This window comes from Enterobacter sp. ENT02, from assembly GCF_019219165.1.
Lineage (GTDB): Bacteria > Pseudomonadota > Gammaproteobacteria > Enterobacterales > Enterobacteriaceae > Enterobacter > Enterobacter mori.
Genome location: NZ_JAHUWD010000011.1, coordinates 1 through 56,965 on the forward strand (window position 1 = coordinate 1; position 56,965 = coordinate 56,965).

Annotated in this window: 54 protein-coding genes (1 of these 54 cut by a window edge); 34 read left to right on the plus strand and 20 right to left on the minus strand. The window is 56.8% G+C overall.

Annotated elements, in window-relative coordinates:
* The first annotated feature begins 285 nt into the window (after positions 1-285).
* Complete coding sequence (locus tag KW829_RS21310; RefSeq protein ID WP_218309029.1) at positions 286-1,239, plus strand: nickel/cobalt transporter; 954 nt, start codon at positions 286-288, stop codon at positions 1,237-1,239.
* A gap of 33 nt (positions 1,240-1,272) precedes the next feature.
* Here KW829_RS21310 and proP read toward each other — a convergent pair whose 3' ends face one another.
* Complete coding sequence (gene proP, locus KW829_RS21315; protein WP_089598654.1) at positions 1,273-2,775, minus strand: glycine betaine/L-proline transporter ProP; 1,503 nt, start codon at positions 2,773-2,775, stop codon at positions 1,273-1,275.
* Between the two features lie 647 nt (positions 2,776-3,422).
* On the opposite strand from proP, the gene kdgT reads away from it, so the two are divergent.
* Positions 3,423-4,415, plus strand: a complete 993-nt coding sequence (gene kdgT / locus KW829_RS21320) for a 2-keto-3-deoxygluconate transporter (protein ID WP_042719120.1) — start codon at positions 3,423-3,425, stop codon at positions 4,413-4,415.
* A 59-nt stretch (positions 4,416-4,474) separates the two neighbouring features.
* Here the strand turns inward: kdgT and KW829_RS21325 are convergent, their stop codons facing one another.
* Together KW829_RS21325 and crfC are read right to left on the minus strand one after the other, a co-directional pair.
* Complete coding sequence (locus KW829_RS21325; protein ID WP_100167240.1) at positions 4,475-5,350, minus strand: diguanylate cyclase regulator RdcB family protein; 876 nt, start codon at positions 5,348-5,350, stop codon at positions 4,475-4,477.
* The gene (gene crfC / locus KW829_RS21330) at positions 5,347-7,701 is read right to left on the minus strand and encodes a clamp-binding protein CrfC (protein ID WP_126817595.1); all 2,355 of its coding nucleotides are present in this window, start codon (positions 7,699-7,701) and stop codon (positions 5,347-5,349) included. Before crfC ends, KW829_RS21325 begins: the two co-directional genes overlap by 4 nt.
* Positions 7,702-8,296: 595 nt before the next feature.
* Here crfC and KW829_RS21335 point away from each other — a divergent pair.
* From KW829_RS21335 to phnP, 16 genes are all read left to right on the plus strand, one after another.
* Positions 8,297-8,632, plus strand: a complete 336-nt coding sequence (locus tag KW829_RS21335) for a zinc ribbon domain-containing protein YjdM (protein ID WP_042719123.1) — start codon at positions 8,297-8,299, stop codon at positions 8,630-8,632.
* A gap of 80 nt (positions 8,633-8,712) precedes the next feature.
* Entirely contained in the window at positions 8,713-9,144 is a 432-nt protein-coding gene (gene yjdN / locus KW829_RS21340; RefSeq protein WP_172698811.1) for a VOC family metalloprotein YjdN, read from the plus strand.
* Between the two features lie 173 nt (positions 9,145-9,317).
* On the plus strand, positions 9,318-10,106 hold the full coding sequence (phnC, locus tag KW829_RS21345; protein ID WP_089598650.1) for a phosphonate ABC transporter ATP-binding protein: 789 nt from the start codon (positions 9,318-9,320) through the stop codon (positions 10,104-10,106).
* Positions 10,107-10,129: 23 nt separating this feature from the next.
* A complete protein-coding gene (gene phnD, locus KW829_RS21350) occupies positions 10,130-11,146 on the plus strand; it encodes a phosphonate ABC transporter substrate-binding protein (protein WP_218309030.1) in 1,017 nt (338 codons plus the stop codon).
* A 117-nt stretch (positions 11,147-11,263) separates the two neighbouring features.
* Positions 11,264-12,043 carry a phosphonate ABC transporter, permease protein PhnE gene (gene phnE, locus KW829_RS21355; RefSeq protein ID WP_218309031.1) on the plus strand — a complete coding sequence of 260 codons (780 nt, stop codon included), beginning with the start codon at positions 11,264-11,266 and terminating at the stop codon, positions 12,041-12,043.
* A gap of 20 nt (positions 12,044-12,063) precedes the next feature.
* Positions 12,064-12,789 (plus strand): phosphonate metabolism transcriptional regulator PhnF, encoded by a 726-nt coding sequence (phnF, locus tag KW829_RS21360; protein ID WP_042719130.1) that lies wholly within the window; start codon positions 12,064-12,066, stop codon positions 12,787-12,789.
* Positions 12,790-13,242 carry a phosphonate C-P lyase system protein PhnG gene (phnG, locus tag KW829_RS21365; RefSeq protein ID WP_109492570.1) on the plus strand — a complete coding sequence of 151 codons (453 nt, stop codon included), beginning with the start codon at positions 12,790-12,792 and terminating at the stop codon, positions 13,240-13,242.
* Positions 13,239-13,823, plus strand: coding sequence for a phosphonate C-P lyase system protein PhnH (gene phnH, locus KW829_RS21370; protein WP_089598645.1), 585 nt, complete (start codon positions 13,239-13,241; stop codon positions 13,821-13,823). Before phnG ends, phnH begins: the two co-directional genes overlap by 4 nt.
* Positions 13,823-14,887, plus strand: a complete 1,065-nt coding sequence (locus tag KW829_RS21375) for a carbon-phosphorus lyase complex subunit PhnI (protein ID WP_218309032.1) — start codon at positions 13,823-13,825, stop codon at positions 14,885-14,887. The genes phnH and KW829_RS21375 overlap by 1 nt, the downstream gene beginning before the upstream one ends.
* A complete protein-coding gene (gene phnJ, locus KW829_RS21380) occupies positions 14,880-15,725 on the plus strand; it encodes an alpha-D-ribose 1-methylphosphonate 5-phosphate C-P-lyase PhnJ (RefSeq protein WP_029740231.1) in 846 nt (281 codons plus the stop codon). The genes KW829_RS21375 and phnJ overlap by 8 nt, the downstream gene beginning before the upstream one ends.
* Positions 15,722-16,477: a phosphonate C-P lyase system protein PhnK gene (phnK, locus tag KW829_RS21385; RefSeq protein ID WP_218309033.1), complete on the plus strand. Its 756-nt coding sequence runs from the start codon at positions 15,722-15,724 to the stop codon at positions 16,475-16,477. The genes phnJ and phnK overlap by 4 nt, the downstream gene beginning before the upstream one ends.
* A 158-nt stretch (positions 16,478-16,635) precedes the next feature.
* Entirely contained in the window at positions 16,636-17,316 is a 681-nt protein-coding gene (gene phnL / locus KW829_RS21390; protein ID WP_089598642.1) for a phosphonate C-P lyase system protein PhnL, read from the plus strand.
* Positions 17,313-18,449 (plus strand): alpha-D-ribose 1-methylphosphonate 5-triphosphate diphosphatase, encoded by a 1,137-nt coding sequence (gene phnM, locus KW829_RS21395; protein WP_218309034.1) that lies wholly within the window; start codon positions 17,313-17,315, stop codon positions 18,447-18,449. Before phnL ends, phnM begins: the two co-directional genes overlap by 4 nt.
* Positions 18,446-18,997, plus strand: a complete 552-nt coding sequence (gene phnN / locus KW829_RS21400; protein ID WP_089598640.1) for a ribose 1,5-bisphosphokinase — start codon at positions 18,446-18,448, stop codon at positions 18,995-18,997. The genes phnM and phnN overlap by 4 nt, the downstream gene beginning before the upstream one ends.
* On the plus strand, positions 18,990-19,424 hold the full coding sequence (phnO, locus tag KW829_RS21405) for an aminoalkylphosphonate N-acetyltransferase (protein ID WP_218309035.1): 435 nt from the start codon (positions 18,990-18,992) through the stop codon (positions 19,422-19,424). The genes phnN and phnO overlap by 8 nt, the downstream gene beginning before the upstream one ends.
* Before the next feature lie 9 nt (positions 19,425-19,433).
* Entirely contained in the window at positions 19,434-20,192 is a 759-nt protein-coding gene (phnP, locus tag KW829_RS21410) for a phosphonate metabolism protein PhnP (protein WP_218309036.1), read from the plus strand.
* A 52-nt stretch (positions 20,193-20,244) separates the two neighbouring features.
* Here phnP and yjdP read toward each other — a convergent pair whose 3' ends face one another.
* Positions 20,245-20,571, minus strand: coding sequence for a DDRRRQL repeat protein YjdP (gene yjdP / locus KW829_RS21415; protein ID WP_089598637.1), 327 nt, complete (start codon positions 20,569-20,571; stop codon positions 20,245-20,247).
* 69 nt (positions 20,572-20,640) lie between these two features.
* Positions 20,641-22,920, minus strand: a complete 2,280-nt coding sequence (locus KW829_RS21420; RefSeq protein ID WP_218309037.1) for an ATP-binding protein — start codon at positions 22,918-22,920, stop codon at positions 20,641-20,643.
* 183 nt (positions 22,921-23,103) lie between these two features.
* Here KW829_RS21420 and KW829_RS21425 point away from each other — a divergent pair, with 183 nt between their 5' ends.
* From KW829_RS21425 to KW829_RS21450, 6 genes are all read left to right on the plus strand, one after another.
* Positions 23,104-24,624 carry a sugar ABC transporter ATP-binding protein gene (locus tag KW829_RS21425; RefSeq protein ID WP_089598635.1) on the plus strand — a complete coding sequence of 507 codons (1,521 nt, stop codon included), beginning with the start codon at positions 23,104-23,106 and terminating at the stop codon, positions 24,622-24,624.
* On the plus strand, positions 24,621-25,616 hold the full coding sequence (locus tag KW829_RS21430; RefSeq protein ID WP_042719147.1) for a ribose ABC transporter permease: 996 nt from the start codon (positions 24,621-24,623) through the stop codon (positions 25,614-25,616). Before KW829_RS21425 ends, KW829_RS21430 begins: the two co-directional genes overlap by 4 nt.
* Before the next feature lie 32 nt (positions 25,617-25,648).
* Positions 25,649-26,590: an ABC transporter substrate-binding protein gene (locus tag KW829_RS21435; RefSeq protein WP_021242935.1), complete on the plus strand. Its 942-nt coding sequence runs from the start codon at positions 25,649-25,651 to the stop codon at positions 26,588-26,590.
* An 89-nt stretch (positions 26,591-26,679) separates the two neighbouring features.
* Positions 26,680-27,366 (plus strand): D-lyxose/D-mannose family sugar isomerase, encoded by a 687-nt coding sequence (locus KW829_RS21440; protein WP_172701658.1) that lies wholly within the window; start codon positions 26,680-26,682, stop codon positions 27,364-27,366.
* Positions 27,367-27,376: 10 nt separating this feature from the next.
* Complete coding sequence (locus KW829_RS21445; protein WP_042719153.1) at positions 27,377-28,237, plus strand: ketose 1,6-bisphosphate aldolase; 861 nt, start codon at positions 27,377-27,379, stop codon at positions 28,235-28,237.
* Positions 28,237-29,241: a carbohydrate kinase family protein gene (locus tag KW829_RS21450; RefSeq protein WP_218309038.1), complete on the plus strand. Its 1,005-nt coding sequence runs from the start codon at positions 28,237-28,239 to the stop codon at positions 29,239-29,241. The genes KW829_RS21445 and KW829_RS21450 overlap by 1 nt, the downstream gene beginning before the upstream one ends.
* On the opposite strand, the gene KW829_RS21455 is transcribed toward KW829_RS21450, so the two are convergent.
* Positions 29,238-29,969, minus strand: a complete 732-nt coding sequence (locus KW829_RS21455; RefSeq protein ID WP_218309039.1) for a response regulator — start codon at positions 29,967-29,969, stop codon at positions 29,238-29,240. The two genes, KW829_RS21450 and KW829_RS21455, sit on opposite strands and share 4 nt — an antisense overlap.
* A gap of 256 nt (positions 29,970-30,225) precedes the next feature.
* Here KW829_RS21455 and fdhF point away from each other — a divergent pair, with 256 nt between their 5' ends.
* The 3 genes from fdhF to KW829_RS21470 all read left to right on the plus strand — a co-directional run bounded on the left by fdhF (position 30,226) and on the right by KW829_RS21470 (position 33,644).
* Positions 30,226-32,373 (plus strand): formate dehydrogenase subunit alpha, encoded by a 2,148-nt coding sequence (fdhF, locus tag KW829_RS21460; protein ID WP_218309040.1) that lies wholly within the window; start codon positions 30,226-30,228, stop codon positions 32,371-32,373.
* Positions 32,374-32,695: 322 nt separating this feature from the next.
* Positions 32,696-32,848: a Hok/Gef family protein gene (locus tag KW829_RS21465; RefSeq protein ID WP_042719158.1), complete on the plus strand. Its 153-nt coding sequence runs from the start codon at positions 32,696-32,698 to the stop codon at positions 32,846-32,848.
* A gap of 121 nt (positions 32,849-32,969) precedes the next feature.
* Positions 32,970-33,644 carry a tetratricopeptide repeat protein gene (locus tag KW829_RS21470; protein WP_218309042.1) on the plus strand — a complete coding sequence of 225 codons (675 nt, stop codon included), beginning with the start codon at positions 32,970-32,972 and terminating at the stop codon, positions 33,642-33,644.
* An 80-nt stretch (positions 33,645-33,724) separates the two neighbouring features.
* Here the strand turns inward: KW829_RS21470 and gltP are convergent, their stop codons facing one another.
* Entirely contained in the window at positions 33,725-35,038 is a 1,314-nt protein-coding gene (gene gltP / locus KW829_RS21475; protein WP_089598629.1) for a glutamate/aspartate:proton symporter GltP, read from the minus strand.
* A gap of 423 nt (positions 35,039-35,461) precedes the next feature.
* Between gltP and acs the strand changes: the two genes are divergently transcribed.
* The 3 genes from acs (at position 35,462) to actP (ending at position 39,515) form a co-directional block, all read left to right on the plus strand.
* Positions 35,462-37,420, plus strand: coding sequence for an acetate--CoA ligase (gene acs, locus KW829_RS21480; RefSeq protein ID WP_218309043.1), 1,959 nt, complete (start codon positions 35,462-35,464; stop codon positions 37,418-37,420).
* A 134-nt stretch (positions 37,421-37,554) separates the two neighbouring features.
* A complete protein-coding gene (locus tag KW829_RS21485) occupies positions 37,555-37,869 on the plus strand; it encodes a DUF485 domain-containing protein (RefSeq protein WP_218309044.1) in 315 nt (104 codons plus the stop codon).
* On the plus strand, positions 37,866-39,515 hold the full coding sequence (gene actP / locus KW829_RS21490) for a cation/acetate symporter ActP (protein WP_218309045.1): 1,650 nt from the start codon (positions 37,866-37,868) through the stop codon (positions 39,513-39,515). Before KW829_RS21485 ends, actP begins: the two co-directional genes overlap by 4 nt.
* A gap of 32 nt (positions 39,516-39,547) precedes the next feature.
* Here actP and KW829_RS21495 read toward each other — a convergent pair whose 3' ends face one another.
* Together KW829_RS21495 and KW829_RS21500 are read right to left on the minus strand one after the other, a co-directional pair.
* Positions 39,548-40,237, minus strand: coding sequence for an LrgB family protein (locus KW829_RS21495; RefSeq protein WP_089598627.1), 690 nt, complete (start codon positions 40,235-40,237; stop codon positions 39,548-39,550).
* Positions 40,230-40,640, minus strand: a complete 411-nt coding sequence (locus tag KW829_RS21500; protein WP_059312929.1) for a CidA/LrgA family protein — start codon at positions 40,638-40,640, stop codon at positions 40,230-40,232. Before KW829_RS21500 ends, KW829_RS21495 begins: the two co-directional genes overlap by 8 nt.
* A 102-nt stretch (positions 40,641-40,742) precedes the next feature.
* Between KW829_RS21500 and KW829_RS21505 the strand changes: the two genes are divergently transcribed.
* On the plus strand, positions 40,743-41,630 hold the full coding sequence (locus tag KW829_RS21505) for a LysR family transcriptional regulator (RefSeq protein WP_214606307.1): 888 nt from the start codon (positions 40,743-40,745) through the stop codon (positions 41,628-41,630).
* Positions 41,631-41,705: 75 nt separating this feature from the next.
* On the opposite strand, the gene KW829_RS21510 is transcribed toward KW829_RS21505, so the two are convergent.
* From KW829_RS21510 to soxR, 4 genes are all read right to left on the minus strand, one after another.
* Entirely contained in the window at positions 41,706-43,352 is a 1,647-nt protein-coding gene (locus tag KW829_RS21510; protein WP_042719168.1) for a Na+/H+ antiporter, read from the minus strand.
* A 152-nt stretch (positions 43,353-43,504) separates the two neighbouring features.
* On the minus strand, positions 43,505-44,854 hold the full coding sequence (ghxP, locus tag KW829_RS21515; protein ID WP_042719170.1) for a guanine/hypoxanthine transporter GhxP: 1,350 nt from the start codon (positions 44,852-44,854) through the stop codon (positions 43,505-43,507).
* 298 nt (positions 44,855-45,152) lie between these two features.
* On the minus strand, positions 45,153-45,824 hold the full coding sequence (locus tag KW829_RS21520) for a glutathione S-transferase family protein (protein WP_120159813.1): 672 nt from the start codon (positions 45,822-45,824) through the stop codon (positions 45,153-45,155).
* A gap of 374 nt (positions 45,825-46,198) precedes the next feature.
* Positions 46,199-46,657: a redox-sensitive transcriptional activator SoxR gene (gene soxR, locus KW829_RS21525; RefSeq protein WP_089598624.1), complete on the minus strand. Its 459-nt coding sequence runs from the start codon at positions 46,655-46,657 to the stop codon at positions 46,199-46,201.
* Positions 46,658-46,755: 98 nt separating this feature from the next.
* Here soxR and soxS point away from each other — a divergent pair, with 98 nt between their 5' ends.
* Positions 46,756-47,082: a superoxide response transcriptional regulator SoxS gene (gene soxS / locus KW829_RS21530; RefSeq protein WP_013095071.1), complete on the plus strand. Its 327-nt coding sequence runs from the start codon at positions 46,756-46,758 to the stop codon at positions 47,080-47,082.
* Positions 47,083-47,088: 6 nt separating this feature from the next.
* On the opposite strand, the gene KW829_RS21535 is transcribed toward soxS, so the two are convergent.
* A complete protein-coding gene (locus tag KW829_RS21535) occupies positions 47,089-48,654 on the minus strand; it encodes an EAL domain-containing protein (protein ID WP_218309046.1) in 1,566 nt (521 codons plus the stop codon).
* A 648-nt stretch (positions 48,655-49,302) separates the two neighbouring features.
* Here KW829_RS21535 and KW829_RS21540 point away from each other — a divergent pair.
* The gene (locus KW829_RS21540; RefSeq protein WP_003860282.1) at positions 49,303-49,584 is read left to right on the plus strand and encodes a YjcB family protein; all 282 of its coding nucleotides are present in this window, start codon (positions 49,303-49,305) and stop codon (positions 49,582-49,584) included.
* A 62-nt stretch (positions 49,585-49,646) separates the two neighbouring features.
* Here KW829_RS21540 and KW829_RS21545 read toward each other — a convergent pair whose 3' ends face one another.
* Together KW829_RS21545 and ssb1 are read right to left on the minus strand one after the other, a co-directional pair.
* Positions 49,647-50,282, minus strand: coding sequence for a hypothetical protein (locus KW829_RS21545; RefSeq protein WP_218309047.1), 636 nt, complete (start codon positions 50,280-50,282; stop codon positions 49,647-49,649).
* Between the two features lie 117 nt (positions 50,283-50,399).
* Positions 50,400-50,930, minus strand: coding sequence for a single-stranded DNA-binding protein SSB1 (gene ssb1, locus KW829_RS21550; protein ID WP_023310055.1), 531 nt, complete (start codon positions 50,928-50,930; stop codon positions 50,400-50,402).
* Positions 50,931-51,181: 251 nt separating this feature from the next.
* Between ssb1 and uvrA the strand changes: the two genes are divergently transcribed.
* Positions 51,182-54,004 carry an excinuclease ABC subunit UvrA gene (gene uvrA / locus KW829_RS21555; protein WP_108418088.1) on the plus strand — a complete coding sequence of 941 codons (2,823 nt, stop codon included), beginning with the start codon at positions 51,182-51,184 and terminating at the stop codon, positions 54,002-54,004.
* 3 nt (positions 54,005-54,007) lie between these two features.
* On the opposite strand, the gene KW829_RS21560 is transcribed toward uvrA, so the two are convergent.
* The 4 genes from KW829_RS21560 to tyrB all read right to left on the minus strand — a co-directional run.
* Positions 54,008-54,361: an MmcQ/YjbR family DNA-binding protein gene (locus tag KW829_RS21560; RefSeq protein WP_023310053.1), complete on the minus strand. Its 354-nt coding sequence runs from the start codon at positions 54,359-54,361 to the stop codon at positions 54,008-54,010.
* A 2-nt stretch (positions 54,362-54,363) separates the two neighbouring features.
* Complete coding sequence (locus KW829_RS21565; RefSeq protein ID WP_218309048.1) at positions 54,364-54,780, minus strand: secondary thiamine-phosphate synthase enzyme YjbQ; 417 nt, start codon at positions 54,778-54,780, stop codon at positions 54,364-54,366.
* 113 nt (positions 54,781-54,893) lie between these two features.
* Positions 54,894-55,607 carry an acid phosphatase AphA gene (gene aphA / locus KW829_RS21570; protein ID WP_109492557.1) on the minus strand — a complete coding sequence of 238 codons (714 nt, stop codon included), beginning with the start codon at positions 55,605-55,607 and terminating at the stop codon, positions 54,894-54,896.
* Between the two features lie 289 nt (positions 55,608-55,896).
* Positions 55,897-56,965 carry the 3' portion of an aromatic amino acid transaminase gene (tyrB, locus tag KW829_RS21575; RefSeq protein WP_218309049.1) on the minus strand. It continues 125 nt past the right edge of the window, so 1,069 of the gene's 1,194 nt are visible here — the last part of the coding sequence; the start codon falls outside the window, past its right edge — the gene reads right to left on this strand; it ends in the stop codon at positions 55,897-55,899.

Genomic DNA, 56,965 nt, shown 5'->3' on the forward strand with positions numbered 1-56,965 from the left:
GTGGCGTATATTACGCTTTCCTCTTTCAGAGTCAACCCGTTATTTCAGGATTTTTTCTCTTCAACCGACCCGGCTGTTTGTGAAGTGATTCACATGTTCCGTGTCGATGGAGGCGCATTATAGGGAGTTCTCCGCAGGCCGCAACCGCTAAATGACAGAAAAATGACTGACTGCTGCATTACACAGCAAAACCCCGCCTTATACCTTTTTACACACAGACTTATCCACAGTCATCCCTTAAATCCACTATACTAGCGACAAATATTCCCCCTGCAGGCTCCTCCCATGACCACACAACGTCTCACCCGTGACTGGCGCATCCCCACAGCAGGCCTGATGGTGCTGGTACTTCTCTTTGCAGGTTTTACGCTCCATACGCACTGGAATGCCTTTATTCAGTGGTGCCTCGCCACCCAGATCACCTTACATCGCTATCTGGTGATGTACTTGCTCCAGCTGAATAACCATCAGTACAGCGGCGGTCTGTGGCTACTCACCGGTGCCTTCCTTTATGGCGTACTTCACGCCATCGGACCGGGGCATGGCAAATTCATTGTCACCACCTATCTCAGTACAAATAAAGAAAGCGAATTGGCCGCCCGGGTTGTGCCGTTTCTCGGCAGCCTGATGCAGGGCGTCAGCGCCATACTCTTTGTCTTTATACTGGCGATAGGATTTAACCTCGCCTCGGGGGATATCAGCACCAGCCGATGGTATGTAGAGAAGGTCAGCGCCGTCCTTATTGGCGCATTCGGCGCATATATGATTTATCAGGCACTGAAAAACCTACGGCCGCGTCGAATGACAATTTCCTCGCTCAAGCCCTTCCACCAGCATGATGAGCATTGCGGTTGTGGTCATCATGGCGTAGGAAGCGATCTGACAAAAGGCGACTGGAAAACGCGTCTGGGCGTGGTGATGGCGATTGGCGCGCGACCGTGCAGCGGCGCGATCATGATCCTGATGTTCTCGAATGCGCTCGGCATTGTCACCTGGGGGATCGCCGCGGTGATGACCATGTCACTGGGTACAGCGCTTTCTATTATGGGTCTCTCGCTGGCGGTACGTTATGCCCGTGAACGCACGGTGGCGTATTTCGGTGGCGGGTCAACGCTGAGCTGGCTGGTCCCTGTCGTGAAAATCGCGGGAGGGATCGTGCTGATTCTGTTCGCCACCGTCCTGTTCCTGACGGTGATCCCCATCAGCGCCAACGGCGACTACATTGCCGCCGGATGCTAATAAAAGAAAACCCGCCAGCGGCGGGTTTCATTATTACTCGTTAATCCGTGGATGTTGATCAACAAGGCGAGAGCGTTTCTTCTGCAGCTCTTCAATCTCTGCATCAATATCCTCTATCTTCTGCTCTACGTTATCGTAGTGCTCACGCAGGATCTCTTTTGCTTCCTGAATATCGGATGCCGCAGGCGTCGCCCCTTTCAGAGGACGGTTCGCCGTCTCCTTCATGGTAAGACCGGTTGCCAGGCCAATGACTGCAATAACCATCAGATAATAAGCAGGCATCATCAGGTTCTGCGTGCTTTCCACCAGAGAGGCGGCAAGCGTCGGCGTCAGGCCCGCAATCAGAACCGAGATGTTGAACGCCGCCGCCAGCGCACTATAACGAATGTGCGTCGGGAACATCGCAGGCAATGTTGACGCCATCACCCCGATAAAGCAGTTCAGGATCACCGCCAACATCAGCAGGCCCGCGAAAATCAGACCCAGCACATTACTGTTAATCAGAATAAAGGCCGGGATCGCCAGCGCAAACAGCGCCACACTGCCGAGGATGATGAACGGTCGACGGCCAAAGCGGTCACTCAGCAGCCCCATAATCGGCTGCACAAACAGCATACCCACCATGATGGCGATAATAATCAGCACACCGTGATCTTCCGAGTAGTGCAGGTTATGCGACAGATAGCTCGGCATGTAGGTCAGCAGCATGTAGTAGGTCACGTTGGTGGAAATCACCAGACCGATACAGGTCAGCAGGCTGCGCCAGTGTTTGGTGGCAATCTCTTTGAACGATACTTTCGGGCCTTCCTGCAGCCCTTCGCGATCTCCCTGCTCCAGCTTTTCAACGTGCTGCTGGAACGCTGGCGTCTCTTCCAGCGCATGACGCAGGTAAAGACCGATGATGCCCAGCGGCAGCGCGATAAAGAACGGAATACGCCAGCCCCATTCGAGGAAGTTCTCTTCACCCACCACGGTTGAAATCAGCACCACGACACCTGCGCCCATCACAAACCCGGCAATCGAACCGAAGTCCAGCCAGCTGCCCATAAAGCCACGCTTACGGTCAGGTGAATACTCCGCAACGAAGATCGACGCACCGGTATACTCGCCCCCGACGGAGAAGCCCTGCGCCATTTTACAGAGCAGCAGCAAAATCGGTGCCCAGATGCCTATGGTGGCGTAGGACGGTATCAGGCCGATACAGAATGTACTGATCGACATAATAACAATGGTGATAGCGAGTATTTTCTGGCGACCGTATTTGTCACCGAGCATACCGAAGAACAGACCACCCAGAGGGCGAATCAGGAAGGGAACGGAGAACGTACCCAGCGCGGCAATCATCTGCAGGCTTGGGTCGGCACCGGGGAAGAACACTTTACCTAATGCATAGGCAACAAAACCGTAGACACCAAAATCGAACCATTCCATCGCATTACCGAGCGAGGCGGCGGTGATCGCTTTACGCAGTTTTGCGTCATCGATAATCGTGACATCGCGAAGCGTAATGGGTTTAACCTTTTTCCTTCTTAGCATAGCTTTCCTCGTAGACTCAGCCCTGTCCGTTCCACAGCTAACTCGCGTTCTGTGAACCTGGGATTCGCTCCATGCGAATCGCCTTATTCAAGCGTAGCAGGTTTACTTACATTGACGTTTCACGTCGATACAACCGAACCTGTTGACGCCTGCCTGGGCAGTTAATGACCTTTTTACCCTACCAGTGTTTATATATGTGATCAACTTCACATATCTTTTTCCTGTTCGTCAAATGACGTCAGACTTTGTCAATTCCTGCGAATACGTACTTACTCAAGCGGCCTAAAAAATATGCTTACGTACGTTATTATTCGGGTCTCAGCAAAAGATTAAGCCACAATCCTTCACATCAGATTTACATAAATTTTAATAATAAAATGCCGCATCCTTTGTTTACATTCATTATGTGATCGAGATAACTAAAACGCTGTTTTATTTTCATTGAATCGCAATTCCAAAGATCGCATCATAAATCCGCAAACATCATCCCCAGTGCTTTCGAACAAAAGAATCGGAAGGCACTCATTTAATTTTATTGCATGGATAACGAATTAGCCCCTCAAAAAGGCATTTAATTCATTGAATTTGTTTATTTATTTTTTTGAAGCTTTCCGCCAGATACGCGGGGCGAGATGCGAGGGTTAAACATGAAGATTAAAGCCACAATAGAACGTATTCCCGGCGGAATGATGTTGGTTCCGCTGGTACTGGGTGCGATCTTAAATACACTGGCACCGAATACCGGTGCTTATTTTGGTGGATTCACAAAAGGCATGATTAGCGGAACGGTACCGATTCTGGCGGTATGGTTCTTTTGTATCGGCGCATCCATTAATTTACGTGCCACGGGGACGGTATTACGCAAATCAGGCACACTGGTTATCACAAAAATTGCCGTCGCCTGGGTTGTTGCAATGATCTGTGCGATGTTCATTCCGGAGAACGGCATTCAGACCGGATTCTTTGCCGGATTATCCGTGCTGGCCATCGTGTCAGCGATGGATATGACCAACGGTGGCCTGTATGCCAGCCTGATGAATCAGTACGGCACCAAGGAAGAATCCGGTGCGTTCGTGCTGATGTCGCTGGAGTCCGGCCCGCTGATGACCATGTTGATCCTGGGCTCTGCCGGTCTTGCCTCCTTTGAACCTCACCACTTTGTCGGTGCGATCCTGCCATTCCTGATCGGTTTTGCGCTGGGTAATCTGGATCACGATTTACGCGACTTCTTCAGCAAAGCTACGCCGGTGCTGATTCCGTTCTTTGGCTTCGCACTGGGTAACACTATCAACCTGAACGTGATCCTGGATACCGGCCTGCTGGGTATTGTGCTGGGTGTTGCCGTCATCATCATCACCGGTATTCCGCTGATTATTGCTGACCGCGTGATTGGGGGCGGAAATGGAACCGCGGGTGTCGCCGCGTCTTCGGCCGCCGGGGCTGCCGTCGCAAACCCGGTGATTATTGCCCAAATTAACCCAGCCTTCGAACCGGTCGCCGCGTCAGCCACAGCGCTGGTTGCCGCCAGCGTGATCGTCACCGCGATTCTGGTCCCCATCATCACGGCGCTGTATGCGAAACGCTACGGGAATGTGCAAGAGACTCAGCCTGAACCGAAACCAGTAGAAATGAATCATTAAACCGCACCAAACCATCCCCTCTCCCCTGCGGGGAGAGGGTTAGGGTGAGGGGGAAGGGATCAGCCAAAAATCTCTTCCACCATCCCATCCACCAGCCGTTTTGCCGAACAGAGCCTTGGCATGCCCAACGCGACAGTCTGCCAGCTCTGCGTCACCGACCAACACACCGGATGTTTATCCGCCAGGCACCAGTCCCCCAACCAGCCAAGCATATCCTTGTAATCCATCAGACCGGGGGAGGCGGATGTTGTCAGCCATTGAGGGTAAAAGTGTCGGGTGGTGGGAGAGGCATTAATACCCTGAGCAAGATAATTCGCCGCCATGCTGCGCAGGTTATCCTTGAGCATGGCCGCCACATCGTCATTTGCCAGCCGGCACGCATCACCAAACGGCCCCCAGCGCAACTCTTCCAGAACAACGTAACAGCGGCCAGCCAAAGACCAACTGTCGTATTGGCCGGCACGCCAGCGGGTAAAAATCTGCTCGCTATGCTCACCCGCCTGAACCGTGAGCCCACGCTGCGTCAGCGCTTTCTCTTTATAAGCCGCACGCTGGCTAAAGTGAGCGGTGAGTTCTTCATACTGCTGTATCAGACCCGGAGGCTGAACGGTGCGCGGGTTCGTCTGCTGCCGAAGCGCCAGCAATTTATCGGACATACGGGTCAGTGCCAGATGGCCAGGATCGAGCATTCCGGCCAGCTTCTCCGCCAGCCCCAGCCGCAATGCCGTATTTTCGGTGAACATTCCCGACATCGCCCACGGCCGTAGCCGGGTGTGCGTCATGATTTCCTGCGTCAAACGTTCACGAAACTGCAGCTGCTGCGGCCCCAGATGGGGATGACGCGCAGCGTCCACGCCCTGAACCAGATCGACCATAAATTTGGGGTGAATACACTCCAGCGTCCGCCCGGGACCGTCCAGTAGCTGTGTTGTCATGGTTGCTCTGCCGCGAATAGGGTTTGAATATCATCGCGTAACAGTCGGGTATCTTCCTGAATCCACGTTGCAGTCGTAAGACTTTGCTTCAGCATCTGGCTGAGCGCTCGTGTCGAATGCTCATTTTGCTGACGCACTGCGAGGCTATCACGCAAGCTTTCCTGTAACCCGGTCAGGCATAATGAAAATTCCGCAAAGAATGTCGCCATACCTGCCGTAACAGAAACATCGACCTGCGCGGCCAAAGCTTTACCTATTTGTTCACAAAACTGGTCGATATGTTGCTTAAATTTGTCATGAAGCTGCGCGATATCGATGACGTATCGTGTACGCGTCGCGACAGCGTCCTCCCAGCCCCAGCCCGGATTGTTCAACCAGCGCGAGACGGTTTCACGCATGCTGCCCGTCCCCGAGGTTCGCCCTGCCGGACGGCTATCCATCGCAATGGCATCGTTAAACAGCGCACGCGTGTTGAAGTTCAGCTGATTAGGCTGAAACGCAGGGAAACTGATCCGCGCCCGAAAACCCGCATGGCTCAGCTGCGCTTTAATCCGCGTCTCTATGGGGCGCATGGCCTCATTCAACGAACGTGCCAGCGTGGATTCCAGCTGATCGAAGCGCAACGCCAGCTCTCGACAGATCTTATCCTGCGCATCCAGCATAATCAGTTCACAAGAGGAGCTGATCTTACTCAGTACAACCTGCGCCTGTCCTTCGTCGTCCAGCACCAGATGATGTGCCTCTTCCACTGCGTCGTTTCGCACATTCAGCGGATCGATACCAGCGACCCCCATGATATTGCCGTGACTAAAGACCTGCCCAATGGCCTGTTTCAGCGCGTGCTTTTGCCGCGCCATGAACTCATCTGTTGCGCTAAGCGCCTCTTCAACTTCGTGTTGCACTTCATCGCTGACCACGCTCTGACGCGTTTTTATTAGCGCCATGTCGTCCTCAAGCCGGACAATATTCAACTCCAGCTCGTCGAAGGCCACGGTCAGCCCCTGATAGCGAAAATCGAGATACTCCCGGGCATTCTGCGCATAGTTGAGCAGCTTGTGGGATGCCGAACGCAGGGCAAACAGCGAGGCGTTAGCATACGCGGCGTAAATCAGCTTACGGATGGGTTGTTCAAACAACGAGTCTTCCCACAGCAGGTCCGCGGCGTGACGGATATGGTCGATATCGTCCAGATCGGCTGTTCGCCAGCGACGTCCCAGCGCCGCCTCGGCAAAATCCTGCACCCAGCGCTGCGCCTGATGGTCAGGGAGCCGTCCGTTAGCGGCCATCTCATAGCGGGCACGATTGGCCAGGTAGGCCCACATCGAGGAAACCGGGTAAATCTGCCCAGGCGAAATATTCCCCTTCATTAATGTGCCGGAAATCAACGCCCGGACCTGTTCCTCGTCATCGCTGTTACGGTCTTTCTGATCGAACTTATTGACCAGCGCATACAGGGGGACCGATTTACCCGCCACCGAGATCGCCTGACGGACCTCTTCATCGGAAATCGATTTAAGCTGGGTGTAGTCCATCACCGCCAGAACAGCCGAGGCGCGAGCCAACTGCTCGCTGAGCATTTTTTGCAGATGCGGCTGTCCGGCTTCATTTGGCCCCGGTGTGTCGAGTAACGTCAGTTGACCCAAATGGGCATCCAGCCCTGCGAGATGGACAAACTCCACCTCAATGACCGGAATATGTTCAATTGCCGTGTATTCGGAAAACGGAAAATCCACGCCCAGCGCCAGAGAGAGGCGTACCAGGTCGTTAAGGCTTTTCAGACAATGGAATATCGGCTCTGCGCCCAGATGATGCTTTTCAAATGGCTCACCTTTTTCGATACGCTCCAGCAGGGTATTCATGTCTTTATCTATTTCCAGACGCTGGGCCAGCTTACCGCGATCGTCATCGCAGAGCTTTTTCTGCAATTGCAGAATCAACGCATCAATAGGAGAGACATGCGAGAAATGAAGTACAGGCTCCTTTTGACCCGGCGTATGGCGGATCAGCGTCGGGAGCGCGGTCATTGGCCGATTGCGGTTCGGCAATACCTCGGTACCCACAATCGCATTAATGGTGGTTGATTTACCCGCCTTCATGGTCCCGACAATGGCCAATACCATTTCGAGACGGGTTATTTTGCGCAATTCATTATTTAGCATCGCCTGCTGAGCATCGACGCCACGGGCGCTGAAATGTAAAGGCAATACATTATTATTACCGCCTCTCAATGCGGCCGTCGCGCTATCCAGCATCGTACCTGGCATTGATTTCAACGTCTCAAGATTCTGTAGCGCGAGCTGCAACAGACGCTCAGCTTCCTGGCTTAATTCAAAAATGGTCTGTGTGTGCATGATAAAAGCCTTTCCTTAACGCAAATTTATTACTTTTATTAAGCCACTTTGTTTTGATTATGCTGTTTCGGCTTATATGATCACGTATGGAAAACATGTTCGCAAAATATAACCAATTGATGGCAATAAGAAATAAATAACCATCCTTGCAAGGCGTGTAAAACGGCCCCCTTGGCGGAAAGCCAAAAGATAAAAAGCGTAGCTCATTTTCAGGAAACATCAGGATATATCATTGCTATTTACCCACCTAAAAAGAGAGGTAATTCCCCGCCACCATGGGATGAATGGCGTTGGTGAACGTGGATAAATAACAACTTGTTGCTTAACCTTATCCGAAATGGAAGAGCGTAGCAATTTGATGCAATAAAATATTCGATATATTTAGCATCATTTCTTTCCATCGTCTTAATGCGTCAAGCATCGCTTAACTGACTGACAGCAAGTGTCACTCGCCACACAATTTTTGCATTTTTTTTATTATGCAATAGCACCGACAAAAGTGTGGATTTGCGTTATACTTGCCGCCTTTTTCGGCACTCTGCCGTCATTTAGCTGGCACTTTCCAGCGTGTTAACACTTTTTTGAGGATACCGACATGCAACTCCCACACTGCCCGAAATGCAATTCTGAATATACTTATGAAGATAATGGCATGTTCATCTGCCCGGAATGCGCACATGAATGGAATGACGCAGAGCCGTCGCAGGACAGCGATACCCTCATCGTAAAAGATGCGAACGGCAACCTTCTGGCCGACGGCGACAGCGTCACCGTGGTGAAAGATCTGAAGGTGAAAGGTAGCTCTTCCATGCTGAAGATCGGCACCAAAGTGAAGAATATCCGTCTGGTTGAAGGCGATCACAACATCGATTGCAAAATTGACGGTTTCGGTCCAATGAAACTGAAATCTGAGTTCGTGAAAAAGAACTGATTTATCCGCCCGGTGGCGCTTCGCTTACCGGGCCTACAATAACTAAACTTAATGGGCTTCTCTTACCTGAGGTAATGATTATGCCATTAAGTCCCTACATCTCTTTCGCCGGTAACTGTGCTGAGGCCACCGCCTTCTATCAGCAGGCCGTCGGCGCAGAACTTCTCTATAAAATCACCTTCGGCGAAATGCCAAAAGACGGAAACAGCGAAGAAGGCTGTCCGTCCGGCATGCAGTTTCCGGATTCCGCCATCGCTCACTCCAACGTTCGCATTGCGGGCAGCGATATCATGATGAGCGACGGGTTACCGCCCGGCAGCAGCGCGCAATACGCCGGGTTCACGCTGGTGCTCGACACCCAGGACGTGGCAGAAGGTAAGCGCTGGTTCGACAGTCTTGCCGTGGGCGGAAATGTCGAAATGGCCTGGCAGGAAACCTTCTGGGCGCACGGCTTCGGTAAGGTCACCGATAAATACGGTGTGCCGTGGATGATTAACGTCGTTAAATCGTAGGTCGGATAAGCGCAGCGCATCCGGCAACAGCGCCCGGTGGCGCTGCGCTTACCGGGCCTACAGTGATTGTCATCAAACTCCCCTCAACTCTTCAAATTCCCGCAACCCAGACTTAACCCAAATGTCATATTGATGCGCCAGCATGAGGCCACATTTATTGTGAGGCCCAGCCCATGCAAACCGTCATTCGCGTCGAGAAACTGAGCAAGACCTTCCACCACAACAAGGCGCTGCATGCCGTTGATCTGACCGTCCAGCAGGGCGACATGGTGGCGCTTCTCGGGCCTTCTGGCTCAGGCAAATCCACCCTTCTGCGCCATTTAAGCGGCCTCATTACCTGCGATAAAACCCCGGAAAGTCACGTCGAACTGCTGGGTAACACCGTGCAGCGTGCAGGCCGTCTGGCGAGCGATATTCGCAAAAGCCGCGCCCAGACGGGCTACATCTTCCAGCAGTTCAATCTGGTGAACCGCCTGACGGTGCTGGAGAACGTGCTGATTGGCGCACTCGGCAGCACCCCGTTCTGGCGTACCTGCCTGCGCTGGTTCTCCCCTTCTCAGAAACAAGAAGCGCTGCAGGCGCTAACGCGCGTCGGTATGGCGCATTTTGCCCACCAGCGCGTCTCCACCCTGTCCGGTGGACAACAACAGCGCGTCGCCATCGCCCGCGCGCTGATGCAGAAAGCAAAAATCATTCTTGCCGATGAACCCATCGCCTCGCTGGACCCGGAATCGGCGCGCATTGTGATGGAAACCCTGCGCGACATTAACCAGCACGACGGCATCACCGTGGTGGTGACGCTGCATCAGGTGGATTACGCATTGCGCTACTGCGAGCGCATCGTCGCCCTGCGTCAGGGGCACGTGTTCTTTGATGGCGCGAGCCATCAGTTTGATAACGAACGTTTTGACCATCTCTACCGCAGCATTAATCGCGTCGAAGAGAACGCGCAGGCTGCTTAACGTCCCCATAACGAGGAATGGAAATGAGCTATAAAACGGTTGCCGCGCTGGCCTTCACCAGCATGTTCAGCATCAGCACCCTGTTAAGCCCGGCCTACGCCGAGGAGCAGGAAAAAGCGCTGAACTTTGGCATCATTTCGACGGAATCACAGCAGAACCTGAAACCCCAGTGGGAACCGTTCCTGAAAGATATGGAAACCAAACTGGGGATCAAAGTGAACGCCTTCTTCGCCCCGGACTACGCGGGCATCATCCAGGGGATGCGCTTTAATAAAGTGGACATCGCCTGGTACGGCAACCTCTCCGCCATGGAGGCAGTAGACCGCGCGAACGGACAGGTCTTCGCCCAGACCGTCGCAGCAGATGGCTCCCCGGGCTACTGGAGCGTGCTGATCGTGAACAAAGACAGCCCGATCAACAACCTCAACGACATGCTCGCCAAACGCAAAGAGCTGACCTTCGGCAATGGCGATCCGAACTCCACTTCCGGCTTCCTCGTCCCTGGCTACTACGTCTTCGCCAAAAACAACGCCTCCGCCAGCGACTTCAAGCGCACCGTCAACGCCAGCCACGAAACCAACGCCCTGGCCGTTGCCAACAAGCAGGTGGACGTTGCCACTAACAACACCGAAAACCTCGACAAGCTGAAGACCTCCGCGCCGGACAAGCTGAAAGAGCTGAAGGTTATCTGGAAATCGCCGCTGATCCCGGGCGACCCGATCGTGTGGCGTAAAAACCTCACCGAAAGCACCAAGGAGAAGGTGTACGACTTCTTTATGAGCTACGGCAAAACGCCGGAAGAGAAAGCGGTTCTTGAACATCTGGGCTGGGCACCGTTCCGCGCGTCAAGCGACCTGCAGCTGGTTCCCATTCGCCAGCTGGCGCTGTTCAAGCAGATGCAGAGCGTGAAGGACAACAAAGGCCTTAAGGAAGACGAGAAGACCAGCAAAGTCTCTGAAATTCAGGCCCAGCTGGACGATCTCGACCGCCTGACTGCCGCGCTCGGTGCAATGACCAGCGTGAATAAAGCGGTGCAGTAACACTTTTCTCCCTCTCCCTGTGGGAGAGGGTCGGGGTGAGGGCATCAGCGCGCACATTTCCCCCTCACCCTAACCCTCTCCCTCAAGGGAGAGGGGACTAAAACCAAAGGAGCCAACATGCAAACCATCACCCTCCCACCGCCAAAGCGCAGCTGGTTCTCACTCATCAGCTGGGCCATCCTGCTGGCGGTGCTGGTTATCTCCTGGAAGGGCGCGGAAATGGACCCGCTGCTGCTCTTCAAAGATTCCGGCAACATGGTCACCTTCGCCGCCGACTTCTTCCCGCCGGACTTCAGCCAGTGGCAGGACTACCTTGGCGAAATGGCGATCACCCTGCAAATCGCTGTCTGGGGCACCGCCCTTGCCGTCGTTATCTCCATTCCGTTTGGCCTGATGAGCGCCGAGAACATCGTGCCGTGGTGGATATACCAGCCGATGCGTCGCCTGATGGATGCCTGCCGCGCCATTAACGAAATGGTGTTCGCCATGCTGTTCGTGGTCGCCGTCGGCCTGGGTCCGTTCGCGGGCGTGATGGCGCTGTTCATCCACACCACAGGCGTACTCTCCAAGCTGCTCTCAGAAGCGGTCGAAGCCATCGAGCCCGGCCCGGTAGAAGGCATTCGCGCAACGGGCGCCAACAAAATCGAAGAGATCCTTTACGGCGTCCTGCCTCAGGTGATGCCGCTGCTGATCTCCTACTCCCTGTACCGATTTGAGTCCAATGTCCGCTCCGCCACCGTGGTCGGCATGGTGGGCGCAGGCGGGATTGGCGTCACTTTGTGGGAAGCCATTCGCGGTTTCCAGTTCCAGCAAACCTGCGCCCTGATGGTGCTCATCATCATCACCGTCAGCCTGCTGGATTTCCTCTCTCAACGTTTGCGTAAGCACTTCATCTGAGAAGCGAGGCTTTGTTTTCTATGCACTTATCCAGACATCCGACCAGTTACCCCACCCGCTGGCAAGAAATTGCGGCAAAGCTCGAAGTGGAGTTGCGCACGCACTACCGCTGCGGAGACTACCTGCCTGCTGAACAACAGCTTGCTGACCGCTACGAAGTGAACCGCCACACCCTGCGCCGCGCCATTGACCAGCTGGTCGAGCGCGGCTGGGTCCAGCGCCGTCAGGGCGTGGGCGTGCTGGTGCTGATGCGCCCGTTCGACTACCCGCTAAACGCCCAGGCGCGCTTTAGCCAGAACCTGCTGGATCAGGGCAGCCACCCTACCAGCGAAAAGCTGCTCTCGGTATTGCGCCCGGCCTCCAGCCACGTGGCGGACGCGCTGGGCATTCAGGAGGGCGATAACGTCATCCACCTGCGCACGTTGCGCCGGGTGAACGGCGTGGCGGTATGCCAGATAGACCACTACTTCGCGGACCTCGCCCTCTGGCCCGTGCTCCAGCGTTTCTCCAGCGGCTCGCTGCATGATTTTCTTCAGGATGCGACAGGCATTGCGCTCAAGCGCACCCAGACACGCATCAGCGCCCGTCGCGCGCAGGCGAAAGAGAGCAAGGTTCTCGAAATTCCCAACATGGCTCCGCTGCTCTGCGTACGCACCCTCAACCACCGTGACGGCGAGATCAACGCGACGGAATACTCCGTCAGCCTGACCCGCGCCGACATGATCGAATTCACCATGGAGCACTGAATGCACTTCGACATCGCCACCCGACAGCGCTGGATGCGCGTGCTGGCCCACAGCCAGCCTGCTGCGCTCTCTGCCCGCATGAGCGCCCTTAGCCTGGCACCTGATTACGACACCCTCCGCGCACCGGAGATTGGCCTGGTACAAATCCAGGCGCGCATGGGCGGCACCGGCGAGCGCTTCTTCGCCGGAGACGCCACCCTCACCCGTGCAGCAATCCGTCTGAACAGCGGCACGCTGGGCTACAGCTACGTGCTGGGGCGCGACAAAGCCCACGCCGAGCGCTGCGCGGTGATCGACGCGCTTTTACAGGAACAGCCGCATTTCCAGACGTTAATGGAAACCCTTATTGCCCCGCTGGAAGCCGACCGCGCCGCGCGCATTGCCGCACGTCAGGCCGAAGTGAACACCAGCCGGGTCGACTTCTTTACGCTCGTTCGCGGAGACAACGCATGACGCTTCAACCTGCTTTTACCCTGGCCGTTCAGGATGCCCAACACAGTTTTCGTCGCCTGCTGAAGGCGATGAGCGAGCCGGGCGTGATCGTCTCGCTGCACCAGCTTTCACAGGGCTGGCTGCCGCTGAACCTGGCGACCACCAGCGTGCTGCTGACGCTTGCCGATAACGACACGCCTGTTTGGCTTTCAGGCGCATTATCCAACGATATCGCCAGCCAGAACCTGCGTTTTCACACCAGCGCCCCGCTGGTTGATCAGCCCCAGCAGGCAATCTTTGCCGTGGCCGATGAGCAAATCAGCCATGAACAGCTTAACGCCCTGAGTGAAGGCAGCGCCGTCGCCCCGGAGACCAGCGCCACGCTGATCCTGCAGGTTTCCAGCCTGAGCGGCGGCCGCATGCTGCGCCTGACGGGCGCAGGCATTGCCGAAGAACGCATGGTCGCGCCGCAGCTGCCGGAGTGCATCATTCACGAGCTGACCGAACGCCCGCACCCGTTCCCGCTGGGCATTGACCTGATCCTGACCTGCGGCGAGCGCCTGCTGGCGATCCCGCGGACCACCCACGTGGAGGTGTGCTGATGTACGTTGCCGTCAAAGGGGGCGAAAAAGCGATCGCCGCCGCCCATGCGCTGCAGGCGCACAGACGACGGGGCGATGAACGGCTTCCCGAGCTGAGCGTCGCCCAGATTGAGCAGCAGTTAAACCTCGCCGTCGACCGCGTGATGACCGAGGGCGGCATCGCCGACCGCGAGCTGGCGGCGCTGGCCCTGAAGCAGGCCAGCGGCGATAACGTCGAAGCCATCTTCCTGCTGCGTGCCTACCGCACCACGCTTGCCAAACTGGCGGTGAGCGAGCCGGTCAACACGTCACAGATGCGCCTGGAGCGCCGCATTTCTGCCGTTTATAAAGACATTCCCGGCAGCCAGTTGCTTGGCCCCACCTACGACTACACCCATCGCCTGCTGGATTTTACCCTGCTGGCGAACGGCGAAGCACCGCAGCTCAGCACCTCTGACGCCGAACAAGAACCATCTCCGCACGTCTTCAGCCTGCTGGCGAAACAGGGCCTGGCGAAGGCGGAAGAAGATTCTGGCGCGCAGCCGGATGACATCACCCGCACGCCGCCGGTTTACCCGTGCTCGCGCTCGTCCCGCCTGCAGCAGCTGATGCGCGGCGACGAAGGCTATCTGCTGGCGCTGTCCTACTCCACCCAGCGCGGCTACGGGCGCAACCACCCGTTTGCGGCCGAGATCCGCAGCGGCTACATCGACGTCGAAATCGTGCCGGAAGAGCTGGGTTTTGCGGTAAACGTCGGCGAACTGCTGATGACCGAATGTGAAATGGTGAACGGTTTTGTCGCGCCCGAAAATGAAGACCCTCACTTTACCCGCGGTTACGGGCTGGTGTTCGGCCTCGGCGAGCGCAAAGCCATGGCAATGGCGCTGGTCGACCGCGCACTCCAGGCACCGGACTACGGCGAGCACATTGCAGGCCCGGCGCAGGACGAAGAGTTCGTGCTGGCCCACGCGGATAACGTTGAGGCCGCCGGTTTTGTCTCGCACCTCAAGCTGCCGCACTACGTCGATTTCCAGGCTGAACTGGAACTGCTGAAACGCCTGCAACGGGAGCGCGCCAATGGCTAACTTAAGCGGCTACAACTTTGCCTATCTGGACGAGCAAACCAAACGCATGATCCGCCGCGCGATACTTAAAGCGGTGGCCATTCCGGGCTATCAGGTGCCGTTCGGCGGCCGCGAAATGCCGATGCCCTACGGCTGGGGCACGGGCGGTATTCAGATCACCGCCAGCGTGATCGGCGAGTCTGACGTGCTGAAGGTCATCGACCAGGGCGCCGACGACACCACCAACGCCGTGTCGATCCGCAGCTTCTTCCAGCGCGTAACCGGCGTAAACACCACTGAAAAAACCGAAGACGCGACGCTGATCCAGACCCGTCACCGCATCCCCGAAACCCCGCTGACAGAAGATCAGATTTTGATTTTCCAGGTGCCGATCCCGGAGCCGCTGCGCTTTATCGAGCCGCGCGAAACGGAAACCCGCACCATGCACGCGCTGGAAGAGTACGGGGTGATGCAGGTGAAGCTGTATGAGGATATCGCCCGCTTCGGCCATATCGCCACCACCTACGCCTACCCGGTGAAGGTGAATGGGCGCTATGTGATGGACCCGTCGCCGATCCCGAAATTCGATAACCCGAAGATGGACATGATGCCCGCCCTGCAGCTGTTCGGCGCCGGGCGCGAGAAACGCATCTACGCCGTCCCGCCTTACACCCGCGTGGAAAGTCTCGATTTCGACGATCACCCGTTTACGGTGCAGGAGTGGGACGAACCGTGCGCCATCTGCGGATCCAAACACAGCTATCTGGACGAAGTGGTGCTGGACGATACGGGCAAACGGATGTTTGTCTGCTCCGACACCGATTACTGCCGCCAACAGAGCGAGGCGAACGGCCAATGAAACCGCTGCTTTCGGTTAATCACCTGACTCACCTTTATGCGCCGGGCAAAGGCTTTAGCGACGTGTCGTTCGAGCTGTGGCCGGGCGAAGTGCTGGGGATCGTCGGCGAGTCCGGCTCCGGCAAAACGACGCTGCTGAAGTCCATCTCCGCGCGCCTCGCGCCGCAACACGGTGAGATCCTGTATCAGGGACACTCCCTCTACGGCATAAGCGAGGCCGAGCGCCGCCGCCTGCTGCGCACCGAGTGGGGCGTGGTCCATCAGCACCCGATGGATGGCCTGCGCCGTCAGGTCTCTGCGGGAGGCAACATCGGCGAACGCCTGATGGCCACCGGCGCGCGCCATTACGGCGACATCCGCGCCACCGCCCAGCACTGGCTGGAGGAGGTGGAAATCCCCGCCTCGCGCATCGACGACCTGCCGACAACCTTCTCCGGTGGGATGCAGCAGCGTCTGCAGATCGCCCGGAACCTGGTCACCCACCCGAAGCTGGTGTTTATGGATGAACCCACCGGCGGGCTGGACGTCTCCGTGCAGGCCCGCCTGCTCGACCTGCTGCGCGGTCTGGTGATGGAACTGAACCTGGCGGTGGTGATTGTCACCCATGATTTAGGCGTTGCGCGCCTGCTGGCGGACCGCCTGCTGGTGATGAAGCAGGGTCAGGTGGTGGAAAGTGGGCTAACCGACCGGGTGCTCGACGATCCGCACCATCCGTACACCCAGCTGCTGGTGTCGTCCGTATTGCAGAACTGAGGGCGCTGTCGCCGGGTGGCGCTGCGCTTACCCGGCCTACGAACACCGCACCTTGTAGGCCGGGTAAGGCGAAGCCGCCACCCGGCAAAACGAACTCCGCACCTTGTAGGCCGGGTAAGGCGAAGCCGCCACCCAGCAAAACGAATCGCGAGGCCAACATGATCCACGTACAAAACGTAAGTAAGACCTTTGTGCTCCACCAGCAAAACGGCGTGCGCCTGCCGGTGCTGCAAAACGCCTCGTTAGAGGTCAGCAAGGGCGAATGCGTAGTGCTGCACGGCCACTCCGGCAGCGGAAAATCCACCCTGCTGCGCTCCCTGTACGCCAACTACCTGCCGGACGAAGGCCACATTCGCATTCGTCACAACGATGAGTGGGTCGACCTGGTGCAGGCCCCCGCGCGTAAGGTGCTGGACGTGCGCCGCACGACGATCGGCTGGGTCAGCCAGTTTCTGCGGGTGATCCCGCGGATCTCCGCGCTCGACGTGGTGATGCAGCCGCTGCTGGATCTCGGCGTACCGCGTGAAGCCTGCGCCGCCAAAGCAGCCAGTCTGCTGACGCGCCTCAACGTGCCGGAGCGCCTGTGGCACCTTGCCCCGTCGACCTTTTCCGGCGGCGAGCAGCAGCGCGTTAACATCGCGCGCGGGTTTATCGTTGACTACCCGATTCTGCTGCTGGATGAACCCACCGCCTCGCTCGACGATAAAAACAGCGCGGCAGTGGTTGAGCTGATCGAACAGGCCAAAGCGCGCGGCGCGGCGATCGTCGGGATCTTCCACGACGAAACCGTTCGCAGCCGCGTCGCAGACAGACTGCACCCGATGGGGACAAACGCATGATTATCAATAACGTCAGGCTGGTGCTGGAAAATGAAGTGGTTAGCGGCTCAATCGAGATCCAGGACGGCGTTATTCGCGCCTTTGCCGAAACCCAGAGCCGTACCCCTGAAGCGATGGACGGCGAAGGCGGCTGGCTGCTGCCGGGGCTGATTGAACTGCATACCGATAATCTGGACAAATTCTTCACCCCGCGCCCGAAGGTGGACTGGCCCGCCCATTCGGCGATGAGCAGCCACGACGCGCTGATGGTCGCCAGCGGCATCACCACCGTGCTCGACGCGGTGGCCATTGGCGACGTGCGCGACGGCGGCGATCGCCTGGAGAATCTGGAGAAGATGATCAACGCCGTGGAGGAGACGCAAAAACGCGGCCTCAACCGCGCCGAGCACCGTCTGCACCTGCGCTGCGAGCTGCCGCATCACACTACCCTGCCGCTGTTTGAAAAGCTGGTCGGGCGCGAGCCGGTCTCGCTGGTCTCCCTGATGGACCACTCACCCGGACAGCGCCAGTTCGCCAACATTGAAAAGTATCGCGAATACTATCAGGGCAAATATTCTCTCAACGATGCGGAGATGGCGCGCTACGAGGAAGAGCAGCTGGCACTTGCGGCACAGTGGTCGCAGCCTAACCGCCTTAAGATTGCCGCCATGTGCCGTGACCGCAACATCGCGCTGGCCAGCCATGACGACGCCACGCACGATCACGTGCTCGAATCCCACCAACTTGGCAGCGTGATCGCCGAATTTCCCACCACGTTCGAAGCGGCGGAAGCCTCACGCAGGCACGGCATGAACGTGCTGATGGGCGCGCCTAACATCGTACGCGGCGGATCGCACTCCGGTAACGTGGCGGCAAGCAGGCTCGCCTCCCTCGGCCTGCTGGATATTCTCTCGTCCGACTACTACCCCGCCAGCCTGCTGGATGCGGCGTTCCGGGTGGCGGATGACGAAGGCAACAGCTTTACGCTGCCGCAGGCGATTCGCCTGGTGACGAAAAACCCGGCCACCGCGCTCAATCTTCACGATCGCGGGGAAATCGCCGAAGGTAAACGCGCGGATCTGGTGCTCGCCCACCGCAAGGGCGAACACGTTCATATCGACCACGTCTGGCGTCAGGGAAAAAGGGTGTTCTGATGGGAAGACTCATCTGGTTAATGGGGCCGTCCGGCTCCGGGAAAGACAGCCTGCTGTCGGCGCTGCGGCAGCAGGAACACGCGCGACTGTTGGTCGCGCACAGGTACATCACCCGCGCGGCCAACGCCGGAAGCGAAAACCATATCGCCCTGAGCGAGCAGGAATTTTTTACCCGCGCCGGGCAAAATCTGCTGGCGCTGAGCTGGCACGCCAACGGCTTTTACTATGGCGTGGGCATCGAAATCGACCTCTGGCTGCACGCGGGTTTTGACGTGCTGGTTAACGGCTCGCGCGCGCATCTACCGCAGGCGCGTTCCCGATATGAAGCGGCCCTGCTGCCGGTCTGTTTAGAGGTGTCGCCGGAGATCTTGCGTAACCGCCTGCAAACTCGTGGCCGCGAAAGTGCAAAAGAGATAGACCAGCGCCTGGAGCGTGCGGCGCGCTACACCCCGTCGGGCTGTCACGTCCTCAATAACGACGGAAGTTTGCTACAGTCAGTCGAGACCTTTTTAACGCTGATCCGCCAGAAGGAGAAACAGCATGCCTGACTGCCAGCTTCGCCCTGCCACCGCCGACGATGCGCAGAATGTTTACGCCCTCATCTGCGAACTTAAGCAGGCAGAATTCGATCATCAGGCGTTTCACGCGGGCTACCTTGCCAACCTGCAGGATCACAAAATGCGCTACCAGCTTGCCGAATTGGACGGGCAGGTCATCGGCATGATCGGTCTGCACATGCAGTTTCACCTGCACCATGCGCGTTGGATCGGCGAGATCCAGGAGCTGGTGGTGATGCCGCAGGCGCGTGGGCACAAAGTGGGCAGCCAGCTTCTGGCATGGGCGGAAGCGATCGCTCGCCTGGCTGGTGCTGAGCTAACGGAGCTCTCCACCAGCGTAAAGCGCACTGATGCCCACCGTTTTTACGTGCGTGAAGGGTATACGCAGAGCCATTTCCGTTTCACCAAACCGCTATAGAGGTGCGTTATGAGTCTGACAATCACGCTCACGGGGACGGGTAGCGCCCAGCTGGTGCCGGTCTTTGGTTGCGACTGCGCGGCCTGCCGCCGGGCGCGCCTGCAGGACAACTATCGCCGTCGCCCCTGCAGCGCGGTGGTCAAATTCAACGATGCGGTGACGCTTCTGGACGCGGGCATTCCACACCTGATGGACGACTGGCCCGCGGGCAGCTTTCAGCAGTTTTTGCTCACGCACTACCATATGGATCACGTTCAGGGGCTGTTCCCCCTGCGCTGGGGGGTGGGCGCGACGATTCCGGTTTACGGTCCGCCGGACGAAGCGGGATGCGACGACCTGTTTAAACATCCGGGGATCCTGGATTTCAGCCACACGCTGGAGCCGTTTGTGATGTTTGAACTCCAGGGGCTGCGGGTCACGCCGCTGCCGCTCAACCATTCGAAACTGACCTTCGGATATTTGCTGGAATCGGCCCACAGCCGGGTGGCCTGGCTTTCCGACACCGCCGGACTGCCGGAGAAAACGGTGAAGTTCCTGCTCAACAACCCGCCGCAGGCGATGATTATTGACTGCAGCCATGAACCGCGCGAGGAAACGCCGCGCAACCATTGCGACTTAACTACCGTGATTGTGCTGAACGAGGTCATTGGCTGCCCGCAGGTGATCCTGACGCATATCAGCCATCAGTTTGACGTATGGATGATGGATAACCCGCTGCCGCAGGGGATTGAGGCGGGGTATGACGGGATGGTGCTGGTGCTGGATTAGGTTTTCTCCCTCTCCCGTGGGAGAGGGTTGGGGTGAGGGCAACAGGCCGCACTTATCCTCGATCGTAATCGTCTTCTAACCTGCGCTCATCTTCTTCTAACCGACGGCGATCGTCATCCAACTGGCGCTGGCGCTCATCTAAGCGCTGGCGTCTGTCCTCAAGCTGCCGACGGCGATCGTCGTACTGGCGGCTGTCGGTCTGGCGGCTGCGATCGTAACGATCGTCGTCGTCATCGCTGCTGCGACTGCTGCTGGGGTTATAAGCATCGTTTATCGCCTGTTGAATGTTGCCAATAGCATCATCAACAATATCGGCATGAGCCAGCTGGCTGGTGAGTGACAGCAGACCAAATAACAGAGCAGTTGAGTAACGTTTCATAAGGTCAGACTCGCAGGTGAACTGGCCTTACGATAATGAACGGCGGGGAACCGGGGTAGCGGAGGAATCTCAAATTACCATGACCTTCCGCAGCGCCTGTGCCAGCTGCATACGTGTAAACGGCTTACGCAGTAACTGAACGTCGGGCAGCTGCGGATTATGCGTTGGTCGCAAATCCTGACCGCTGATCAGCAGAACCGGAAGCTGCGGATACTGGCTGCGCACCTGGTTTATCACCTCAGCGCCGCTCAGGCTTCCCGGCAACATCAGGTCGCTGATAAACATGCCAATATCCGGTGACGCCGCCAGCATGTTCAGCGCCTGCTCGCCGTTGTCCGCTTCGAGCGTCAAATAGCCGAGCTGATGTAGCTGCTCGCACAGGGTCTGGCGGACATCGGCTTCGTCCTCCAGCACCAGTACCAGCCGCTCATTCTCAACGGTAGCGGTGGTTGAGAGCGCTTCATCCTCGGAAGCGGCGGGAAGCGTCGATCGCGGAAGGTGAAGCCGCACGGTGGTGCCCTGTCCCGGCGCGCTTTCAATCTCCACGCGACCGCCGGACTGACGCACAAATCCATAGACCATCGACAGGCCTAACCCGCTCCCGCTTCCGGTCTGCTTGGTGGTGAAGAACGGTTCAAAGACCCGGGATTTCACCTCCTGCGACATGCCGCTGCCGTGGTCAATGACCTCCAGCGCCACCATGTCCTGCCTGCGTCCGTCGCTGCGGGTCACGCGCTGGTTCCAGGTGCGAATTTTTATCACCCCGCTTTGCCCTTCCATCGCATCACGCGCATTCATCACCAGGTTGATAATGGCGTTTTCAAGCTGGCTGACGTCTATCCACGCGGGCCACGCCGGGGTTTGTGCTTCAATCTCCAGGTTCAGGGTTGCAGGCAGTGAGTGACGCATCAGTTCCCGGAGGTTCTCCAGCAGCGGCAGCATCTCTACCCCATGCGGCGTCAGGGATTGCTTGCGGGAAAACGCCAGCAGGCGCTGGGTCAGCAGCGCGCCGCGTTCGGCCGCCTTCAGCGCCCGGGTAATGCGCGGCGCGTCTTTTGATTCGGTGTCGGTGAGCTCAAGGCTGCCGATGATCACCGCCAGCAGGTTGTTAAAATCATGCGCCAGCCCGCCAGTCAGCTGCCCGACCGCCTTCATCTTCTGGCTGTGCAGCAGCGCCTCTTCCAGCCCCTGACGCTCGATGCGGTCAATCTCCATTTGCGTGGTTTTCTCTTTCAGCAGGCGCGTGGTGTGCTCAAGCGAGGCGGTGTTGCGGGCAAAAACGTTAAACGCGCGCGCCAGCTCGCCCAGCTCATCGCGCCGCTGCAGCGCAGGCACCGAAACATCCTGCTCGCCGTGCGCAAGGCGCGACATCGCTCTGGAGATAGCCGTCAGGTTAGAGCCCAGATTGCGGTAGATATACCAGCAGGCGCAACCGGTGATGATTAGCGCCAGCACGGCGAAAATGCTGATAAACACGCTGATCGAGCGCAGCTCCTGATGGCTCTGAGCGGTACGAAGCGTGGAGGCGTTCGCCACCTGTTCTACGTACTGATTGATGTCGCTGTTGAGGATCGCCACCAGCGCCTTGATGTGGAACATATACCAGCTGATCGCCAGATCGCTCTCTTCCAGCTGCTTCGACAGAGGGGCGAGTTTATGCAGCTCGACGTTAAAATCAGGCAGAACCCTGTTCACGACAGGCTGGATGGCGCGTCGGGGAAGGGTTGCCGTTACGGCGTCAAGCTGCTGAACGGTCGCCCGCGGCGAAGGGGTGTCGATGGCGGCAGCGATCAGCCTGTCCATTTCCATCAGCTGCTGCACGTCCGGTACGTTGCTGCTGTAGCGGCGGTTGATGTCCTGCAGATGCCGCAGATAGCTCTGGCTTTGATATAGCGAGCTGAGCAGCGCGTTACGCTCCAGATGGCGTCGCTGCCCGCGCTCAAGCATCTCCGTCACGCTCTGCTGTAATTCATTACTTCTTTGAATAATGCGCGCCACCAGCGCCGGTTCCTGCTGCGCCAGAGGCGCTTCCGCAAGCTGCTCCAGCGAGTGGCGCAGCGCCATCTGGGTCTGCTTCAGCCGCTCGGCTTCGCCTTTGTACTCCAGCGCCCCGACGACCTGGGAGAGCCGCACCGCCGCCGTCGCCACGTTAGCGGTATCACGGGCCAGGTTCATGCTGCCGGTCATGTCATCCAGCGTTTGCTGCTGCACCTGCTCCTGGATCTGGCTGGCGTGACGAAAGCCGAGTACCGCCACGCCGCTCACCATCAGCGTAACGGCGACCACCAGCAGATTGAAAATCAGCAGGCGTCCGCGGGCGCTGGCAAAAAACGGGGGGCGTGATGGCATGGATTTGGGCTCCTCTGCGATTTGGTGTCCCCTCACCCTGGCCCTCTCTCACAGGGAAAGGGAAAAGAGAAATGTGACGGCGATTAGCTATTCATAACTATGACAAATATGAACAGCTTCTGACATTTTGCATTTACGCACCTGTGATGAAGTGCAGATATCGACATTCGCAGGAGATCCGCCATGAGCAGAACCCCGGTTTTAGAGATGCGCAATATTGCCAAGACGTTTGGTAATTTCCACGCGCTCAAGGGTGTGGATTTGACGGTTTTCCCCGGTGAGATCCACGCGCTGATGGGAGAAAACGGCGCGGGAAAAAGCACGCTGATGAAAATCCTCGCGGGAGCCTATACCGCCACCAGCGGCGAAATCCTGATCGACGGCCAACCTTTTCATATCAAAGGCCCAAAAGATGCGCTGGCCGCAGGCATTACCCTGATTTATCAGGAGATGCAGCTCGCGCCCAATTTGACCGTTGCCGAAAATATCTTTCTCGGCAGCGAGCTGTCGCGCGGCGGGATGGTGCAGCGCAAAGAGATGGCCGCCCAGGCGCAGGCGGTGATTGACCGTCTCGGCGCGCAGTTCAGCGCCACCGACCTGGTGATGAAGCTGACCATCGCCGAGCAGCAGCAGGTGGAAATCGCCCGTGCGCTGCACCGCAACAGCCGCATTCTGGTGATGGACGAACCCACCGCCGCCCTCTCCTCACGGGAAACGCACCGCCTGTTTGAACTGATTTTGCGCCTGCGCGACGAAGGGATGGCGATTATTTACATCAGCCACCGCATGGCGGAAGTGTATGAACTCTCTGACCGCGTCAGCGTCCTGCGCGACGGGCAGTACGTCGGCAGCCTGACGCGCGACAAGCTGAATGCCTCAGAGCTGGTGCGCATGATGGTAGGCCGCCCGTTGAGCGACCTGTTCAACAAAGAGCGCGACATCCCGTTAGGCAGCCCGCGTCTCAACGTGCATCACCTGACTGACGGCAAAAAAGTGCTTCCCTGCAGCCTGCAGGTGCGTTCCGGTGAAATCGTCGGGCTGGCGGGCCTGGTCGGGGCCGGACGCTCCGAACTGGCGCAGCTCATCTTCGGCGTGCGCAAAGCCACGGGCGGCATGATTGAGGTGGACGGCGAGCCGGTGGTGATCCACTCCCCGCGAGCGGCCATTGATAACGGCATCGGTTTTCTCACCGAAAACCGCAAGGAGCAGGGGCTGTTTCTGGAGCTGGCGGCCCAGGAAAACATCACCATGGCGACGCTGGAGCGCGACGCCACCTTCGGCATGCTAAACCGCAAAAAAGCCCAGTCCATTTCCGATGACGCCATTGCCCTGCTCAACATCCGCGTGCCGCATTCTCAGGTGCGCGCGGGCGGGCTCTCCGGCGGCAACCAGCAAAAGCTGCTGATCTCTCGATGGGTGGCCATCGGCCCGCGCATTCTGATTCTGGACGAACCCACGCGCGGCGTGGACGTCGGCGCGAAAAGCGAGATCTACCGCATCATGAACCAGATGGCGCGCAAAGGAGTGGCGATTTTGATGATCTCCAGCGAGCTGCCGGAAGTGGTGGGCATGAGCGACCGGGTGTACGTGATGCGCGAAGGCAGCATCGCGGGTGAACTGCACGGGCGCGACATCTCTCAGGAAAACATTATGACGCTGGCAACCGGCGTGAACGACACTCATCATCAGGCGGTGCAATCATGACAACTCCTACCCATCCGCAGCAGGTGGCGAAATCCGCCTCCGCAAAAAAAATGCTGATGAGCGATCTGATGCAAACGGTCGGTATCCTGCCGATTCTTATCCTGATTGTGGCGGTATTTGGCTTTATCGCCCCTAACTTCTTCACCGAGAGCAACCTGCTCAATATTACCCGCCAGGCGTCGATCAACATCGTGCTGGCGGCGGGAATGACCTTCATCATTTTAACCGGCGGGATTGACCTCTCCGTGGGCTCGATTCTGGGTACTACGGCGGTTGCAGCGATGGTGGTCTCGCTTATTCCTGAATTTGCGATGCTCTCCATTCCGGCCGCGCTGATGCTCGGCATGGTGTTGGGCCTGTTCAACGGCGCGCTGGTGGCCTTTGCCGGACTGCCGCCCTTTATCGTGACGCTCGGGACCTATACGGCGCTGCGCGGGGCGGCCTACCTGCTGGCGGACGGCACGACGGTGATTAACTCCAACATCAGCTTCGAGTGGATCGGCAATAACTACCTCGGCCCGATTCCGTGGCTGGTGGTGATCGCCCTGGCGGTCATTGCTATTTGCTGGTTCATCCTGCGCCGCACCACGCTGGGCGTCCACATCTACGCGGTGGGCGGCAACATGCAGGCGGCGCGCCTGACCGGCATCAAGGTCTGGCTGGTGCTGCTGTTTGTTTACGGCATGAGCGGCCTACTCTCCGGGCTTGGCGGGGTGATGAGCGCCTCGCGCCTCTACAGCGCCAACGGCAACCTCGGTATGGGTTATGAGCTTGACGCGATTGCGGCAGTGATCCTCGGCGGGACCAGCTTCGTCGGCGGGATCGGCACGATCACCGGCACGCTGGTGGGTGCATTGATCATCGCCACCCTCAACAACGGCATGACGCTAATGGGCGTCTCCTACTTCTGGCAGCTGGTGATCAAAGGGGCGGTGATCATCATAGCGGTGCTGATCGACAAATACCGTACCCGACACCATCAAAGTGCATAACAACAACACCCTACAGCTTCGAGGAAAACCATATGCGTTTGAAACCCTTAGTGACCGCGCTCTGTGCTGGCGCACTGCTTGCCGCAACACCATTTGCGCAGGCGAAAGATCTGAAGTCCATCGGCGTGACGGTGGGCGACCTGGCTAACCCGTTCTTCGTGCAGATCACCAAAGGTGCCGAGCTGGAAGCGCGCAAGCTGGCTGGCGATAACGTCAAGGTGACGCTGGTTTCCAGCGGTTACGATCTGGGCCAGCAGGTGGCGCAGATCGATAACTTCATCGCCGCGAAGGTGGACATGATCATTCTCAATGCTGCGGATTCCAAAGGGATTGGCCCGGCGGTGAAGCGCGCGAAGGACGCCGGGATCGTGGTCGTTGCGGTTGACGTGGCGGCGGAAGGGGCTGATGCGACCATCACCTCCGATAACACCCAGGCGGGCGAAATGGCCTGTAAGTACATTACCGACCGCCTGAAAGGCAAAGGCAATGTGGTGATCATCAACGGGCCACCGGTCTCTGCGGTGCAGAACCGCGTGGAAGGTTGCCAGACAGAATTCAAAAAACATCCGGATATCAAGGTGCTCTCGGATAACCAGAACGCCAAGGGCAGCCGTGAAGGCGGTCTGGAGGTCATGACCTCTTTGCTGGCGGCCAATCCGAAGATCGACGGCGTATTCGCCATTAACGATCCGACCGCGATCGGTGCCGATCTGGCGGCGAAACAGGCGCAGCGCAACGAGTTCTTTATCGTCGGCGTGGATGGTTCCCCGGACGGTGAGGAAGCACTGAAGCGCGAAAACTCCCTGTTTGTGGCGACCCCAGCGCAGGATCCGCAGGTGATGGCAGCAAAAGCGGTGGAGATCGGCTATGACATTCTACAGGGCAAACCTGCGCCGAAAGCGCCTGTGCTGATCCCGGTGACGATGATCGATAAAAAGAACGTCGGGACCTATAAGGGGTGGACGGTTAAGTAACCTCGTTGCGGCCTGATGCCCTCACCCTAACCCTCTCCCACGGGGAGAGGGCCGGGGTGAGGGGGTGGCATAAAACTCAAGGAGTCCCCATGAAACGCTCCGACATCAATGAAATTCTCGGCCACACGCGACAGTTCTTTTCCATGCACGACGTGCATCTCCCGCCTTTTGCCAGCTTTCCACCCACAAAATGGCAGCAGCTTGACCAGGCCGCATGGCAGGAAGTGTTCGATCTCAAGCTCGGCTGGGACGTGACGGCGTTCGGCAGCAACAGCTTTGCCGCACAGGGGTTAACGCTGTTTACCCTGCGCAACGGCTCGCCCAACGGTGTGCCTTATGAAAAAGGCTATGCCGAAAAAATCATGCACGTGCGCGACGGCCAGGTCACGCCGATGCATTTTCACTGGCGCAAGCGAGAAGACATCATCAACCGGGGCGGCGGGAATCTTATTATTGAGTTATGGAATGCGGGCGCGCATGAAGAAACCGAAAACACGGATGTGACCGTCACGATAGACGGCTGCCGTCAGACCCACGCGCCCGGCAGCCAGCTGCGCCTGCTGCCCGGGGAAAGCATCTGCCTGACGCCCGGTCTGTACCACAGTTTCTGGGGCGAACGCGGCTTCGGAGACGTGCTGGTCGGCGAAGTGTCATCGGTAAACGACGACGAGCACGATAACCACTTTTTGCAGCCCGTTGCCCGCTATAACAACATCGAAGAAGACGAACCGGCAGTGTTGGTGCTGTGCAACGAGTACAACCTGTTTCGGATATAAGGAGTGAATGATGCCATTGATTTCTCTTGCCGACGGTCTTGAGCACGCCCGGAAACATCGCTACGCGCTGGGCGCGTTCAACGTGCTCGACTCCCACTTCCTGCGCGCGCTGTTCGCCGCCGCGAAGCAGGAACGCTCGCCGTTTATCATCAACATCGCCGAAGTGCATTTTAAGTACGTGTCTCTGGATTCTCTTGTCGAGGCGGTTAAGTTCGAAGCCGCTCGTCACGACATTCCCGTGGTGCTTAACCTCGACCACGGGCTGCATTTTGAAGCCGTCGTACGCGCCCTGCGCTTAGGGTTCAGCTCGGTGATGTTCGACGGTTCGACGCTAAGCTACGAGGAAAACATTCGCCAGACGCGGGAAGTGGTAAAGATGTGCCACGCGGTGGGCGTGTCGGTGGAGGCGGAACTGGGCGCGGTCGGTGGTGATGAAGGCGGCGCGCTTTATGGGCATGCGGACGAAGCGTTCTTTACCGACCCGCAGCTGGCGCGCGAATTTGTCGATTCAACCGGCATTGACGCGCTGGCGGTTGCTATCGGCAACGCGCACGGCAAATACAAAGGCGAGCCGAAACTCGATTTCCCACGCCTGGACGCCATTCGCCAGCAGACGGGGCTGCCGCTGGTTTTACACGGCGGCTCAGGGATTAGCGATGCCGACTTCCGCCGCGCCATCGAGCTGGGCATTCATAAAATCAACTTTTATACCGGCATGTCGCAGGCCGCGCTTGCCGCCGTTGAGCAGCGCATGGCAAACCGCCAGCCGCTGTACGATGAATTTGCCGAGCTGCTGCTGGGGATAGAAGAGGCAATAACGGATACGGTCGCCGAACAGATGCGCATCTTCGGCAGCGCGGGGCAGGCATAATGGAACGCAAAGGCATCATCGCCGCAGGCAATATGCTGGTGGATCACGTCCACCAGATCGTGCAGTGGCCGGAGCGCGGCTGGCTGGCGGAAATCACCCACAGCGAACGCTCAACCGGCGGCGCGCCGCTCAACGTGCTGCTGACGCTGGCGAAAATGCACGTTGGCCTGCCGCTACAGGCGGTAGGGCTGATTGGCGAAGACGGCGACGGGGATTACATTCTGGCGATGCTCGACCAGTACCACGTCAACCGCCAGCGCGTGCAGCGCACCACCTTTGCCCCGACCTCCATGTCGCAGGTCATGACCGATCCCAGCGGACAGCGCACCTTCTTCCACTCGCCGGGCGCCAACCGCCTGCTGGATCTTCCCGCCTTCGATCGCTTAGACGAATCGATGAAGATCTTCCATCTCGGCTACCTGCTACTGCTCGACAGCCTGGATATGCCCGATGACGAGTTCGGCACCCGCAGCGCGCGGCTGCTGGCGCAGATGCGCGACCAGGGGTATGAAACCTCGCTCGACCTGGTGTCCCGCAAGGGCGACCCGCGCTACCAGCCGCTGGTGCTCCCTGCCCTGCGCCATCTTGATTATCTGGTTATTAACGAGCTGGAAGCCGGGGAGTTTAGCGGGCTGGAGATGCGCGACGGCAGCGACGCGCTGAACACAGCCCATATTGCTGAAGCCGCCGCGCAGCTGCTGGCGGCAGGCGTTCGTCAGCGGGTGGTGATCCACTGCCCGGAAGGAGCATGGGGGGAAGCGCGGGGTGAGCAAGGCCGCTGGATCCCGTCGTGGATGCTGGAGCAGGAGGAGATTATCGACAGCGTCGGTGCGGGCGATGCGTTTTGCGCGGGGTTCTTATACGGCTGCCATGAATCGCTGTCGCTTACCGAGAGTATTTATCTGGCGCACGCCTGCGCGCGGGCAAGCCTGCTGGCCGCCAACGCAATTGACGGCGCGAAAACGCTGGAGGAGCTGCAGCTGTTTATCAAAGAGAATACCTAGGCCGCTTTCTCGCTATGGGATACATCGGTGGCAAACACGTAACCTAACCCACGGATGGTTTTGATGAGCGCTGGCTGATGCGGGTTAGCCTCGATCTTCCGGCGCAGGCGCATGATCAGCACGTCAATCGTACGGTCGAACACCTCGGTACTTTCACTGTGGGTGAGTTCAAGCAGCTGCTCGCGGCTGAGTACCCGGCGGGCATTTTGCGTGAGCGCCAGCAGCAGGCCGTACTCCCCCTGCGTTAAAGGGACGGTGTTACGCTGCGGATCGCTCAGCTCGCAGCGGGTGGTATCCAGCGTCCAGCCGTTGAAAGCAACGCCCGCCGCACGCGGCGCGGGGGCTTCTGCTGCCAGCACGCCCGTCCGGCGCAGTACCGCTTTCACGCGGGCAACTACCACGCGCGGGTTAAACGGTTTGCCAATGTAATCGTCGGCGCCCATCTCCAGACCCACGACCACGTCTGATTCACTGCCCAGCCCCGTCAACATGACCACCGGTAGTTCTGGCCGCTGCTTTTGCAACTGGAGTAATACCTGCAGGCCGTTGATATCCGGCAGCATCATGTCCAGCAGCACGAGTGCGATACCCGGTTCCTGATGTACCCGGTTCAGCGCGTCCTGTCCGCTATGGCAGACGAGCACGGTAAAGACGTGCTCGCTGAGCACGTCCTGCAGCAATTCACACACTGCCGTATCGTCATCAACCACCAGAATCGCCGGTTTCATCGTATGCTTCCGTCAGGGGATTATGTTAAGTGTGAACCATTCTGCCGTCGGCTCCAGCCAAATTGTTTTTTACGTGACGGAATTTCAACCCATGTCACATCCGTAACCCTTTCGACACGTCAATTTTGACGATTGCCTGTTTTTCGTCAGGGTTTTGCGCGCATATCAGCCGTACAGTCTGAATATACCCACATTAAAAACATGGCATAAAAGCTGCATAGTGGGTGCGAAAGATTCGATTAACTGGAGCAGACTGATGAAAAAAGTCGTCACGGTTTGCCCTTATTGTGCCTCAGGTTGCAAGATCCACCTGGTGGTCGATAACGGCAAAATCGTCCGGGCAGAGGCCGCACAGGGGAAAACCAACCAGGGCACGCTGTGCCTGAAAGGTTACTACGGCTGGGATTTTATTAACGATACCCAAATCCTCACCCCGCGCCTGAAAACCCCTATGATCCGCCGCGAGCGCGGCGGCAAGCTGGAAGCCGTCACCTGGAGCGAGGCGCTCGATTACGTCGCCACGCGCCTCAGCGCCATCAAGGCCAAGTATGGCCCGGATGCGATTCAGACCACCGGCTCCTCACGCGGGACGGGGAATGAAACCAACTATGTGATGCAAAAATTCGCGCGCGCCGTTATTGGTACCAATAACGTCGACTGCTGCGCTCGCGTCTGACACGGCCCATCGGTTGCAGGTCTGCACCAGTCGGTCGGTAACGGCGCAATGAGTAATGCCATCAACGAGATAGATAATACCGATCTCGTGTTTATTTTCGGCTATAACCCGGCGGATTCTCACCCTATCGTCGCGAACCACGTTATTCGCGCTAAACAGAATGGGGCGAAAATCATCGTCTGCGATCCGCGCAAAATTGAAACCGCGCGCATTGCGGATATGCACATCGCGTTAAAAAACGGCTCGAACATCGCGCTGCTGAACGCAATGGGGCACGTCATTATTGAGGAGAACCTATACGACCAGACGTTTGTCGCAAGCCGTACGGAAGGCTTTGAAGAGTATAGGAAAATTGTCGAAGGCTATACGCCAGAGTCGGTTGAAACGATAACCGGCGTCAGCGCGCAGGAGATCCGCCAGGCGGCACGCATGTACGCGGCAGCGAAAACCGCGGCCATTCTGTGGGGCATGGGCGTCACCCAGTTCTACCAGGGCGTGGAAACCGTGCGTTCCCTGACCAGCCTCGCGATGCTGACGGGCAATCTGGGCAAGGCGCACGTCGGCGTGAACCCGGTGCGCGGTCAGAATAACGTCCAGGGTGCCTGTGATATGGGCGCGCTGCCGGACACCTATCCGGGCTATCAGTACGTCAAGTTCCCGGAAAATCGCGAGAAATTCGCGAAGGCCTGGGGCGTGGATAGCCTGCCGGAACATACCGGGTATCGCATCAGCGAGCTGCCGCACCGCGCGGCGCACGGCGAAGTGCGTGCGGCCTACATCATGGGTGAAGATCCGCTCCAGACCGACGCCGAGCTGTCTGCGGTGCGTAAAGGGTTTGAGGATCTGGAGCTGGTGATTGTCCAGGATATCTTTATGACCAAAACCGCGGCGGCGGCGGATGTGATTTTACCGTCGACCTCCTGGGGCGAGCATGAGGGCGTCTACACGGCGGCAGACCGCGGCTTCCAGCGCTTCTTTAAGGCGGTCGAGCCGAAGTGGGATCTGAAAACCGACTGGCAGATTATCAGTGAAATTGCCACCCGCATGGGCTACCCGATGCACTACAACAACACTCAGGAGATCTGGGACGAGTTGCGCAGTCTGTGTCCGGATTTTTATGGGGCAACCTATGAAAAAATGGGTGAGCTGGGCTACATCCAGTGGCCGTGTCGCGATGAGTCCGAAGCCGACCAGGGAACGTCGTACCTCTTCAAAGAGAAATTCGACACCCCGAACGGGCTGGCGCAGTTCTTCACCTGCGACTGGGTCGCGCCAATCGATAAGCTCACCGATGAGTATCCGATGGTGCTCTCCACCGTGCGTGAAGTGGGCCACTACTCCTGCCGTTCGATGACCGGAAACTGCGCCGCGCTGGCGGCGCTGGCGGACGAACCGGGATACGCACAAATCAACACCGCCGACGCGGAGCGCCTCGGCATTGAGGATGAAGCGCTGGTGTGGGTGAACTCGCGTAAGGGCCGCATCATCACCCGTGCGCAGGTCAGCGACCGTCCGAATAAAGGCACGGTCTATATGACCTACCAGTGGTGGATTGGCGCCTGCAACGAGCTGGTGACGGAGAACTTAAGCCCGATAACCAAAACGCCGGAGTATAAATACTGCGCCGTAAACGTGGAGCCGATTGCGGATCAGCACGCTGCGGAACAGTATGTGATCGACGAATATAACAAGCTGAAAGCCCGACTGCGCGAAAGCGCAATGGGTTGATGCCGTTAATTAAACGATGAATAAAGGGAGTGAGATATTCACTCCCTTTTTATTTCCGCTTAACCCATTAAAAATATCAATTATTATTCTGGAAAGCGGCTCGCAGAAATAATGTAATTCGTGCGAAAAAGAATTACATCTTTGCATTTTAATTCAGAGGGATAAGATGTGCGGCGGGTGCTTAAGACTTTCTGTCTTGAGCATTGTTGAGGGACAGAAAGTAGGAAGCCCCGGGAAATTTTCATTTACCCGAGGCTACTCCCTCAACTCCCAACAAGTTGAGAGTAGCCTCTTATTCTTTTTTACACAAGGAGTAAAAGGCATGACGCCATTAAAAACTGCGTTAGGCATCGTCTTTATTATTTGCCTGACGATAGTGATCTTTACCTTTATTACTCGCGGCAGGCTCTGCGAGTTTTCAATAAAGAGTGAGCATCAGGAGGTGGCGGCGAAATTAGCCTGCAACGCAGGCTAACCTCTGCGGGCGGAACGACGATTCCGCCCGGCTTGTAGGATGCTGAGGTCTTAATGCACCCATTTTTTTCTTCTGTCGCCGCGATTATACTGCGCGGCATGTACCCAGATGATAAGAACCCATGAAACCTATTTTTCTGTTGTTGTTACTTTTTACATCGCTTGTTCGTGCCGATGAGATTGGCAGCCAGTACAAGGAACAGGCTGAAGCGGGTGACGCCCGTGCCCAGTATTATTTGGCCGATACGTACTTTAGCTCCGGCGACAGCAAGCAAGCGGCACTGTGGGCCGAGAAATCCGCAAAAGGTGGCGATGTTGACGCCATGGGGCTGCTCTCGCAAATCCTCTTTACCCAGGGAAATTATGCGCAAGCTAAGGCGCTGGCGCAGCAGGCAACCATCGCGGGCAGCAAGCGTGGTGCAATCATGCTGGCGCGCGTGCTGGTGAACACCCAGGCGGGGAAAACTGACTATCCGCAGGCGATCAAACTGCTGCAAACGGCTACCGAGGATATCGACAACGACTCCGCGGTTGATGCGCAACTGCTGCTGGGGCTGATTTATGCCAACGGCGTGGAAGTGGTGCAGGATGACGCTCAGGCAGCTGCGTGGTTTAAGCGCAGTTCGTCTCTTTCACGTACGGGCTACGCAGAATACTGGGCTGGGATGCTGTTCCAGCAGGGCGAGAAAGGCTTTATCAAGCCAAATAAACAGAAAGCGCTCTACTGGTTGAACCTGAGCTGTACGGAAGGATTTGATACGGGATGTGAAGAGTTTGATGCGTTAAGCGGAGAATAACGTGCCGGGTGGCGGCTTCGCCTTACCCGGCCTACAAAACCCGTAGACCCGGTAAGCGCAGCGCCACCGGGCTTAGGATGTTACTGGTCAGCCGTCTTATCAAAACGACCCAGCACCTCACGTTCATACGCCAGCGCTTTTTTGCGGTCGAATTTGTGTTCCCACTTGGCGATAACCAGCACCGCCAGGGCATTCCCCACCACGTTCAGCGCGGTACGCGCCATGTCGAGGATACGGTCAACACCGGCGATAAACGCCAGACCTTCCAGCGGAATACCGACGCTGCCAAGCGTTGCCAGCAGCACCACGAAGGAGACGCCCGGAACGCCTGCAATACCTTTGGACGTCACCATCAGCGTCAGCACCAGCACGATCTCCTGCCACAGCGACAGGTCAATGCCGTACAGCTGCGCAATAAAGATAGCGGCGATACTCTGGTACAACGTTGAACCGTCCAGGTTAAAGGAGTAGCCGGTCGGTACCACGAAGCTGGTAATAGAGGCAGGCGCGCCGTAGGCTTCCATCTTCTCAATGATACGCGGCAGCACGCTCTCAGAGCTTGCCGTGGAGTACGCCAGAATCAATTCATCCTTCAGGATACGGATCAAGATCCAGATGCTCAGCCCGCACAGGCGCGCCACAATGCCCAGCACCACCAGCGCGAAGAACAGGATGGCGAAGTGCACCAGGATCACCAGCTTCGCCAGCGGCCACAGGGAGGCAAAACCGAAGTTCGCCACGGTGACGGCAATAAGCGCGAACACCCCGACCGGCGCGTAACGCATCACCATGTGGGTCACTTTAAACATGGTTTCAGAGATAGAACGGAACACGGTGACCAGCGGCTCACGGTGCGTCGCCGGCAGGGAAGAAAGCCCCAGACCAAACAGCACAGAGAAGAAGATGATCGGCAGCATCTCGCCCTTCGCCATTGATGCCACGATGTTGGTCGGCACCAGCGAAAGAATAGTACCCATCAGGCCGTGCGCGTGGCTCTGGACGTCAGCGGTCGTGCTTTGATATTTCGAAATATCCACCGTCGCCAGCTGCGACATATCGATCCCGGAACCTGGCTGGAACACGTTCGCCAGCGTAATACCGAGGATAATCGCAACCGTAGTGATCACTTCGAAATAAAGAATGGTCTTCGCACCGATGCGGCCTAACTGCTTCGCATCACCGACACCCGCAATACCGACCACCAGCGTCGAGATCACAATCGGTACCACAATCATCTTAATCAGATGAATAAAGATATCCCCTGCAGGTGAAAGCAGGTTCGCAATCAGCCATTCGCGGCTGTCGCTATGATAATGCAGGTAACTGCCCAGCAAGATGCCCAGCACAAGGGCGATTAAGATCTGCCAGGCAAGGCTGACTTTAACGTTTTTCATAGAAACTGACTTCCTCAATGAAGCGCCTTATTCACTCAAACTGCATGAATATGGGGACATACTGAAAGGGTATGAATTGTGTTGCGTTGGTTTATGGGATTTTTTAACGCGGCGTATGAGTATCATTTGCGCGGCCTGTTGCGCAAGCCTTAAAGAACGACGCATTTCACTCGAAAAAGCGGGGATGACGGGAGTTTGTCCTAATTCTAATAAATAACCTTTTGTTATAAAAAAGCTTTTTTAAACATAAATGTGAATAATCGTTAGCGTAAATTATTTCCCTTCAAAGTTTCATTCGCTCATTTTTCAGCCTATTCAAACAATGCGTGATCTGCCGCCCAAATACTAAACAAAGCTTGTAAAGCCCCTACAATTAACGTTTTTGCGACATATTATTAACATCTTACACGGAGAAAAAAAGCCATGAGCCAAATCCATAAACACGACATTCCCGCAAATATTGCGGACCGTTGCCTGATAAACCCGGAGCAGTACCACGAGAAGTATCAGCAATCCATCTCCAGCCCTGACCTCTTCTGGGGTGAGCAAGGCCATATCCTTGACTGGATCAAACCGTATCAGAAGGTGAAGAACACCTCCTTTGCACCGGGTAACGTCTCCATTAAATGGTATGAAGACGGCACGCTCAACCTGGCAGCGAACTGCCTTGACCGCCACCTCGCCGAGCGCGGCAACGAAACGGCCATTATCTGGGAAGGCGATGATGCCTCGCAGAGTAAACATATCACCTATAACGAACTCCATCGCGATGTCTGCCGCTTCGCCAACGTATTGCTGGAACAGGGTATTAAAAAAGGCGACGTTGTTGCTATTTATATGCCGATGGTACCGGAAGCGGCGGTTGCCATGCTGGCCTGCGCGCGCATCGGTGCGATCCACTCCGTTATCTTCGGCGGCTTCTCACCGGAGGCGGTTGCCGGGCGTATCGTTGACTCTAACTCGAAGCTGGTGATCACCGCTGACGAAGGCGTGCGCGCCGGTCGCGGTATCCCCCTGAAGAAAAACGTCGACGAAGCGCTGAAAAACCCCAATGTGAAAACCATCAGCAACGTCATCGTGCTCAAGCGTACCGGCGGCAAGATCGACTGGAATGAAGGGCGCGACCTCTGGTGGAGCGACCTGATTGAAAAAGCGAGTGACCAGCATCAGCCGGAAGAGATGAATGCGGAAGACCCGCTGTTCATCCTTTATACCTCCGGCTCAACCGGCAAACCGAAAGGTGTGCTGCACACCACCGGCGGCTATCTGGTCTATGCGGCCACCACCTTCAAATACGTCTTCGACTACCATCCGGGCGACATCTACTGGTGTACCGCCGACGTGGGCTGGGTCACCGGCCATAGCTACCTGCTGTACGGCCCGCTGGCCTGCGGCGCAACGACGCTGATGTTTGAAGGCGTCCCGAACTGGCCGACCCCGGCGCGCATGTGTCAGGTGGTCGACAAGCACCAGGTCAACATTCTCTACACCGCGCCAACGGCGATCCGTGCGTTAATGGCGGAAGGCGACAAAGCCATCGAGGGCACCGACCGCTCATCATTGCGCATCCTCGGTTCCGTGGGTGAGCCCATCAACCCGGAAGCCTGGGAGTGGTACTGGAAGAAAATCGGCAACGAGAAATGCCCGGTGATGGACACCTGGTGGCAGACCGAAACCGGCGGTTTTATGATCACCCCGATGCCGGGCGCCACCCAGCTGAAAGCGGGTTCCGCAACCCGTCCGTTCTTCGGCGTGCAGCCTGCGCTGGTGGATAACGAAGGCAATCCGCAGGAAGGGGCCACCGAGGGCAACCTGGTGATCACAGACTCCTGGCCGGGTCAGGCGCGAACTCTGTTCGGCGACCACGAGCGCTTCGAGCAGACCTACTTCTCGACCTTTAAAAACATGTACTTCAGCGGCGACGGCGCGCGTCGTGACGAAGATGGCTATTACTGGATAACCGGACGCGTGGACGACGTGCTGAACGTCTCCGGCCACCGTCTGGGCACGGCTGAGATTGAATCAGCCCTCGTGTCGCATCCGAAGATTGCCGAAGCCGCCGTGGTGGGGATTCCGCACAACATCAAAGGCCAGGCGATTTACGCGTACGTCACCCTGAACCACGGGGAAGAACCGTCGCCAGAGCTGTACACCGAAGTGCGCAACTGGGTCCGTAAAGAGATTGGCCCGCTTGCCACGCCGGACGTGCTGCACTGGACTGATTCGCTGCCGAAAACCCGCTCCGGCAAAATCATGCGTCGTATCTTGCGCAAAATCGCGGCCGGGGACACCAGCAATCTCGGTGATACCTCAACGCTCGCGGATCCTGGCGTGGTGGACAAACTGCTCGAAGAGAAGCAGGCCATCGCAATGCCTTCATGATTTTTTCTCCCTCTCCCCGTGGGAGAGGGCCGGGGTGAGGGCATCAGACCGCACCTTCCTCCCCTCACCCTAACCCTCTCCCCATAGGGGAGAGGGGATAAAACAAACCAACCTTACCTCTGGAGATTTCTGTGATGAATAACGATATTTATCAGCAGATAGAGAATAGTGCGCACTACAGGGAGCTCGTCGATAAACGGCAACGGTTTGCCTTCTTACTATCCATCATCATGCTGATTATCTACGTCGGCTTTATTATGCTGATCGCCTTTGCCCCGCACTGGCTGGGCACCCCGCTGCACGCGGGTACCAGCGTGACGCGCGGTATTCCCATCGGCATTGGCGTGATTGTCATTTCATTTGTGCTGACCGGCGTTTACGTCTGGCGCGCGAACGGTGAATTCGATCGTCTTAATAAAGCGGTACTGCAAGAGGTAAAAGCGTCATGAAGCGAGTCCTGACGGCGCTAGCCGCCACACTTCCCTTTGCCGCCAGCGCGGCGGATGCCATTACCGGCGAAGTACAGCGCCAGCCAACTAACTGGCAGGCGATTGTGATGTTCCTGATTTTCGTCCTGCTGACGCTGTACATCACCTACTGGGCGTCGAAACGCGTGCGCTCCCGTAATGATTATTACACCGCAGGCGGCAACATTACCGGTTTCCAGAACGGGCTGGCGATTGCGGGTGACTTTATGTCCGCAGCCTCGTTCCTTGGGATTTCTGCGCTGGTGTACACCTCCGGCTATGACGGTTTGATCTACTCCCTCGGCTTCCTCGTCGGCTGGCCGATCATTCTGTTCCTGATTGCCGAACGCTTGCGCAACCTGGGCCGTTACACCTTCGCTGACGTGGCATCCTATCGCCTGAAGCAGGGGCCGATTCGCACCCTCTCCGCCTGCGGCTCGCTGGTGGTGGTGGCGCTGTATCTGATTGCCCAGATGGTGGGCGCGGGCAAGCTTATCGAACTGCTGTTTGGCCTGAACTACCACGTCGCGGTGGTGCTGGTCGGCGTGCTGATGGTGATGTACGTCCTGTTTGGCGGCATGCTGGCGACGACCTGGGTGCAGATCATCAAAGCCGTCCTGCTGCTGTTCGGCGCCAGCTTTATGGCCTTTATGGTGATGAAACACGTCGGCTTCAGCTTCAATAACCTGTTTACCGAAGCGATGGCGGTCCACCCGAAAGGGGAAGCGATCATGAGCCCGGGCGGGCTGGTGAAAGATCCGATATCCGCGCTCTCTCTCGGTCTCGGCCTGATGTTCGGCACCGCGGGTCTGCCGCATATCCTGATGCGCTTCTTTACCGTGAGCGATGCGCGTGAAGCACGTAAAAGCGTCTTCTATGCCACCGGCTTTATGGGTTACTTCTACATTCTGACCTTTATCATCGGCTTTGGCGCGATCATGCTGGTGGGGGCGAACCCGGCGTTTAAAGACGCGGCGGGCGCGTTGATTGGCGGTAACAACATGGCGGCGGTGCACCTGGCCGACGCGGTTGGCGGTAACCTGTTCCTCGGCTTTATCTCCGCCGTGGCCTTCGCCACCATCCTCGCGGTGGTTGCAGGGCTGACGCTGGCAGGCGCGTCTGCGGTGTCGCATGACCTCTACGCCAACGTGATCCGTAAAGGGGCAAGCGAACGTGATGAGCTCAAAGTCTCTAAAATCACCGTACTGGTGCTGGGCGTGGTCGCCATTCTGCTGGGCATCCTGTTCGAGAAACAGAACATCGCCTTTATGGTGGGGCTGGCCTTCTCGATTGCCGCAAGCTGCAACTTCCCGATCATCCTGCTCTCCATGTACTGGTCAAAACTGACCACCCGTGGGGCGATGATTGGCGGCTGGCTGGGTCTGCTGACGGCGGTGATCCTGATGGTTCTCGGTCCAACCATCTGGGTGCAGATCCTCGGTCACGCAAGCGCCATCTTCCCGTATGAATACCCGGCGCTGTTCTCCATTGCCGTGGCGTTTATCGGGATCTGGTTCTTCTCGGCCACCGACAATTCGCCGGAGGGTAACCTGGAGCGTGAGAAATTCCGCGCCCAGTTTATCCGCTCACAAACCGGTCTCGGCGTCGAGCAGGGCCGCGCGCACTAAGCCTTTCTCCCCGGTCATTCTGGCCGGGGAGCTTAAAACATCGCCCACGCCACCAGCGGCGCAATCAGCACCATTACCACGCCCGACAGCATCATCACCAGGCTCGCAACCACGCCCTCCTGCTGACCCAGCTCATACGAACGCGCCGTTCCCGCGCCGTGCGACGCAGCGCCGAACCCTGCCCCTTTCGCCATGCCTTCGCGAATGGAAAGCCGCAGGAACAGCACATCACCCACCGCCATGCCAAACACGCCCGTCACCACCACAAACAGCGCCACCAGATCCGGCTGCCCGCCGAGCGGTTTGGCCGCCGCCAGCGCAAACGGCGTGGTCACCGAGCGCACGGCGAGGCTGCGCTGAATTTCATCGGACAAGGTAAACAGCCGTGCCAGCCAGACAGAACTGCACACTGCGACCACCGTGGCGGTGATCACACCTGCGCTGAGCGACATCCAGTGACGTTTGATAATCGCCAGGTTGTCGTAAACGGGGACGGCAAAAGCGATGGTCGCCGGGCCAAGCAGCCACAACAGCCAGTGGGATTCACCAATGTAGTTCTGCCAGGAGATATGGCCGAAGACCAGCATCAGTACCAGCAGGATCGGCGTGAAGACCAGCGGCATTAGCGGCAGGGCGTGAAAGCGGCGGTACAGTCGCTTATTGGCAAAGTAGATAATTAGCGTGGCAACCAGGCACAGCACGCTAATCTGAAAGTTAGTCATGCTTCTGCCTGCTGATTTCAAAGCGATACACTTTATCCACCACCCAGGCGGTCGCCCCCAGCACCATCAGCGTGCTTAACGCGATGACCGCAAAGATGCGCCATCCGTCGACCATCAGCAGCTGCGCGTAATTCACTACCGCTACTACGGCAGGGACAAAGAACAGCAGCATCTCCGCCAGCAGCCAGCGCGCCCCGGCGCGTACCCAGTTAAGGGGGATCACGCGACAGAGAATAAGCGTCAGCATCAGCAGCATACCGACAAGATTCGCAGGCAGCGGCAGATGCAGCCAACCGACGAGATATTCAGCGAAAACAAACAGTCCCGCGTAGAGCAGTACCTGAACCGGTACCTGGAGTCGTTGCACAACGGCAGGCGTAACACGGCTTAACGCCACGGCCATGGAGGGTTTCCTCAAAAATGAGACGAGGCGCCAGTATAGAGACCGCACGGTGTGGACTGAAATGAATTAAAATCATCGAAGGTATAGTTTCGAGGAATAATCATGGACATAAGAACGCTGCGCTATTTTGTCGAAGTGGTTCGCCAGCAAAGTTTTACCCGCGCAGCGGAGAAGTTGTTCGTTACCCAGCCTACCATCAGCAAGATGCTGAAAAACCTCGAAGACGAGCTGAACTGTACTCTGCTGATCCGCGACGGGCGCAAGCTGTTGCTGACCGACACCGGACGCGTGGTGTTCGAGCGCGGGCTGGCGATTCTGGCTGAGTTCCGCCAGCTGGAGGCGGAGCTGGGCGACATCAACCACCTGACGAAAGGGGTGCTGCGCCTCGGCATTCCACCGATGGTGGGGATGATGATGGCCGGGCCGATTAGCCTGTTCCGCCAGCGTTATCCCGGCGTTGAGCTGAAAATTTCAGAATTTGGCGGCTTAACCGTTCAGCAGGCGGTCACCAACGGCGATTTGGACGTGGCGATGACCGCCCTTCCCGTTGAGGAGGAGAGCGGACTGGCGACGCTGCCGCTCTTTAGCCACCCGCTGTGCGTGCTGGTGCCCCGCTCCGGTGAATGGCTGAAGATAGACTCGGTGAAGCCCGAACTGCTCGGCGAGCACCCTCTGCTGATTTACAACGAAGATTTCGCCCTCAGCCGCCAGCTGATGGCGCTGTTTAATCAACACAACGTCAAGCCCCGCATCGCGGTACGCAGCGGCCAGTGGGATTTCCTGGCGGCGATGGTACAGGCAGGCGTGGGGATTGCCATTCTGCCGCAGCCTATCTGCGAGCGGCTGGATAAAAACACGCTACGCTGGATCCCGCTGGAGAGCGACCTGCACTGGCAGCTAGGGATGATCTGGCGAGAAGGGGTGTATCTGTCGCACAGCGCGCAGGCGTGGTTGCAGTGTTGTGAGGGGTTTTGGATCCCCTCACCCTAACCCTCTTCCACAGGGAGAGGGAACCGATCGAGCACGTAGGCCCGGTAAGCGCAGCGCCACCGGGCAAAAACAGCGCTACTGATTCTCTATCAACAGCGCTTCCAGCAGGTCCAGATCGTGCAGCAGCTTTTGCAGCGTTTCGTTGCTGATCTGCCGCGTGGCGCGCAGGTGATAAAGCTCGGCACGCTCTGAGCGCAGCGCCGCCAGGCGGAACCGGCGCTCCAGGTTCTCCTCCTGCAGCGAGCTTTCCACGTCGTTACGCCCGTCGGCCCGACGACGCAAGTTACCAATCACGCGGGAACTCACTTCCGTCAGCAGCTGATTATCGATGTTCTCTTCCGCATCCGCGGCCAGGCGTTCTTCCATTTTCTGGATGGCGACAATTGCCACTTCAGCGGTAGCCGCCCGCGCAATACGTTCTTCTTTATGCTGCTGGGTCGAATCACCGACATCAATATGCTGGAGTAAAATCGGCAGCATAATCACGCCGACAAACAGCGAGAACAGAATGACGCCTGCCGCCAGGAATACCAGCTCGTAGCGTGCCGGGAAAACATCTCCCGTCGGTAACAGCAGTGGAATAGAGAGCACACCAGCAAGGGTGATCGCCCCGCGCACGCCCGCAAACGAGGCAATCAGCAGCTCACGCGTTGACCATGAACCGAACTCCATCGGCTTTTTGGTCAGGAAGCGCACGCTGAACTTCTTCATCGTCCACAGCCAGCCAAAACGCACCAGCATCAGCGCCATGTAGATCAGCACGATATCGGTGAACAGCAGCCAGGTTTCAACGTTCGGATCGGCCTCAGCCGCCACCAGCGAGGTCTCCAGAATGCCGGGCAACTGCAGGCCCAACAGCAGAAATACCATGCCGTTAAACACGAATTCGAGCATCGCCCAGGTGCTGTTGGCGCGCAGGCGCATCGCCAGCGGCGCACGGCGCATCACGCCGGAGCGGGTGATGGTCATCCCTGCCGCCACCGCCGCCAGAATGCCCGACACGCCGATGTGTTCAGCAATCAGGTAGGAAGCAAACGGCAGCAGGAACAGCAGAACGATTTGCGTTGCAGGTTCATCACCGCCCCAGCGGCTGAGGAAGCGCAAGGAGCGACCGTACAGCCAGCTCACCACGAAGCCAGCCAGAATGCCGCCAATCGCCACCTTAAAGAACTCCAGAGTCGCACCGCCAACGGTAAAGACCATGGTGCCCATGGCTACCGCCACGGCAAACTTCAGGGCCACCAGGCCGGAGGCGTCGTTCATCAGCGCCTCGCCCTGCAAAATGCCCATGATTTTCTTCGGAATACGGCCTTCGCCCACAATGCCGGAAAGCGCCACGGCATCGGTTGGCGACAGCACGGCGGCCAGCGCAAAGGCAGGGATTAACGGAATGCCCGGCACCATCCAGTAGATCAGGAAACCAATCCCGACCACGGTAACGACCACCAGCGCCAGCGCCAGACCGAAGATCTCTCGCCCGTGTTCGAGGAATTCGCGCGTGGGCGTTTTCCAGCCATCGGCAAACAGCAGCGGCGGGATAAACAGCACGAGGAACAGTTCCGGATCGAACTCAACGTGCAGGCCAAACGTCGGCCACGCCAGCAGCGCACCGATGGCAATTTGCATTAATGGCAGGGGAATTTGAAAGGGTAGTACGCGTGTAACCACCCCGGATAGCGAGACCACAAGGGTCATGATGAGTATTGTGAAGAAGATTTCCATGCGTTCCCTGTTTGCTGTGTTGCTTATAAGCCAAACCTAAGGCGTCGTGCCTTTTATTCTATCTTCTCCAGAGTAACGCAAAAGGCAACGGGATGAGTCCTGAAAATAAAAACGGGCGGCCTGAGCCACCCGTTTTCGCATCAATGGATAACTTAGATTGCCCAGCCGCCCGCGTAGAACGCCACCAGTGCGATAGCGATAACGACAGTGCCGATATTCAGCTTGCGCCATTCACCCGAGACCAGACGACCAATCACCAGCGAAGCGAAACCGATCATAATGCCGGTCACGATGTTGCAGGTCAGCACGATAAAGACTGCGGTGATCAGGCCGGACATCGCGTCCACGAAGTCCGCAAAATCGATTTTCGCCACGTTGCTCAGCATCAGCAGGCCGACGTACATCAGCGCAGGTGCGGTCGCATAAGCCGGGACCAGATAAGAGAGCGGAGAGAGGAACAGGATCAGCAGGAACAGCACGCCGACGGTGATTGCCGTCAGACCGGTTTTACCGCCTGCTGCCGTACCCGCTGCGGACTCGATGTACACCGCCGCAGGCGCCGCGCCCACCAGACCAGAGAAAACGCTGCTCAGGGAGTCGGTCGTCAGCGCTTTGCCACCGTCGATAATCTGACCGTCTTTATCCAGCAGGTTTGCCTGACCGGCCACCGCGCGAATGGTACCGGTCGCGTCAAACACGGCTGTCATCACCAGCGCCAGCACGCTTGGCAGGATCACCGGGTTCAGCGCGCCGACAATATCCAGGCTGCCAATCAGGGAGTTGCCTTTGTCATCGCTCAGGGACGGCATGGCGAAGATACCGGAGAAGTGCACGGTCGGGTCGAAGATCAGGCCAACAATAGAAACGCCAATAATAGTCAGCAGAATGCCGCCCGGCACTTTCAGTTTTTCCAGACCGATAATCACCGCCAGACCAATCAGGGACATGATCACCGGGAAGCTGGCGAAGTGACCCAGCGCCACCGGCAGGCCGTCCAGCGGGTTCTTGATCACCAGGCCCACGCCGTTCGCGGCGATCAGCAGCAGGAACAGGCCGATACCGATACCCGTACCGTGCGCCACGCCCTGCGGCAGGTTGCGCAAAATCCAGCTACGGATGCCGGTTGCGGAAATCACGGTAAACAGCACGCCCATCAGGAACACGGCACCGAGCGCAACGGGCACGCTGATGTGCTGACCCAGCACCAGGCTGAACGCGGTGAACGCGGTCAGAGAGATGGCACAGCCGATTGCCAGCGGCAGGTTCGCCCACAGGCCCATCACGATAGAGCCAACACCGGCCACGAGACAGGTGGCAACAAAGACAGCCGCAGGCGGGAAGCCCGCTTTGCCCAACATGCCCGGTACAACGATGACGGAGTACACCATCGCCAGAAACGTCGTCAGACCCGCAACGACTTCCTGGCGCACGGTGCTGCCGCGAGCAGAAATTTTAAAGATGGCGTCAAGCGAACCGCCGGTACGCGCAGATGGCGTAGACATAGAAAACATCCCCTGAGAGTTTTTATAGAACGTCCATAAGCGTGGTGGAGACGCCACTGCCAGCTATAACGTCAAATCCATATCTTGCGTTTGCGACAAAAGGGGCGTCACAAAAAAAGCAAACGTTTAGCTCCGCGCTTACGAAACGGGTGGTCAAATTAAGGCAAACGATTATCTAGCCTAATCCCCGCCCTTTTCAACTGAACTTTCTCGTTTTTCGCTAAAATTCACTTATGACGATGAAGAAATAAACAGACGATGCGCAAACGTTATCGTCTATGCGCAATTTAGTTACATTTCACCCTTCGCCAGGGATAGTGAGCGGCCCGCCCTGTTCCAGCGTTTTTTGCCAGCCGGGGCGATTTTCGACCTTTTTCTTCCAGGCATGAGTATGCGGGAGGTTTTCGACGCCGCCGCGCGCCAGCAGGGCAAAGATCGGGAAACTCATCTGAATATCGGCCATGCTGAGCGTGTCACCGGCAAACCAACTGTTCTCTGAAAGGTGCGATTCGATATAACGCGCATGGGTTTCCAGCTGGCGGTTGAGGTAAGCTTTTTGTACTCCCTGCCCCAGCGCTTTCCCCAGCGTGCGCATCCCAAACGGCACGGGGGGTTTGCCCAGGCTGTTAAAAACCAGCTTCATTAACAGCAATGGCATAAGCGAACCTTCTGCGTAGTGCAGCCAGAAACGATATTGCACCTTGTGGGCAGGATCCCGCGGTTTAAGGTGCGATTCTGCGTCGTAGGTTTCCTGGAGATACTCCAGAATGGCACCGGACTCGGCAAGGATCAGCCCGTTGTCTTCAATGACCGGTGATTTGCCCAGCGGATGCACTTTTTTGAGAGACTCAGGCGCCAGCATGGTTTTTTCACGCTGGTAATGAACAATCTCATAAGGCAGGGCAAGTTCTTCCAGCGCCCAGATCACGCGGTGCGAGCGTGACTGGTTAAGGTGATGTACCGTGAGCATGATTGTCTCCTGTAATTCATACTTTCTAACTATAGAAAATCGAACAACATCGCGAAAAAATTTTGGCTAAAAAGAAACCCTCCACGCTGGCGAAAATCGGGGTCTTGCATAGAATTAAAGTGTCAGCACAAACCGGAACCTCCCCAACTTGCTCGACATGAGGGGTGCTGATGTCGGGGGAAACCCTCCCGTGAACCAGCGGGATAGAGAGAAAGACAAAGACCGGGAAAAACTAAAGCGCCCTTTGTGGCGCTTTAGTTCTTTATGTATGCGGGGTTTTGCCGGGTGGCGGCTGCGCCTTACCCGGCCTACATTTGACGGTTTGGTAGGCCGGGTAAGCGAAGCGCCACCCGGCGAATGGGCTACATGCACGTTCAATCCTCCTCCAGCAACCGCGCGCCCGTTCCCTGCTCGCCCAGCCTGTCGCCGGGGTTACGCAACGGGCAGTCGCTGCGCGATAAACACCCACAGCCAATACAGCCATCCAGTTCGTCACGCAGCACTACCAGTGTGTGAATGCGTCGGTCCAGCTCTTCACGCCACTGGGACGACAGCTCTTTCCACTCTTTCGGGCTAAGCGTGTGTCCTTCCGGCAGCACGCCAAACGCATCGCCGATGGTGGCCAGGGGGATTCCGATTCGTTGCGCAATTTTGATAATCGCCACATAGCGGAGCACGTCGCGGGTGTAACGCCGCTGGTTTCCGGCATTACGGATACTCTTAATTAACCCTTTGCTTTCATAGAAGTGGAGCGCCGACACCGCAACGCCGCTGCGCTTTGCCACTTCACCGGGGGTTAAGAGCGCTTTAATTCGCGGCAATCTCTTTTCCATAAAACCTCTTTACCTCAAGTTAACTTGAGGAATTATACTCCCCCGCAGAGAAAACGACGAATCCACCAGGATAGATGTATCTACAGAGGGGCAACCTTATGTCGCATCAGCAAATTATTCAGACGCTTATTGAATGGATTGATGAACATATCGACCAACCGTTGAACATTGATGTGGTCGCTAAAAAATCGGGCTATTCGAAATGGTATTTACAGAGAATGTTCCGCACCGTCATGCATCAGACGCTGGGTGAGTACATTCGCCAGCGCAGACTGCTGCTGGCAGCGCAGGCGCTACGTTCGACGCAGCGGCCTATTTTTGATATCGCAATGGATCTGGGTTATGTCTCGCAACAAACCTTTTCCCGCGTGTTTCGCCGTGAATTTGACCGCACGCCGAGCGATTACCGCCACCAGTTGAATTAATGTGTATCAGTGCAAAGGTTGCTGCTGCCAGGCCATAAATTCCTGGGGCGGCATCGCTTTCGCGAAGTGCCATCCCTGACAATACTGCACGCCACGCTTCAACAGCCAGCTGACCTGCTCTGCCGTTTCCACACCTTCCGCAATCGTTTTAAGACGCAAACTTTGCGCCATCTCGATGATGTGCTCGGCAATCAGGTGGCTGGTGCTGTTGGTGGTTAAGGTATCGATAAAGGATTTATCGATTTTCAGGATATCGACGTTCAGCGAATAAAGGTTATGCAGGTTGGAGTAGCCGGTCCCGAAATCATCGATGGCCACTTCATAGCCCGCCTGACGGAAAGCCTGAATAACGGGCGTGGTTTTAGGAACATCGATAAACCCGCGTTCCGTCACTTCAATCTTTATCTGCTGCGCGCGCACGGCATAGTGTCTGGCCTTGTCTGAGATCATCGCAATCAGGCGCGAAGAGTGGAAATCAGTCGCCGACAGGTTAATGGAAATATAGAGATCGGGATGCGTCGCCAGGAAATGCCCCAGATCGCTGAACACCTCTTCGACGACGTAATCCGTAATACGTTCGCTCATGCCCTCTTTTTCCGCCAGCGGGATAAATTCCACCGGACTCATCACCTGTCCGTTAAAGCCAGGCCAGCGCAGTAACGCTTCTGCCCCCACGCACCGATTATTTTTAATATCAATAATTGGCTGATAATGGACGCAAAGCTGGCGCTTATTCAGCGCACGGTGCAGCAAACGGCCTGGGGAGTTGAGTTCACGGTGGGTGCGTGACCACACCAGCAGAATAATAATGCTGCAGATCATCCCCAGCGGCAGCGTCAGTGTGGCCTGATGATAAAGCGTTTCATAAAAGCGTGTATTCGATGTGGAAACGATGGCCGCGATAGGACGTTTATCGGATTTAACGATGGTATAAAAACGGTCATCTTTTTGAAATGTCGATTCCTTATCCCGGATTAGCGCATTCAATAATGTAATATTGGCCTGCTGGCTGACGGAAAAGAATGCATTAGTTACCGTGTCGTACACCCCCCACGACAGAGAATGATCGGCTGACATCACTTCACTGTAAGAAAGCGGATTGACCACCACAACATAATTTCCGCGCTGCATATATGTCATTTTATAGCCAGTAAAAAATGGCGTATCGCGATAATAATAGATGGCAATGTCGGGTTTACGTTTGTAATTGGCGACAGAAATCAGGTAGGGCTGGTCGGGGGTAAAAACCGTTGAACAAAGAAAACGTTGGCCTTGTGCATAAATTAAATCGGCGACGAAAAGACGACCACGAACCACATTCAACATATATTGCCGATGCTCAGGTGTACACAGTTTACCCTGATATTTTTCAGCGCCATCGCGTGCTAAATCAACCTGTTGAATGACAAGTTCTGTTTTGTCTAACGCAAGTCCAGCAAATGTGCGTAGTTGGGCGCTTGTTTCCGACACGGCTCTGAGCTGGGCAAACCATAGCGCAAGCATCACCGGTAGCATAACTACCATGATGATCCCTACCACCCTGAGCATCTTGCGCCGCGCGCTACGATTCATTTCCCGCCCTATATCCCTGCATGTTGTACGCCTGTAGTAATGAAGGCCGGATGCTTTGATAAACAGATGATTACGTTGCATGAATCATGCGAAGTTAGCAACCGACTTTTAGTATTAAAAATCTTAAAATTGCTTATGACGATAATATTTTCCCGTAAGCTAAACTGAAAGTATTCGTTCCGTTTCAATTAAGGAAAATAATTATCCAGTACAGGCGGGTGGTTTTAGATAGCACAACAGCGGATCGTTGATTAAACCAAAATTCTGGCCGCATGAAAAAAGAACAAGATGAACATGAAATTTCGTGATAATTTTTCCCCTCTGCTTTGTCGTTTGATTTATTAATAATCAAACGCAATCAGCATATTTTTATGACGGGCGTAAAAATAACGCTTCACTTCGCCAGTAAAATGGCTGACCAGACATGTCTCTTGCCCGAGCCACGCTCTCGCCGCACTTGCCCAGGCAGGCGTTGCGTTGAGGTATCAGCCTCGCTGACAGAGATATATTCTCCATGGTGATAAATCGCCCATTTTTCCACGCCGTGAGACTGGCGAATAAAACAGCAAATGTGATATAGTTCACACATCTTGTGTAACGAGAAACATTGTTTCATTTCAGTTCGTCTGTTTTGTCGAGGATGGGTTTATGGCGACCATTACCACCAGCATGGTTCTCCTTCGCTGGCCATTGTTAAGTGCGGTTTTGATGTTTTTAGCCAGCACGCTGAACATTCAGTTTCGTAAATCTGACTACGCTGGCCTTGCGGTGATCAGCACCCTGCTGGGGCTGGGCGCAGCCTGCTGGTTTGCAACGGGCCTGCTTGGTATTACCCTGGTGGATATCGCTGCCGTTTGGGAAAATATAAAAGTGGTGATGGTGGAAGCCATGAGCCACACGCCGCCAGACTGGCCGATGGTGATTACCTGATGGTCGTTTTATAACCATGTTTTAATAGCCTCTTTTAAGAGGCTTTTTTATTTTTCAGGGCATCAATCCACCGCAGGCAGCGGGAATTTACTGATGATCGCCAGGCGGTTCTGGTGGTGTTCTTCATCACCCCATAGCCAGTCAATCTGGTTGCCAATATCGCTGTCCTTCTTAATCGGCCTGATTTCACAGGTGATCATGTCGTAGGCATACAAATGATGACCGCTGGCGATAGCGTCGTACAGCCGAGACTGCCAGAAGCTCATACCGTCACGCGTTTGATGACGGTCAGTGATAATGACGTTGTATTTTTCCAGTAAATATTGGGAAAACACTTTTCCAGGCAGGTCGCGCAATACGCCACGATGCGACGGTTTAGGCGATCGCCATATCAGGATTTGCGTCACCGGCATGTAATTTAAGAAGGCATCTTTCTGATAAATCACGCGATTGTAGTAAACAATCTCGCTGGTGATTTCATTAACTAAAGCCAGTTCAAAATGCTTGTTAGGAATACCAGCAATACGATTTTCAGCCCTGACAAAATGATAGCCTGGAGGAAATGGGCCAAAGCTCAGCTCATCATCGACGGATGCACGAAGGGAAATTTCATTCAGCAACGTCGTATTATGGTTGTCCACTGTCAGCATTGAGAATGTTTTCTGGACGTCAGCAGGATCAAAGAGTTGTTGTGGCATAGCACCTCGCGGACGATATTATTCAGACAACATTTACCGTTATGAATGTAATTATCAACCACCTGGTAATACAAGAAGCCCTGCGACAGCAGGGCTTTTCATCATCGCTGAAGAAAATCAGAACGGAATGTCGTCGTCGAAATCCATTGGCGGTTCGTTAGACGGGGCCGGAGCAGACTGCTGCTGCGGACGAGACTGCGCGCCGCCGCTGAACTGGTTGCCGCCCTGCGGCTGCTGAGGCTGACCCCAACCGCCCTGCTGCTGGCTCTGTCCGCCACCTGCCGGTGCGCCACCGCCCTGACGGCCACCCAGCATCTGCATGGTGCCACCCACGTTCACCACGACTTCCGTGGTGTACTTCTCAGCGCCGGACTGATCGGTCCATTTGCGGGTACGCAGCTGGCCTTCGATATAGACCTGAGAACCTTTACGCAGATACTCACCGGCCACTTCGGCCAGTTTGCCAAACAGCACAACGCGGTGCCATTCGGTCTGCTCTTTCATCTCACCGGTCGCTTTATCACGCCAGGATTCGGAAGTAGCCAGCGTAATGTTGGCAACTGCGCCACCACTCGGCATGTAGCGTACTTCCGGGTCCTGGCCCAGATTACCGACGAGAATCACCTTGTTTACGCCTCTGCTGGCCATGTTCGTGTCTCCTGAATACGTTTCTTAATAGTGTAAACGCGCGAGTGTACCATTTCCACGCGGCAATTTGCATAGTTGCGTAGTTGGTTCAGAAATCTCTCGCGAACTCGACATTGTTACACAGCCAATCAGAAAATGCATTCCAATACTGTATATTCAAACAGGTTAAATTGTGTCATAATTAGCCGTTTCTGACAGCCGTTTGTCCTTCAAACAAATCAGGCAATCCGTGTTCCAACCGGGAAAGGTGAATGGATAAGATCGAAGTTCGGGGCGCCCGCACCCACAATCTCAAGAATATCAACCTCATAATCCCTCGCGACAAACTCATCGTCGTGACCGGGCTTTCGGGGTCTGGCAAATCCTCACTGGCTTTCGACACTTTGTATGCCGAAGGACAGCGTCGTTACGTTGAATCACTCTCCGCGTACGCGCGTCAGTTCCTGTCGCTGATGGAAAAACCGGATGTCGACCATATTGAAGGGTTGTCCCCTGCTATCTCTATTGAGCAGAAGTCCACCTCGCATAACCCGCGTTCAACGGTCGGTACCATTACCGAAATTCACGACTACCTGCGTCTGCTGTATGCCCGCGTAGGCGAGCCGCGCTGCCCGGACCACGACGTCCCGCTGGCGGCCCAGACCGTGAGCCAGATGGTGGATAACGTGCTGTCGCAGCCGGAAGGCAAACGCCTGATGCTGCTGGCACCAATCATTAAAGAGCGTAAGGGCGAGCACACCAAAACGCTGGAAAACCTGGCAAGCCAGGGTTATATCCGCGCCCGTATCGACGGCGAAGTGTGTGACCTGTCGGATCCGCCAAAGCTGGAACTGCAGAAGAAGCACACCATCGAAGTGGTCATTGATCGCTTTAAGGTGCGTGACGATCTCGCCACGCGTCTCGCGGAGTCCTTTGAAACGGCGCTGGAACTCTCTGGCGGCACGGCCGTGGTCTCCGACATGGACGACCCGAAAGCGGAAGAGCTACTCTTCTCCGCCAACTTTGCCTGCCCGATTTGCGGTTACAGCATGCGCGAGCTGGAACCGCGTCTGTTCTCCTTCAACAACCCGGCCGGTGCCTGCCCGACGTGTGACGGCCTGGGCGTTCAACAATATTTCGACCCGGACCGCGTGATCCAAAACCCGGAGCTGTCGCTGGCGGGCGGTGCCATTCGCGGCTGGGACAAGCGTAACTTCTACTACTTCCAGATGCTGAAATCGCTGGCAGAGCACTACAAGTTCGACGTTGAAGCGCCGTGGGCCAGCCTGAGCCCGAACGTGCACAAAGTGATCCTGTTCGGTTCCGGTAAAGAGAACATCGAGTTCAAGTACATGAACGATCGCGGCGATACCTCCGTGCGTCGCCACCCGTTCGAAGGGGTGCTGCACAATATGGAGCGCCGCTACAAAGAGACCGAATCCAGCGCGGTACGTGAAGAGCTGGCGAAGTTCATCAGCAACCGCTCCTGCGCCACCTGTGAGGGCACGCGTCTGCGTCGCGAAGCACGCCACGTGTTTGTTGAAAACACGGCGCTGCCGACCATCTCAGACATGAGCATCGGCCACGCGATGGACTTCTTCAACAACCTGAAGCTCTCCGGCCAGCGTGCGAAAATTGCCGAAAAAGTGCTGAAAGAGATTGGCGATCGCCTGAAGTTCCTCGTGAACGTCGGCCTGAACTACCTGACGCTTTCCCGCTCGGCAGAAACGCTCTCCGGCGGTGAAGCCCAGCGTATCCGTCTGGCGAGCCAGATTGGCGCAGGTCTGGTAGGCGTGATGTACGTGCTGGATGAGCCGTCCATCGGCCTGCACCAGCGCGACAACGAGCGTCTGCTCGGCACGCTGGTTCACCTGCGCAATCTCGGCAACACGGTCATCGTGGTCGAGCACGACGAAGATGCGATCCGCGCGGCTGATCACGTCATCGACATCGGCCCAGGCGCTGGCGTGCACGGCGGCCAGGTCGTTGCTGAAGGGACGCTGAAAGACATTATGGCGGTGCCCGAGTCGCTGACTGGCCAGTTCATGAGCGGCAAGCGCAAAATTGAAGTGCCAAAACAACGCGTAGCGGCAGATCCGGAAAAAGTGCTGAAGCTGACCGGCGCACGCGGTAACAACCTGAAAGACGTCACCCTGACGCTGCCGGTTGGCCTGTTTACCTGTATCACCGGCGTGTCCGGTTCCGGTAAATCGACGCTGATCAACGATACGCTGTTCCCGATTGCGCAGACGGCGCTGAACGGCGCGACGCTGGCCGAGCCTGCGCCGTACCGCGACATTCAGGGGCTGGAGCATTTCGATAAGGTTATCGACATCGACCAGAGCCCGATTGGCCGTACGCCGCGCTCTAACCCGGCGACCTATACTGGCGTCTTTACGCCCGTACGTGAACTCTTTGCCGGCGTACCGGAATCACGTTCGCGCGGGTATACGCCAGGACGTTTCAGCTTTAACGTGCGCGGCGGTCGCTGTGAAGCGTGCCAGGGCGACGGCGTGATCAAGGTTGAGATGCACTTCCTGCCGGATATCTACGTGCCGTGCGATCAGTGCAAAGGCAAGCGCTATAACCGCGAAACGCTGGAGATTAAGTACAAAGGCAAGACCATTCACGAAGTGCTGGACATGACCATCGAAGAGGCGCGCGAGTTCTTTGACGCCGTCCCTGCGCTGGCGCGAAAGCTGCAAACGCTGATGGACGTGGGCCTGACCTACATTCGTCTGGGGCAGTCGGCGACAACGCTTTCCGGTGGTGAAGCGCAGCGCGTGAAGCTGGCGCGTGAGCTGTCAAAACGCGGCACCGGTCAGACGCTGTACATTCTTGATGAACCGACTACCGGTCTGCACTTTGCCGACATCCAGCAGCTGCTCGAGGTGCTGCATCAGTTGCGCGATCAGGGCAACACTATCGTGGTGATTGAGCACAACCTGGACGTGATTAAAACCGCGGACTGGATTGTCGATCTCGGCCCGGAAGGCGGCAGCGGCGGCGGTGAAATTCTCGTCTCCGGCACGCCAGAGACCGTTGCAGAGTGCGAAGCCTCGCACACCGCACGCTTCCTTAAACCGTTGCTGTAATCGTCACACGGAGAGCTGCTGTCGGGTCGTTTCCGGCAGCAGCTCAACCGCCTGCTGATAGGACGCGTCCACCAGGTAATAAATTTGCGACCCGGGAATGGAACCGTCGAGATACACAGTGCTCCAGTGCGCTTTATTCAGATGCTTGCTTGGCCTGACATCATCGTGCTGCTGACGCAATAAATCGGCCAGCTCCGGGCTGGTTTTCAGTGACGCCGCCGGACGGCCTTCCACCTCTTTTACCATCGCAAACAGCACATCACCCACCTTAATCTGCGTGGCTTTCCAGTCGCTGTGGACGCTTTGCTCCGCGCCCGGCTTGCTCATGCAGTACTGAAGTATCTCCGAAATTGTCATCTTTATTCCCCTTGTAGCGTGGCGATAATTTTACGCGAACCACCGTGAATGCGATGCTCTCCCAGCCAGATCCCCTGCCACGTTCCCAATACCAGCCGTCCATTGTGAACCGGCAGCATCAACGATACGCCCAGCAAAGAAGATTTAATATGCGAAGGCATGTCGTCGGCCCCCTCATAGTCATGCTCATAAGGCGCGTTGTCCGGGACGCTCTTCAGAAAATGGTGCTCCATGTCGGACCGGACGGTGGGATCGCAATTTTCATTAAGCGTGAGAGAGGCGGACGTGTGCTGAAGCAGCAGATGCAGCAAACCCGTTCTGATGCGCGACAGATCGCGGAGTTGCCCGATGACTTCATCCGTCACCAGGTGAAATCCGCGTGATTTAGCGCTTAAGGTCAGGGTCTGTTGGTACCACATGTGCTGCTCCGTGATGAAAGATGAATCTTTCTAAGTGTGCAGCAAGAAGACGAAAGGTAAAACCCGAAGCAGCGAGATTTGATTAAAAAAGAGTCAAATTCGCTGCCGGGTACTTAATACTCCGAGTTGACGATCACCTCTTCGCCAAATTTCCCGGCCATCGGCAGCGGTCGATAGGTTGAGTTAGAGGCGCGTAATACCCTGATCCCTCTGGCTCCTGCGTCATGCGCGGCGGTGATGTCGTTATCTGAATCGCCGTAGAACACTTTGATATTTTTCTGTTCCAGCCACTGGGTTTTGGTGTTTTGCCCTTCTTTATCACCCGCAAAAATAACCGGGTTCATGGTGGCAGCCGGGATCAGGAAATCATCCTGCAGCGTTTTGGAGACGGTTTCCGTTTTGGTCTGGCTGCGGCCGGTGACAAAGTAAATGCTGTCACCGCGCTTAACGTGCATGGCGATCAGCGCGCGTGCCACCTCTTTCGGGATGCTGAATTCGTCCCAGCCGTTGTTCATTTTTTCCCAGAACTCCGGGTTCTTCAGATACGCTTCGCTGTCTGGCGACCAGGTTTTTTTGCCTCGCCAGAAGCCCGGACTCGAGAAGAGGACGGTATCGTCAATGTCGAAGCCAACGGCCATCGGCGGACGGCCTACGAGACTGTTTTCGATTTGTGCCACAGAGACCCAGTGAATAGGTGCCTGCTCGGCAAGAATGGCGGCGGTGGTACCGGTGTAAAGTGGCGTCGGTGCAGAAGCACGCGCGACGACGGCGCTATTAAGCGAGAACAATAAGCAGGCGGCGCTGAGCGCCAGTGTGATCTTGCGCATATTTTCCCCTGAATATTCAGTTTGTTATCTTTTTATTTTGAGTGAATGGTCAAAAATCTACCCGACCATAACCCCCGCGGGAGGTGAAGGGAAGGAGTTTTTGCTTATGAAGCTGAATAAAAAGAAGACGATCACAAAGCGAGACATCGACCTGAGCAGCCTGATGCCCTCACCCCAACCCTCTCCCACAGGGAGAGGGAGAACACCCAGCAAAGCGCCACCGGGCAAGATTCCTGAGCGGCCTGATGCCCTCACCCCGGCCCTCTCCCACGGGAGAGGGAGTAAGTACTTACATTACAGCGGCAAACGCCTGCGCCACGCGCTGGACGTTGCTGGGATTCAGACCCGCCACGCACATACGACCGCTGGCGATCAGGTAGACGCCGAACTCTTCGCGCAGGCGATCGACCTGCGCCGCGCTCAGTCCGGTGTAGCTGAACATTCCGCGCTGCTTGAGCAGGTAGTCGAAGTTATGACCCGGCACGGCCTCTTTCAGGACGTTAACCAGCTCCTGACGCATCGACAGAATGCGCTTACGCATTGCTTCCACTTCAGCAAGCCAGGACGCTTTCAGCTTTTCGTCACCGAGAACCGTCGCCACCACCTGCGCACCAAAGTTTGGCGGGCTGGAGTAGATGCGGCGCACCGTTGCTTTGAGCTGACCCAGCACGCGACCCGCCGCTTCGGCGTCTTCACACACCACGGACAGACCGCCCACGCGCTCGCCGTAAAGCGAGAAGATTTTGGAGAAGGAGTTGCTAACCAGCGCTGGCAGCCCGGCGCTGGCCACGGCGCGGATGGCGTAAGCATCGTCTTCCATGCCCGCACCAAAGCCCTGATAGGCAATGTCGAGGAACGGGATCAGGTTGCGGGCTTTCAGTACCTCAATGACCGCATCCCACTGGGCATGGGTGAGATCCGCCCCGGTCGGGTTATGGCAGCACGGATGCAGCAGCACAATACTGCGCTCAGGCAGGGTGTTCAGTTTTTCCAGCAGCGCTTCAACGCGCACGCCGTTGGTTTCGCTGTCGAACCATGGATAGGTCGCCACTTTGAAGCCTGCGCCCTCGAAGATCGCGACGTGGTTTTCCCACGTCGGGTCACTGACCCATACGCCTGAATCCGGAAAATATTTTTTCAGGAAGTCGGCCCCCACTTTCAGCGCACCCGAGCCGCCCAGCGTCTGGATGGTCGCCACGCGTTTTTGCGCGAGCACCGCGTGATCGGCACCAAACAACAGCGGCGCGATGGTATTGCGGTAGGCATTTAGCCCTTCCATCGGCAGATAAAGAGAGGCACCGTGCGGAACAGCGTTCAGACGCGCTTCCGCTTCAGCAACAGCCTTCAACTGAGGGATA

Excerpts from the sequence above, each read along its gene's own strand:
- KW829_RS21310 (WP_218309029.1), top strand. The coding sequence starts at position 286 with ATGACCACACAACGTCTCACCCGTGACTGGCGCATCCCCACAGCAGGC.
- proP (WP_089598654.1), bottom strand. The coding sequence starts at position 2,775 with ATGCTAAGAAGGAAAAAGGTTAAACCCATTACGCTTCGCGATGTCACG.
- kdgT (WP_042719120.1), top strand. The coding sequence starts at position 3,423 with ATGAAGATTAAAGCCACAATAGAACGTATTCCCGGCGGAATGATGTTG.
- KW829_RS21325 (WP_100167240.1), bottom strand. The coding sequence starts at position 5,350 with ATGACAACACAGCTACTGGACGGTCCCGGGCGGACGCTGGAGTGTATT.
- crfC (WP_126817595.1), bottom strand. The coding sequence starts at position 7,701 with ATGCACACACAGACCATTTTTGAATTAAGCCAGGAAGCTGAGCGTCTG.
- KW829_RS21335 (WP_042719123.1), top strand. The coding sequence starts at position 8,297 with ATGCAACTCCCACACTGCCCGAAATGCAATTCTGAATATACTTATGAA.
- yjdN (WP_172698811.1), top strand. The coding sequence starts at position 8,713 with ATGCCATTAAGTCCCTACATCTCTTTCGCCGGTAACTGTGCTGAGGCC.
- phnC (WP_089598650.1), top strand. The coding sequence starts at position 9,318 with ATGCAAACCGTCATTCGCGTCGAGAAACTGAGCAAGACCTTCCACCAC.
- phnD (WP_218309030.1), top strand. The coding sequence starts at position 10,130 with ATGAGCTATAAAACGGTTGCCGCGCTGGCCTTCACCAGCATGTTCAGC.
- phnE (WP_218309031.1), top strand. The coding sequence starts at position 11,264 with ATGCAAACCATCACCCTCCCACCGCCAAAGCGCAGCTGGTTCTCACTC.
- phnF (WP_042719130.1), top strand. The coding sequence starts at position 12,064 with ATGCACTTATCCAGACATCCGACCAGTTACCCCACCCGCTGGCAAGAA.
- phnG (WP_109492570.1), top strand. The coding sequence starts at position 12,790 with ATGCACTTCGACATCGCCACCCGACAGCGCTGGATGCGCGTGCTGGCC.
- phnH (WP_089598645.1), top strand. The coding sequence starts at position 13,239 with ATGACGCTTCAACCTGCTTTTACCCTGGCCGTTCAGGATGCCCAACAC.
- KW829_RS21375 (WP_218309032.1), top strand. The coding sequence starts at position 13,823 with ATGTACGTTGCCGTCAAAGGGGGCGAAAAAGCGATCGCCGCCGCCCAT.
- phnJ (WP_029740231.1), top strand. The coding sequence starts at position 14,880 with ATGGCTAACTTAAGCGGCTACAACTTTGCCTATCTGGACGAGCAAACC.
- phnK (WP_218309033.1), top strand. The coding sequence starts at position 15,722 with ATGAAACCGCTGCTTTCGGTTAATCACCTGACTCACCTTTATGCGCCG.
- phnL (WP_089598642.1), top strand. The coding sequence starts at position 16,636 with ATGATCCACGTACAAAACGTAAGTAAGACCTTTGTGCTCCACCAGCAA.
- phnM (WP_218309034.1), top strand. The coding sequence starts at position 17,313 with ATGATTATCAATAACGTCAGGCTGGTGCTGGAAAATGAAGTGGTTAGC.
- phnO (WP_218309035.1), top strand. The coding sequence starts at position 18,990 with ATGCCTGACTGCCAGCTTCGCCCTGCCACCGCCGACGATGCGCAGAAT.
- phnP (WP_218309036.1), top strand. The coding sequence starts at position 19,434 with ATGAGTCTGACAATCACGCTCACGGGGACGGGTAGCGCCCAGCTGGTG.
- yjdP (WP_089598637.1), bottom strand. The coding sequence starts at position 20,571 with ATGAAACGTTACTCAACTGCTCTGTTATTTGGTCTGCTGTCACTCACC.
- KW829_RS21420 (WP_218309037.1), bottom strand. The coding sequence starts at position 22,920 with ATGCCATCACGCCCCCCGTTTTTTGCCAGCGCCCGCGGACGCCTGCTG.
- KW829_RS21425 (WP_089598635.1), top strand. The coding sequence starts at position 23,104 with ATGAGCAGAACCCCGGTTTTAGAGATGCGCAATATTGCCAAGACGTTT.
- KW829_RS21430 (WP_042719147.1), top strand. The coding sequence starts at position 24,621 with ATGACAACTCCTACCCATCCGCAGCAGGTGGCGAAATCCGCCTCCGCA.
- KW829_RS21435 (WP_021242935.1), top strand. The coding sequence starts at position 25,649 with ATGCGTTTGAAACCCTTAGTGACCGCGCTCTGTGCTGGCGCACTGCTT.
- KW829_RS21440 (WP_172701658.1), top strand. The coding sequence starts at position 26,680 with ATGAAACGCTCCGACATCAATGAAATTCTCGGCCACACGCGACAGTTC.
- KW829_RS21445 (WP_042719153.1), top strand. The coding sequence starts at position 27,377 with ATGCCATTGATTTCTCTTGCCGACGGTCTTGAGCACGCCCGGAAACAT.
- KW829_RS21450 (WP_218309038.1), top strand. The coding sequence starts at position 28,237 with ATGGAACGCAAAGGCATCATCGCCGCAGGCAATATGCTGGTGGATCAC.
- KW829_RS21455 (WP_218309039.1), bottom strand. The coding sequence starts at position 29,969 with ATGAAACCGGCGATTCTGGTGGTTGATGACGATACGGCAGTGTGTGAA.
- KW829_RS21465 (WP_042719158.1), top strand. The coding sequence starts at position 32,696 with ATGACGCCATTAAAAACTGCGTTAGGCATCGTCTTTATTATTTGCCTG.
- KW829_RS21470 (WP_218309042.1), top strand. The coding sequence starts at position 32,970 with ATGAAACCTATTTTTCTGTTGTTGTTACTTTTTACATCGCTTGTTCGT.
- gltP (WP_089598629.1), bottom strand. The coding sequence starts at position 35,038 with ATGAAAAACGTTAAAGTCAGCCTTGCCTGGCAGATCTTAATCGCCCTT.
- acs (WP_218309043.1), top strand. The coding sequence starts at position 35,462 with ATGAGCCAAATCCATAAACACGACATTCCCGCAAATATTGCGGACCGT.
- KW829_RS21485 (WP_218309044.1), top strand. The coding sequence starts at position 37,555 with ATGAATAACGATATTTATCAGCAGATAGAGAATAGTGCGCACTACAGG.
- actP (WP_218309045.1), top strand. The coding sequence starts at position 37,866 with ATGAAGCGAGTCCTGACGGCGCTAGCCGCCACACTTCCCTTTGCCGCC.
- KW829_RS21495 (WP_089598627.1), bottom strand. The coding sequence starts at position 40,237 with ATGACTAACTTTCAGATTAGCGTGCTGTGCCTGGTTGCCACGCTAATT.
- KW829_RS21500 (WP_059312929.1), bottom strand. The coding sequence starts at position 40,640 with ATGGCCGTGGCGTTAAGCCGTGTTACGCCTGCCGTTGTGCAACGACTC.
- KW829_RS21505 (WP_214606307.1), top strand. The coding sequence starts at position 40,743 with ATGGACATAAGAACGCTGCGCTATTTTGTCGAAGTGGTTCGCCAGCAA.
- KW829_RS21510 (WP_042719168.1), bottom strand. The coding sequence starts at position 43,352 with ATGGAAATCTTCTTCACAATACTCATCATGACCCTTGTGGTCTCGCTA.
- ghxP (WP_042719170.1), bottom strand. The coding sequence starts at position 44,854 with ATGTCTACGCCATCTGCGCGTACCGGCGGTTCGCTTGACGCCATCTTT.
- KW829_RS21520 (WP_120159813.1), bottom strand. The coding sequence starts at position 45,824 with ATGCTCACGGTACATCACCTTAACCAGTCACGCTCGCACCGCGTGATC.
- soxR (WP_089598624.1), bottom strand. The coding sequence starts at position 46,657 with ATGGAAAAGAGATTGCCGCGAATTAAAGCGCTCTTAACCCCCGGTGAA.
- soxS (WP_013095071.1), top strand. The coding sequence starts at position 46,756 with ATGTCGCATCAGCAAATTATTCAGACGCTTATTGAATGGATTGATGAA.
- KW829_RS21535 (WP_218309046.1), bottom strand. The coding sequence starts at position 48,654 with ATGAATCGTAGCGCGCGGCGCAAGATGCTCAGGGTGGTAGGGATCATC.
- KW829_RS21540 (WP_003860282.1), top strand. The coding sequence starts at position 49,303 with ATGGCGACCATTACCACCAGCATGGTTCTCCTTCGCTGGCCATTGTTA.
- KW829_RS21545 (WP_218309047.1), bottom strand. The coding sequence starts at position 50,282 with ATGCCACAACAACTCTTTGATCCTGCTGACGTCCAGAAAACATTCTCA.
- ssb1 (WP_023310055.1), bottom strand. The coding sequence starts at position 50,930 with ATGGCCAGCAGAGGCGTAAACAAGGTGATTCTCGTCGGTAATCTGGGC.
- uvrA (WP_108418088.1), top strand. The coding sequence starts at position 51,182 with ATGGATAAGATCGAAGTTCGGGGCGCCCGCACCCACAATCTCAAGAAT.
- KW829_RS21560 (WP_023310053.1), bottom strand. The coding sequence starts at position 54,361 with ATGACAATTTCGGAGATACTTCAGTACTGCATGAGCAAGCCGGGCGCG.
- KW829_RS21565 (WP_218309048.1), bottom strand. The coding sequence starts at position 54,780 with ATGTGGTACCAACAGACCCTGACCTTAAGCGCTAAATCACGCGGATTT.
- aphA (WP_109492557.1), bottom strand. The coding sequence starts at position 55,607 with ATGCGCAAGATCACACTGGCGCTCAGCGCCGCCTGCTTATTGTTCTCG.